Source organism: Streptosporangium sp. NPDC050855, assembly GCF_044456585.1.
Taxonomy (GTDB): domain Bacteria; phylum Actinomycetota; class Actinomycetes; order Streptosporangiales; family Streptosporangiaceae; genus Streptosporangium; species Streptosporangium longisporum.
In genome coordinates, this window is record NZ_JBITFY010000004.1 from 57,027 (window position 1) to 113,574 (window position 56,548).

At 71.2% G+C, this 56,548-nt stretch carries 55 protein-coding genes and 1 pseudogene (2 of these 56 only partly in view); 16 read left to right on the plus strand and 40 right to left on the minus strand.

Going from position 1 to position 56,548, the window contains the following annotated elements; translation table 11 throughout:
- The 4 genes from ACIBCT_RS11010 to ACIBCT_RS11025 all read left to right on the plus strand — a co-directional run.
- A protein-coding gene (locus ACIBCT_RS11010) for an ATP-binding cassette domain-containing protein (protein ID WP_399187225.1) crosses the window boundary here: on the plus strand, positions 1 to 452 show its 3' portion. The gene continues 349 nt to the left of window position 1, outside the view; 452 of the gene's 801 nt are visible here — the last part of the coding sequence; its start codon lies off the left edge, out of view; its stop codon occupies positions 450 to 452.
- The gene (locus ACIBCT_RS11015) at positions 449 to 1,120 is read left to right on the plus strand and encodes a hypothetical protein (RefSeq protein WP_399187226.1); all 672 of its coding nucleotides are present in this window, start codon (positions 449 to 451) and stop codon (positions 1,118 to 1,120) included. The genes ACIBCT_RS11010 and ACIBCT_RS11015 overlap by 4 nt, the downstream gene beginning before the upstream one ends.
- Before the next feature lie 486 nt (positions 1,121 to 1,606).
- Positions 1,607 to 1,945: a PadR family transcriptional regulator gene (locus tag ACIBCT_RS11020; RefSeq protein WP_399187227.1), complete on the plus strand. Its 339-nt coding sequence runs from the start codon at positions 1,607 to 1,609 to the stop codon at positions 1,943 to 1,945.
- Positions 1,942 to 2,994, plus strand: a complete 1,053-nt coding sequence (locus tag ACIBCT_RS11025; protein WP_399187228.1) for a hypothetical protein — start codon at positions 1,942 to 1,944, stop codon at positions 2,992 to 2,994. The genes ACIBCT_RS11020 and ACIBCT_RS11025 overlap by 4 nt, the downstream gene beginning before the upstream one ends.
- A gap of 20 nt (positions 2,995 to 3,014) precedes the next feature.
- On the opposite strand, the gene rlmN is transcribed toward ACIBCT_RS11025, so the two are convergent.
- Positions 3,015 to 4,139 (minus strand): 23S rRNA (adenine(2503)-C(2))-methyltransferase RlmN, encoded by a 1,125-nt coding sequence (gene rlmN / locus ACIBCT_RS11030; RefSeq protein ID WP_399187229.1) that lies wholly within the window; start codon positions 4,137 to 4,139, stop codon positions 3,015 to 3,017.
- Positions 4,140 to 4,211: 72 nt separating this feature from the next.
- Between rlmN and ACIBCT_RS11035 the strand changes: the two genes are divergently transcribed.
- Positions 4,212 to 5,294, plus strand: a complete 1,083-nt coding sequence (locus ACIBCT_RS11035) for a suppressor of fused domain protein (protein ID WP_399187230.1) — start codon at positions 4,212 to 4,214, stop codon at positions 5,292 to 5,294.
- Positions 5,295 to 5,446: 152 nt separating this feature from the next.
- On the opposite strand, the gene ACIBCT_RS11040 is transcribed toward ACIBCT_RS11035, so the two are convergent.
- From ACIBCT_RS11040 to ACIBCT_RS11065, 6 genes are all read right to left on the minus strand, one after another.
- Positions 5,447 to 6,298: a phosphatidate cytidylyltransferase gene (locus ACIBCT_RS11040; protein WP_399187231.1), complete on the minus strand. Its 852-nt coding sequence runs from the start codon at positions 6,296 to 6,298 to the stop codon at positions 5,447 to 5,449.
- 73 nt (positions 6,299 to 6,371) lie between these two features.
- The gene (frr, locus tag ACIBCT_RS11045) at positions 6,372 to 6,929 is read right to left on the minus strand and encodes a ribosome recycling factor (protein ID WP_344906956.1); all 558 of its coding nucleotides are present in this window, start codon (positions 6,927 to 6,929) and stop codon (positions 6,372 to 6,374) included.
- A 202-nt stretch (positions 6,930 to 7,131) separates the two neighbouring features.
- The gene (gene pyrH, locus ACIBCT_RS11050; protein WP_399187232.1) at positions 7,132 to 7,899 is read right to left on the minus strand and encodes a UMP kinase; all 768 of its coding nucleotides are present in this window, start codon (positions 7,897 to 7,899) and stop codon (positions 7,132 to 7,134) included.
- A gap of 61 nt (positions 7,900 to 7,960) precedes the next feature.
- Positions 7,961 to 8,794: a translation elongation factor Ts gene (gene tsf, locus ACIBCT_RS11055; protein ID WP_399187233.1), complete on the minus strand. Its 834-nt coding sequence runs from the start codon at positions 8,792 to 8,794 to the stop codon at positions 7,961 to 7,963.
- 114 nt (positions 8,795 to 8,908) lie between these two features.
- Positions 8,909 to 9,910, minus strand: a complete 1,002-nt coding sequence (gene rpsB, locus ACIBCT_RS11060; RefSeq protein ID WP_399187234.1) for a 30S ribosomal protein S2 — start codon at positions 9,908 to 9,910, stop codon at positions 8,909 to 8,911.
- A 392-nt stretch (positions 9,911 to 10,302) separates the two neighbouring features.
- On the minus strand, positions 10,303 to 10,911 hold the full coding sequence (locus ACIBCT_RS11065) for an ArsR/SmtB family transcription factor (protein ID WP_399187235.1): 609 nt from the start codon (positions 10,909 to 10,911) through the stop codon (positions 10,303 to 10,305).
- Between the two features lie 68 nt (positions 10,912 to 10,979).
- On the opposite strand from ACIBCT_RS11065, the gene ACIBCT_RS11070 reads away from it, so the two are divergent.
- Positions 10,980 to 12,281 carry an MFS transporter gene (locus ACIBCT_RS11070; RefSeq protein ID WP_399187236.1) on the plus strand — a complete coding sequence of 434 codons (1,302 nt, stop codon included), beginning with the start codon at positions 10,980 to 10,982 and terminating at the stop codon, positions 12,279 to 12,281.
- Between the two features lie 139 nt (positions 12,282 to 12,420).
- Here ACIBCT_RS11070 and ACIBCT_RS11075 read toward each other — a convergent pair whose 3' ends face one another.
- Positions 12,421 to 13,887, minus strand: coding sequence for a CoA transferase (locus tag ACIBCT_RS11075; RefSeq protein WP_399187237.1), 1,467 nt, complete (start codon positions 13,885 to 13,887; stop codon positions 12,421 to 12,423).
- A 476-nt stretch (positions 13,888 to 14,363) separates the two neighbouring features.
- On the opposite strand from ACIBCT_RS11075, the gene ACIBCT_RS11080 reads away from it, so the two are divergent.
- Complete coding sequence (locus ACIBCT_RS11080; RefSeq protein ID WP_399187238.1) at positions 14,364 to 14,780, plus strand: murein hydrolase activator EnvC family protein; 417 nt, start codon at positions 14,364 to 14,366, stop codon at positions 14,778 to 14,780.
- Between the two features lie 262 nt (positions 14,781 to 15,042).
- Here ACIBCT_RS11080 and ACIBCT_RS11085 read toward each other — a convergent pair whose 3' ends face one another.
- The 13 genes and pseudogenes from ACIBCT_RS11085 to rpsP form a co-directional block, all read right to left on the minus strand.
- Positions 15,043 to 15,381, minus strand: a complete 339-nt coding sequence (locus ACIBCT_RS11085) for a cupin domain-containing protein (RefSeq protein WP_399187239.1) — start codon at positions 15,379 to 15,381, stop codon at positions 15,043 to 15,045.
- A 524-nt stretch (positions 15,382 to 15,905) separates the two neighbouring features.
- Positions 15,906 to 17,234, minus strand: a complete 1,329-nt coding sequence (gene dprA / locus ACIBCT_RS11090; protein ID WP_399187241.1) for a DNA-processing protein DprA — start codon at positions 17,232 to 17,234, stop codon at positions 15,906 to 15,908.
- Positions 17,231 to 19,024, minus strand: coding sequence for a YifB family Mg chelatase-like AAA ATPase (locus ACIBCT_RS11095; protein WP_399187243.1), 1,794 nt, complete (start codon positions 19,022 to 19,024; stop codon positions 17,231 to 17,233). Before ACIBCT_RS11095 ends, dprA begins: the two co-directional genes overlap by 4 nt.
- A 50-nt stretch (positions 19,025 to 19,074) precedes the next feature.
- Positions 19,075 to 19,428 carry a YraN family protein gene (locus ACIBCT_RS11100; protein WP_344888311.1) on the minus strand — a complete coding sequence of 118 codons (354 nt, stop codon included), beginning with the start codon at positions 19,426 to 19,428 and terminating at the stop codon, positions 19,075 to 19,077.
- Positions 19,429 to 19,926: 498 nt separating this feature from the next.
- Complete coding sequence (locus tag ACIBCT_RS11105; protein ID WP_030511723.1) at positions 19,927 to 20,250, minus strand: DUF2469 domain-containing protein; 324 nt, start codon at positions 20,248 to 20,250, stop codon at positions 19,927 to 19,929.
- Positions 20,251 to 20,289: 39 nt separating this feature from the next.
- Complete coding sequence (locus tag ACIBCT_RS11110; RefSeq protein ID WP_399187246.1) at positions 20,290 to 20,976, minus strand: ribonuclease HII; 687 nt, start codon at positions 20,974 to 20,976, stop codon at positions 20,290 to 20,292.
- Positions 20,977 to 21,040: 64 nt separating this feature from the next.
- Complete coding sequence (gene lepB / locus ACIBCT_RS11115; RefSeq protein ID WP_399187248.1) at positions 21,041 to 21,646, minus strand: signal peptidase I; 606 nt, start codon at positions 21,644 to 21,646, stop codon at positions 21,041 to 21,043.
- Complete coding sequence (gene lepB, locus ACIBCT_RS11120; protein ID WP_399187250.1) at positions 21,643 to 22,512, minus strand: signal peptidase I; 870 nt, start codon at positions 22,510 to 22,512, stop codon at positions 21,643 to 21,645. The genes lepB (ACIBCT_RS11115) and lepB (ACIBCT_RS11120) overlap by 4 nt, the downstream gene beginning before the upstream one ends.
- A gap of 154 nt (positions 22,513 to 22,666) precedes the next feature.
- On the minus strand, positions 22,667 to 23,020 hold the full coding sequence (gene rplS / locus ACIBCT_RS11125) for a 50S ribosomal protein L19 (protein WP_344888299.1): 354 nt from the start codon (positions 23,018 to 23,020) through the stop codon (positions 22,667 to 22,669).
- Between the two features lie 389 nt (positions 23,021 to 23,409).
- Positions 23,410 to 24,204 (minus strand): annotated as a pseudogene (trmD, locus tag ACIBCT_RS11130) (tRNA (guanosine(37)-N1)-methyltransferase TrmD); the annotation flags it as partial.
- Between the two features lie 2 nt (positions 24,205 to 24,206).
- A complete protein-coding gene (gene rimM, locus ACIBCT_RS11135) occupies positions 24,207 to 24,752 on the minus strand; it encodes a ribosome maturation factor RimM (protein WP_399187252.1) in 546 nt (181 codons plus the stop codon).
- Positions 24,753 to 24,862: 110 nt separating this feature from the next.
- Entirely contained in the window at positions 24,863 to 25,105 is a 243-nt protein-coding gene (locus ACIBCT_RS11140; protein ID WP_344888290.1) for an RNA-binding protein, read from the minus strand.
- 1 nt (position 25,106) lies between these two features.
- Entirely contained in the window at positions 25,107 to 25,643 is a 537-nt protein-coding gene (rpsP, locus tag ACIBCT_RS11145) for a 30S ribosomal protein S16 (RefSeq protein ID WP_399187254.1), read from the minus strand.
- A 267-nt stretch (positions 25,644 to 25,910) separates the two neighbouring features.
- Here rpsP and ACIBCT_RS11150 point away from each other — a divergent pair, with 267 nt between their 5' ends.
- Positions 25,911 to 26,471 carry a hypothetical protein gene (locus tag ACIBCT_RS11150; protein ID WP_399187256.1) on the plus strand — a complete coding sequence of 187 codons (561 nt, stop codon included), beginning with the start codon at positions 25,911 to 25,913 and terminating at the stop codon, positions 26,469 to 26,471.
- 260 nt (positions 26,472 to 26,731) lie between these two features.
- On the opposite strand, the gene ffh is transcribed toward ACIBCT_RS11150, so the two are convergent.
- The 5 genes from ffh to ACIBCT_RS11175 form a co-directional block, all read right to left on the minus strand.
- A complete protein-coding gene (gene ffh, locus ACIBCT_RS11155) occupies positions 26,732 to 28,288 on the minus strand; it encodes a signal recognition particle protein (RefSeq protein WP_399187258.1) in 1,557 nt (518 codons plus the stop codon).
- An 85-nt stretch (positions 28,289 to 28,373) separates the two neighbouring features.
- Entirely contained in the window at positions 28,374 to 28,967 is a 594-nt protein-coding gene (locus tag ACIBCT_RS11160; RefSeq protein ID WP_399187259.1) for a GTP-binding protein, read from the minus strand.
- Complete coding sequence (locus ACIBCT_RS11165; protein WP_399187261.1) at positions 28,948 to 29,406, minus strand: DUF742 domain-containing protein; 459 nt, start codon at positions 29,404 to 29,406, stop codon at positions 28,948 to 28,950. Before ACIBCT_RS11165 ends, ACIBCT_RS11160 begins: the two co-directional genes overlap by 20 nt.
- A 24-nt stretch (positions 29,407 to 29,430) precedes the next feature.
- Entirely contained in the window at positions 29,431 to 29,844 is a 414-nt protein-coding gene (locus ACIBCT_RS11170) for a roadblock/LC7 domain-containing protein (RefSeq protein WP_211263895.1), read from the minus strand.
- Between the two features lie 43 nt (positions 29,845 to 29,887).
- Positions 29,888 to 32,950: a nitrate- and nitrite sensing domain-containing protein gene (locus ACIBCT_RS11175; protein ID WP_399187263.1), complete on the minus strand. Its 3,063-nt coding sequence runs from the start codon at positions 32,948 to 32,950 to the stop codon at positions 29,888 to 29,890.
- A gap of 665 nt (positions 32,951 to 33,615) precedes the next feature.
- Between ACIBCT_RS11175 and ACIBCT_RS11180 the strand changes: the two genes are divergently transcribed.
- The 5 genes from ACIBCT_RS11180 (at position 33,616) to ACIBCT_RS11200 (ending at position 38,152) form a co-directional block, all read left to right on the plus strand.
- Positions 33,616 to 34,602, plus strand: a complete 987-nt coding sequence (locus ACIBCT_RS11180) for an ABC transporter substrate-binding protein (protein ID WP_399187265.1) — start codon at positions 33,616 to 33,618, stop codon at positions 34,600 to 34,602.
- Positions 34,599 to 35,387 carry an ABC transporter permease gene (locus ACIBCT_RS11185; protein ID WP_399187267.1) on the plus strand — a complete coding sequence of 263 codons (789 nt, stop codon included), beginning with the start codon at positions 34,599 to 34,601 and terminating at the stop codon, positions 35,385 to 35,387. The genes ACIBCT_RS11180 and ACIBCT_RS11185 overlap by 4 nt, the downstream gene beginning before the upstream one ends.
- A complete protein-coding gene (locus ACIBCT_RS11190; RefSeq protein WP_399187269.1) occupies positions 35,387 to 36,178 on the plus strand; it encodes an ABC transporter permease in 792 nt (263 codons plus the stop codon). The genes ACIBCT_RS11185 and ACIBCT_RS11190 overlap by 1 nt, the downstream gene beginning before the upstream one ends.
- Before the next feature lie 9 nt (positions 36,179 to 36,187).
- Positions 36,188 to 36,970, plus strand: a complete 783-nt coding sequence (locus ACIBCT_RS11195) for an ABC transporter ATP-binding protein (protein ID WP_399187271.1) — start codon at positions 36,188 to 36,190, stop codon at positions 36,968 to 36,970.
- 177 nt (positions 36,971 to 37,147) lie between these two features.
- On the plus strand, positions 37,148 to 38,152 hold the full coding sequence (locus tag ACIBCT_RS11200) for a methyltransferase (protein ID WP_399187273.1): 1,005 nt from the start codon (positions 37,148 to 37,150) through the stop codon (positions 38,150 to 38,152).
- A gap of 79 nt (positions 38,153 to 38,231) precedes the next feature.
- Here the strand turns inward: ACIBCT_RS11200 and ACIBCT_RS11205 are convergent, their stop codons facing one another.
- The 10 genes from ACIBCT_RS11205 to ACIBCT_RS11250 form a co-directional block, all read right to left on the minus strand.
- Entirely contained in the window at positions 38,232 to 39,632 is a 1,401-nt protein-coding gene (locus ACIBCT_RS11205) for a flavin-dependent oxidoreductase (protein WP_399187275.1), read from the minus strand.
- Entirely contained in the window at positions 39,629 to 40,444 is an 816-nt protein-coding gene (locus tag ACIBCT_RS11210; protein WP_399187277.1) for an ABC transporter permease, read from the minus strand. Before ACIBCT_RS11210 ends, ACIBCT_RS11205 begins: the two co-directional genes overlap by 4 nt.
- Positions 40,441 to 41,220: an ABC transporter permease gene (locus tag ACIBCT_RS11215; protein WP_399187279.1), complete on the minus strand. Its 780-nt coding sequence runs from the start codon at positions 41,218 to 41,220 to the stop codon at positions 40,441 to 40,443. Before ACIBCT_RS11215 ends, ACIBCT_RS11210 begins: the two co-directional genes overlap by 4 nt.
- Positions 41,217 to 42,191 (minus strand): ABC transporter substrate-binding protein, encoded by a 975-nt coding sequence (locus ACIBCT_RS11220; RefSeq protein WP_399187281.1) that lies wholly within the window; start codon positions 42,189 to 42,191, stop codon positions 41,217 to 41,219. The genes ACIBCT_RS11215 and ACIBCT_RS11220 overlap by 4 nt, the downstream gene beginning before the upstream one ends.
- A 572-nt stretch (positions 42,192 to 42,763) precedes the next feature.
- Entirely contained in the window at positions 42,764 to 43,303 is a 540-nt protein-coding gene (locus ACIBCT_RS11225) for a GTP-binding protein (protein ID WP_399187283.1), read from the minus strand.
- Positions 43,304 to 43,310: 7 nt separating this feature from the next.
- The gene (locus ACIBCT_RS11230) at positions 43,311 to 43,721 is read right to left on the minus strand and encodes a DUF742 domain-containing protein (protein ID WP_344888251.1); all 411 of its coding nucleotides are present in this window, start codon (positions 43,719 to 43,721) and stop codon (positions 43,311 to 43,313) included.
- A 9-nt stretch (positions 43,722 to 43,730) separates the two neighbouring features.
- Positions 43,731 to 44,153, minus strand: coding sequence for a roadblock/LC7 domain-containing protein (locus ACIBCT_RS11235; RefSeq protein ID WP_307562194.1), 423 nt, complete (start codon positions 44,151 to 44,153; stop codon positions 43,731 to 43,733).
- On the minus strand, positions 44,150 to 47,341 hold the full coding sequence (locus ACIBCT_RS11240; protein ID WP_399187285.1) for a nitrate- and nitrite sensing domain-containing protein: 3,192 nt from the start codon (positions 47,339 to 47,341) through the stop codon (positions 44,150 to 44,152). The genes ACIBCT_RS11235 and ACIBCT_RS11240 overlap by 4 nt, the downstream gene beginning before the upstream one ends.
- Before the next feature lie 197 nt (positions 47,342 to 47,538).
- A complete protein-coding gene (locus tag ACIBCT_RS11245) occupies positions 47,539 to 48,948 on the minus strand; it encodes an aminobutyraldehyde dehydrogenase (RefSeq protein ID WP_399187287.1) in 1,410 nt (469 codons plus the stop codon).
- A gap of 34 nt (positions 48,949 to 48,982) precedes the next feature.
- Positions 48,983 to 50,254, minus strand: coding sequence for a glycosyltransferase (locus ACIBCT_RS11250; RefSeq protein WP_399187289.1), 1,272 nt, complete (start codon positions 50,252 to 50,254; stop codon positions 48,983 to 48,985).
- Between the two features lie 140 nt (positions 50,255 to 50,394).
- On the opposite strand from ACIBCT_RS11250, the gene ACIBCT_RS11255 reads away from it, so the two are divergent.
- Positions 50,395 to 51,003, plus strand: a complete 609-nt coding sequence (locus tag ACIBCT_RS11255) for a TetR/AcrR family transcriptional regulator (protein WP_399187292.1) — start codon at positions 50,395 to 50,397, stop codon at positions 51,001 to 51,003.
- On the opposite strand, the gene ACIBCT_RS11260 is transcribed toward ACIBCT_RS11255, so the two are convergent.
- Genes ACIBCT_RS11260 through ACIBCT_RS11275 form a run of 4 tightly spaced genes read right to left on the minus strand, consistent with a single transcriptional unit; the run spans position 50,997 to position 54,790 of the window.
- Entirely contained in the window at positions 50,997 to 52,022 is a 1,026-nt protein-coding gene (locus ACIBCT_RS11260) for an ABC transporter ATP-binding protein (RefSeq protein WP_399187294.1), read from the minus strand. The two genes, ACIBCT_RS11255 and ACIBCT_RS11260, sit on opposite strands and share 7 nt — an antisense overlap.
- Complete coding sequence (locus ACIBCT_RS11265; RefSeq protein WP_399187296.1) at positions 52,022 to 52,795, minus strand: ABC transporter permease; 774 nt, start codon at positions 52,793 to 52,795, stop codon at positions 52,022 to 52,024. The genes ACIBCT_RS11260 and ACIBCT_RS11265 overlap by 1 nt, the downstream gene beginning before the upstream one ends.
- Positions 52,788 to 53,639, minus strand: coding sequence for an ABC transporter permease (locus tag ACIBCT_RS11270; protein WP_399187298.1), 852 nt, complete (start codon positions 53,637 to 53,639; stop codon positions 52,788 to 52,790). The genes ACIBCT_RS11265 and ACIBCT_RS11270 overlap by 8 nt, the downstream gene beginning before the upstream one ends.
- Positions 53,640 to 53,665: 26 nt before the next feature.
- Complete coding sequence (locus ACIBCT_RS11275; RefSeq protein ID WP_399187300.1) at positions 53,666 to 54,790, minus strand: spermidine/putrescine ABC transporter substrate-binding protein; 1,125 nt, start codon at positions 54,788 to 54,790, stop codon at positions 53,666 to 53,668.
- A 130-nt stretch (positions 54,791 to 54,920) separates the two neighbouring features.
- On the opposite strand from ACIBCT_RS11275, the gene ACIBCT_RS11280 reads away from it, so the two are divergent.
- Together ACIBCT_RS11280 and ACIBCT_RS11285 are read left to right on the plus strand one after the other, a co-directional pair.
- Positions 54,921 to 56,126 (plus strand): hypothetical protein, encoded by a 1,206-nt coding sequence (locus ACIBCT_RS11280; protein WP_399187302.1) that lies wholly within the window; start codon positions 54,921 to 54,923, stop codon positions 56,124 to 56,126.
- A gap of 139 nt (positions 56,127 to 56,265) precedes the next feature.
- Positions 56,266 to 56,548: the start of an SIS domain-containing protein gene (locus tag ACIBCT_RS11285; RefSeq protein ID WP_399187304.1), read on the plus strand. 764 nt of this gene lie beyond the right edge of the window; only the first 283 of its 1,047 coding nucleotides appear in the window; its start codon is at positions 56,266 to 56,268; the stop codon falls past the right edge of the window.

A 56,548-nucleotide genomic window follows, 5' to 3' on the forward strand; every position in this document is an offset into this window, starting at 1 on the left:
GCGACCTGTCCAAGGGCAGCGCGCAGAAGATCGGGATCATCCAGTCGCTGCTGGCCCCTCCGGACCTGCTGATCCTGGACGAACCCTTCGCCGGGCTCGACGAGCAGACCCGGGCCGAACTTCCCGTGATCATCGGCGAGATCGCCGCCCGCGGCGGGGCGGTCGTGGTCAGCGACCACCAGAACCAGCTCCGGGACTTCCCCGGCGCCGAGCACTGGCTCGTCGCCGACGGCGGCGTCACCGTCGGCACCCCCTCGGCTCCCGCCCCGCCCGGCGGCCGGACGTCCCCGTCCCCGCCGGCCCCCTCGGCGGAACCGTCGTCCTCGTCCCGGGACGTCTCGCAGGGACCGCCCCCGCGGGTGGTCATCGAGGTGGTCGTGGACGCGCACGAGGCCGACGAGGTCGAGCAGAAGCTCCGCGCCGACGGCTACCTCACCAGGCGGTCATCGTGATCCACCTCGTACGCTTCAAGCTCGCCGCCTACGGCCGCTCGCACCGGCTGCTCCAGCCGACGATCGGGCTGTTCGTGATGCTGGTGATCTTCTACTCCACGCTCACCCCGCCCGGCAAGGAGCTCACCGCCTACGCCGACTCGGCCGGGCTGCTGATCCTCGTCTTCGCCTGGGCCGCCCGGGGACTGCTCGACACCGAGCCCTCCACCCAGCGGCTGATCTCCATGACGGCGGCCGGGCGTCCGGGCCGCGAGATCGGCGCGGGGCTGCTCGCCGCGCTGGCCGTCAACCTCGGTCTCGCCGCGATCGCGGTCGGGTTCCCGCTGCTCCACGGCTTCGCCGCCATGCCGGCCCCCGCCGACCTGGCGCGCGGCGTCGCGCTGCACCTGCTCGGCCTGGGCACCGGAACGGCCCTGGGCGCGCTGACCAGCCGCCCGATCCTGGCCTCCCCCGCCGTCTCGATGCTCGTCCTGTTCGGCGGCTACGTCGTGCTCCTGCTGGTCAGCCTCACCCCCGTGGGCCGCCTGGTGGTCCCGATCATGCCGTGGATGCGCGCCGCCAACGCCGGGGTGCTCGACACCGTCCTGCTGCCCATCTCCGCCGCCACCCTCTTCTGGATCGCCGCGAGCCTCCTGCTGTACGCGCGCCTGCGCCGCCTGAACCCCTGAACGACCCCGTGGCGTCCGACACGGATGCCGAGGGAGCCGGACCGGCCACGAGCGGATCGCCCGGACGTTCACCCGTGCGGGGCGGCGACCTCCCAGAGTGCGCTCACCGGCATGGCCCGCATGCGGTCACCGAACGGGAGCGTCCGCATGGCGCCCCCGTCACGAGGGTGACACGAGTATCGGACAGGCCTCCTCGACGGTTTTCCCCGCGCGTCGCGGAAGCACTTTCCCAAGAGGCGTCCGTGAGTCGCTGACCATGGGAAGAGCATGGCATATCTCGGATTCGCCGGCAGGATGGTCGCAAGGTGGCTGACAGAATGGTCGGAGAGTTGCCGACAGGATGGCCGCAGGGTCGCTGACACGATGGTCGCTCGATGACCGGTTCCCTGGCCGCCGTTTCGTGAGGAGCGCGGTCGGGAGCGGCGCACCGGAATCCCTGCCGATCACACAGGCCCGATATCCTGTCTGACAGGATATGCTGTTCGCATGAGCCAACGCACGATGACGGAACCCGCGTTCCTCGTCCTCACGGCACTGGTCGACGCTCCACGGCACGGCTACGGCATCGTGCAGGAGGTCGAGAGGCTCTCGGGCGGGCGGGTGGAGTTGAAGATCGGCACGCTGTACGGCGTGCTGGACCGGCTGGCCGCCGACGAGCTGGTGGCGCTGGACCGCGAGGAGGCGCAGCAGGGGCGGCTGCGCCGCTACTACCGGCTCACCGAGTCCGGGGCACGGGCACTGGAGGCCGAGGCCGCGCGGCTGGCGGAGAACGTCAGGAGCGCGCGCGAGCGGCTGCGCCTCCGGCACGCGGGGGGTGTGGCGTGAGCCTGCTGGAGGACCGCTACCGGCGCGTGCTGCGCCTGCTGCCCGCCTCCTACCGCGCCGAGCGGGAGGAGGAGATGGTCTGCGCCTTCCTGGAGGGGGCGGCCGGCCTCACCGACGCCAACGACCCCCGGCCCCGCTGGTCGGAGGTCGCCAGCGTGGCCGCCCTGTCGCTGAGGGTGCGGCTGGGCGGCGCCGGCGCGGCACCGCGCTTCCTCGCCTGGGGCCGGGCGGTCCGCCTGGCGGCCGTGCTCGGGCTGCTCTTCCACGCCACGATGAGCTGCGCCTGGTTCCTGGAGGCCGTGCGGGGTTCCCTGAGCACCGGCCGGCCGGCCGTCCCCGGCGAGGTCTGGTCCGAGCAGTGGCTGTCGGGCACCGCGCAGATACTCGGCTACCTGCTGTGGATCGCGGTCTTCGGCACGCTCGTGCGCGGCCACCCCCGCACCGCGAAGATCCTGGCACTGCTCGCCCTGGTGTCGTTCTACGGCCCCCTCGCCCAGGGCGGGCACGGGACCGGCAACGCCGTCGTGTACGGCCTGCTGTTCGCGGTGCCCGTCCTGGCCCTGGTGACCGGTTTCCACCGCGACGCGCCGCCACCGCGTCACCCCCGCTGGACGGCCGCCCTGCCCGTCCTCGCCGGCGTCCCGCTGCACGTGCTCCTGAGCGTGCTCGGCTCGCCGGGAATGTCACGGACCGTCGACTGGCACCTCTGGTCGTGGCTGTGGCCGTGGCTGAGCACCTCGGGGACGGCCTGCCTGGCGTTCCTGGTCGCGAGCGCGATCTGCCTGGGAAGGCGTCCGCGGGCTCCGGGCGGGCGTGACCCCGCGCTGCCGCTGGCACTGGCCGTCCTGTCCGTGTCGGTGGTGCTCGCCCGCGTCGCCTTCCTGACCGTCGACGCCGTCGACCCGGCCACCCGCGTCATGGCGGCCGTGAACATCGGACAGCTCGTCGCGGTGCTGCTGTGCGGCCTGACACTCACCCGCGTGGCGGTCAGGGCCCTGCCCGCACCGCCACGGGTGCCCGACGTCCCCCCGTCGTCGCCCTCCGGCTGACGGCCCGGCCGACGCGGGGGCTACTCGGCGGCGGCGAGCTGGCCGCAGGCACCGTCGATCTCACGGCCCCGGGTGTCGCGGACCGTCACCGGCACCCCGTGGAACTCCAGGCGCCGGACGAAGGCCCGCTCGTCCTCCGGGCGGGAGGCCGTCCACTTGGAGCCCGGGGTCGGGTTGAGCGGGATCAGGTTGACGTGCACCAGCTTGTTCTTGATCAGCTTGCCGAGCAGGTCGGCCCGCCACTCCTGGTCGTTGATGTCCTTGATCAGCGCGTACTCGATGGAGACGCGGCGCTTGGTCCTCGCCGCGTAGTCCCAGGCCGCGTCCAGGACCTCGGCGACCTTCCAGCGGGTGTTGATCGGCACCAGGGTGTCGCGCAGTTCGTCGTCGGGGGCGTGCAGCGAGAGCGCCAGCGTGACCGGCAGGCCCTCCGCGGCGAGCTTGCCGATCGCCGGGACCAGGCCGACCGTGGAGACGGTCACGCCGCGGGCGGAGATGCCCAGGCCGTCGGGGGCGGGCTCGACCAGCCGGCGGACGGCGCCGATCACCGCCTTGTAGTTGGCCAGCGGCTCGCCCATGCCCATGAAGACCACGTTGCTGACCCGCCCGGGACCTCCCGGGACCTCACCGGCCGCGAGGGCCCGCGCACCGGCGACGACCTGCTCGACGATCTCGGCGGTGGTCATGTTGCGGGTCAGGCCCGCCTGTCCGGTGGCACAGAACGGGCAGTTCATGCCGCAGCCCGCCTGCGACGAGACGCACATGGTCGTCCGGTCGGTGTAGCGCATCAGGACCGACTCGACCAGCGCGCCGTCGAAGAGCCGCCACAGCGTCTTGCGGGTGGTGCCGGCGTCGGTGGTCATCTCCCGGACCGGGGTCAGCAGCGTGGGGAAGAACGCCTCGGCGAGCTTCTCCCTGGCCGCGGCAGGCAGGTCCGTCATCAGCTCCGGGTCGCCGGTGAGCCTCTCGAAGTAGTGCCGGGAGAGCTGGTCGGCGCGGAACGGCTTCTCGCCCAGCTCGGCGACGGCCGCCCGGCGCTCGGCCATGGTCAGGTCGGCCAGGTGGCGGGCGGGCTTGGCCCGGCGCGGCGCCACGAAGGTGAGCTGGCCGGGTACGGGGGTCCCGGGCGGGCTGACACTCGACAAGTCCAACGCCTTCTCTCGACGGTTACGCGAATACTCGAAGCGGTGCCCGACCGTGATCTAAAGTCCGAAGATATGGCGACAAACCGCCCTACGGGAGAGCGGGGAGACGGCGTCGAGGTCATACTCACCGACGTCAATCCCTACGGGAGCCGCACCCTGGTGGTCGAACGCGACGAGACTTCCTCGGTAGCTTACCTGTGCGGGTCACAGGGAACGGTGCACGGAGCCGTCTGGCTGGCCAACCACGGCCCGGCACCGGACACGATCGACCCGGCCCGCCTGACCTCCGAACTGCCCCCGGTCGTGCCCCGGGCCGACACCCGGCACCCCGGCGGCAGAGGCCCCCTGGGCACCCTGCGGGCCCTGTGGTTCGAGGAGGGCGACGGCGTCGCCCTGTACGAGAACGACGATCTGCTCGCGGTCATTCCGGGCTGGGCGGACATGAGCAGGGGGATGCCCGGCTACTCCCGGGACGCGGTGGGCGAGTCCCCGTTCGCCTGGCCCCTGCGGGAGGCCCAGGACGGCCTGGCCCCCCGGATCGCCCAGGCCCGCTCCTACTGGGAGTGGCGCCGGGGCGACGGCGCCTGGGCCACCTTCCAGCAGTTCGTGATGGGTCACCTGGACCGCGCGGTCGGTCCCGCAGGCAGGTTCTGGGACGCCGCGGGCGAGCGGTTGCCGACCGTGGGCATCACCGAACGGCCACCCGAGGGGAGCAGGGACCACACGATCCTGTCCACGGTCGGGATGAGCTGCCAGCGGATGCCCACCGTGGAGCAGTACATCGACCGGCCCGACGCCTGCGCCCGGGTGGAGCTCGCCGTCGCCACCCCCGGGGACGCCCGCGACGCCGCCCGGCTCTTCCTGTGGCTGGGACAGTACCCCTGGCACTCGGTCACCTGGCTGGGCCACGGCCACACCGCCCGCTGGTACCACCGGCCCGAGACCTTCCCGCTCGGCCCCGCCTACGGTGGCGTCATCATGTTGACCGGCCTGCCCGGTCTGCCCGACCTGTCGGGCTTCTCGTTCGGCGGGGACTCCGTCCAGTGGCTCTGGCTCGTCCCCCTCACCCCCGGCGAACTGGACCTGGTCTCGGCACGGGGCCACCGGGCCGTGCTCCCCCGGCTCTCCGCGACCCGGCTGACCGGCGACGGCTGACCGTCCGTCCTCGGCTCCGGGCCGTCCTCCGCTCCGGGCCGTACCCTGTCCGGGCCGTACCGGCACGGCCTACGGAGCGGAGCGCGGGACGGCGGGGACGGACGGCGCGGTCCGTGACGGGTGGTGCGGCCCGGCCGGTGGCGCGGGCGGGCTCAGGCCAGCAGGGTGAGCAGCACCCAGACCGGGATCAGCGCCGCCACCATGGAGTCGAGGCGGTCCATCATGCCGCCGTGGCCGGGCAGCACGCTTCCCATGTCCTTGACGCCGAGATCGCGTTTGATCACCGACTCGACCAGGTCACCCAGGGTGGCGAAGACCACGATCACCGCGCCGATCAGGACGCCCTTCCAGATCTCCTCCTGCAGCAGCCACGCCACCAGCCAGCCGCCCACCGCCATGCAGGCCAGCGCCGACCCGGCGAAGCCCTCCCAGGTCTTCTTGGGACTGATCACCCGCGCCATCGGGTGGCGGCCCAGCGATATCCCGGCGAAGTAGCCGCCGATGTCGCTCGCGGCCGTGGTGGCGATGAAGACCACCACCCGTCCCGGGCCGTCGTCCGGGTCGGCGAGGAGCAGCGCGACGAACCCGGCGAGCAGCGAGGGATAGACGACGACCAGGATCGTCGCGGTGATGTCGCGGACGTAGTTCTCGGTGCCCTTGAACATCCGCCAGATCATCAGCACCAGCACGGTCATCGCGAAGACGCCGACCAGCCAGGTGGCCCCGCCCCAGGACGAACCGGTCAGCTCAGAGCCCCAGTACGCACCGGCCAGCATGGCGGCCATGCCGGCCAGCACCGGGATCAGCGGCACCTTGATGCCCCGGACCTCGAACGACCGCACCAGCTCGGTCACGCCGATGCCCACCGCCGCGATCACCACCGCGAGGAAGAGCACCTTTACGAAGTAGAGGGAGAGGATGATGACCGCAGCCAGAGCGAGCCCCACCGCCACGGCGACGGGAAGGTTCCGGCCGGTACGGCTACTGCCCGCCACGGGTTCCACAGGGGTCCTACTTTCCTACACGCACAAAATCCCTGTCCCGCACGGGCGGCCCGCGCGGGACAAGGATCAGGACTCAGACCTCGAGAAGTTCGGCTTCCTTGTGCTTGAGCAGCTCATCGATCTTGGCGACGTGCTTCTGGGTGAGGTCGTCGAGCTCCTTCTCCGCGCGGCGCACCTCGTCCTCACCGGCCTCGCCGTCCTTGATCATCTTGTCCAAGGTCTCCTTCGCGCTGCGACGGATGTTGCGGATCGAGACCTTGGACTGCTCCGCCTTGTTCCTGGCGACCTTGATGTACTCCCTGCGGCGCTCCTCCGACAGCTCGGGGAAGGCCACCCGGATCACGGCTCCGTCGTTGCCGGGGTTCACCCCCAGGTCGGAGTTGCGGATCGCCTTCTCGATCGCGGCCATCGAGCCCTTGTCGAAGGGCTGGATGATGACCATGCGCGCCTCGGGCACGTGGAACGAGGCAAGCTGCTGAATGGGGGTGGGCGTCCCGTAGTACTCAGCGCTGATCTTGTTGAACATCGACGGGGTGACACGGCCCGTGCGGATGGCCGCGAAGTCGTCCTTCGCCACCGAAACGGCCTTGTCCATCTTTTCCTCGGCTTCGAGGAGGGTTTCGTCGATCACAGCGGCTCCCTGTCTTCTCGGTCACTCCCCATCCTCACGCACTTCGCGGGACGCCATCACCGCGGTGGCCCGCCCGGGGCCGCCATGGCTCGCGTACCACTCCGCTCGCTGCGTCAGGTTCGCATCCTGTCTTCTCGCTCGATCACCACCGGGGCGCGTCGGGCTCACGTCCGCTCCGCCCGCCCCGGGGCTCGCTCCCGCGCTAGTGCGCCGGGCTCACCAGCGTCCCGATCTTCTCACCGCGCACCGCGCGCAGGATGTTGCCCTCACCCATGAGGTCGAAGACCACGATGGGAAGGTTGTTGTCCATGCACAGGCTGATGGCGGTGGCGTCCATGACCCCGAGACCGCGGGTCAGCACCTCACCGTATTCGAGGTGATCGAACCGGACGGCGTCGGGGTTCTTGCGGGGGTCGTCGTCGTAGACGCCGTCCACCTGGGTGCCCTTGAGCAGCGCCTCGGCACCGATCTCCAGCGCCCGCTGCGCGGCGCAGGTGTCGGTGGAGAAGAACGGCGAGCCGAGCCCCGCCCCGAAGATGACCACGCGGCCCTTCTCCAGGTGGCGGATGGCCCGGCGGGGCAGGAACGGCTCGGCGACCTGCTGCATGGTGATCGCGGTCTGGACGCGGGTGTCGACGCCCCGCTTCTCCAGGAAGTCCTGGAGGGCCAGGCAGTTGATGACCGTGCCGAGCATGCCCATGTAGTCGGCCCTGGCCCGGTCCATGCCGCGCTCGGCCATGGCCGCGCCGCGGAACATGTTCCCGCCGCCCACGACCACCGAGACCTGCACGCCGCCGCGTACGGCCTCGGCGATCGAGTCGGCGAGGTGCCCGACGACGCCGGGGTCGATGCCCAGCGGCTCGCCGCCGGCGAACGCCTCACCGGACAGCTTCAACATCACCCGCTTCCAGCGGAGCGGGTCCGGATACGAAGAAACCGCCGGCGTAGCGGGTCCTGGATTCTCCTGCACGACGGCGGCCTCCTCGTTCGGTGCTCTGCGTGAAGAGCGGATGTCAGGGACCGGTCAGGGACTAGGCCTGGCCGACCTTGAAACGGACGAAGGCCTGGACCTTGACACCGTTCTCGTCCGCGAACTTCGCCACGGACTTCTTGTTGTCCTTGACGAAGGACTGCTCAAGGAGCGTGAAGTCCTTGTACCAGCCGTTGATCCGGCCATCGACGATCTTGCCGATGGCGGCCTCGGGCTTGCCCTCGTCGCGGGTCATCTCCTCGAAGAGCGCCCGCTCCTTCTCGACGACGTCGGCCGGGACCTCGGCGGGGCTGAGGTACTTGGGGGCCATCGCCGCGGCGTGCTGCGCGATGTCCTTGGCGACGTCGGCGTTGGCGGTGTCGAGCTGCACGAGCACGCCGACCGCCGGGGGGAGCTGGGGGTCGGTCTTGTGCATGTACGAGCCGATGAAGCCGCCCTCGAGCACGGCGAACCTGCGGATCTCGATCTTCTCGCCGAGCGCGGCGTTGGCCTCGTCCAGGTGCGCCTTGACGCTCCTGCCGTCGAGGTCGGACTCGAGCAGCGAGGGCACGTCGGCCGGCCTGGAGGCCAGGACGTGCGTCACGACCTGGGCCGCGAGCTCCTGGAACCGCTCGCCCTTGGCGACGAAGTCGGTCTCGCAGTTGAGCTCCAGCAGCGCCGCGGCGGAGTCGCCGTCCTGCTTGAGGGCGACCAGGCCGTTGGAGGCGGTACGGGCCTCACGCTTGCCGACGTCCTTGGCCCCCTTGAGACGGAGGAGCTCGACCGCGCGGTCGAAGTCACCCTCGGACTCCTCGAGAGCCTTCTTGCAGTCCATCATGCCGGCGGCGGTCAGCTCACGAAGCCGCTTGACGTCGGCCATGTTCACGGAAGCCATTGTCTTTTCCTCGTGGGAATCGTCGTGGATCGGGTGGGTGCCCCCGACTGGGCGGGCACCCACCCGGAAGGGTCGTGCGGGTCGTACGGCCGCACAGGACCGTACGAGGAGGAACTAGGCCTGCTTCTCGGTGTTCTCGCCGTTCTCGGCGTTCACTGCGTTCTCGCTGTTCCCGGTGCCGTCGCCCTCGGCGGCCGGGGCCGTCTCGGCGGGGGCCTCGGCGGTCTCCGCGGGAGCGTCGGCCTCCTCGGCGTTCACTGCGTTCTCGCTGTTCCCGGTGCCGTCGCCCTCGGCGGCCGGGGCCGTCTCGGCGGGGGCGGCGGTCTCGTCGCTGCGGGTCAGCAGCTCCTGCTCCCACTCGGCCAGCGGCTCGGCGCCACCGGCGACGGCCGGCTTGTCGTCGCCGCCGCGGTTGGCGCCGGCGCGTGCCATGAGACCGGCGGCGACGGCGTCGGCGACGACGCGGGTCAGCAGGCCGACGGCGCGGATGGCGTCGTCGTTACCCGGGATCGGGTAGTCGACCTCGTCGGGGTCGCAGTTGGTGTCGAGAATGGCCACGACCGGGATGTGAAGCTTGCGAGCCTCACTGATCCCGATGTGCTCCTTCTTGGTGTCGACGATCCACACCGCGCTGGGGATCCGGGACATGTCGCGGATGCCGCCCAGGGTGCGCTCCAGCTTCTCCTTCTCGCGGCGGCGCATGAGGAGCTCCTTCTTCGTGAGCCCCGAGGCGGCCACGTTGTCGAAGTCGAGCTCCTCCAGCTCCTTCAGGCGCTGGAGCCTCTTGTGCACGGTGGAGAAGTTGGTCAGCATGCCACCCAGCCAGCGCTGGTTGACGTACGGCATCCCGACGCGGGCGGCCTGCTCGGCGATGGCCTCCTGCGCCTGCTTCTTCGTGCCGATGAACATGATCGTGCCGCCGTGCGCGACGGTCTCCTTGACGAAGTCGTAGGCCCGGTCGATGAAGGCCAGCGACTTCTGCAGGTCGATGATGTAGATGCCGTTGCGCTCGGTGAAGATGAAGCGCTTCATCTTCGGGTTCCAGCGGCGCGTCTGGTGGCCGAAGTGCACGCCGCTCTCGAGCAGCTGTCGCATGGTGACGACGGGGGTGGACATTGATTGTCCTCCAGGTCGGGGCGCCCATCGCTGGGCGCTGTTCTCGGTTGGACGCGACGACCAGCGGCCGTCGCCCTGATGCCCCGCACCGGACCCGGCCGGGCTCTCACCCGGACCGAAGGGACCGCGGTTCTCGACGGGGCATGCGAAGTCGGCCCGTGACTCACAGGCCACCAAAAAGTGTACCCGTAACCGGGCCTCCCCCCGACCCGTGACCTCCGGGCCGGTCCGGCCCCCCCGCGGGTGACACCCGGGCGGGCCCGGTCCCCGGAACAGGCCGTTCGGGCCCCGGACGACCCGGAAAGGCCGCGCGCGCGGGTGCGGGGCCCTCCGGGAGGCGCACGACGGACCCGGGCACCGCCGGACATACCGCGCGTGCCGCGTGGGCAGGGTCAGGCGTCCCTGGGGATGCCGTGCGGGCGCCGCCGGGCGCGCGGGAAGAGGCTGACCTGAGCCTCGGCGACCCTGGCCCCGGCGGGGGCGTCCGCCCGGTCCCTGACCGTGGTCTTGTAGGGGGCGAGCAGCTCGTCGATCCGCTCGTTCAGCCACCTCAGCTCCTCGGCGTCCACCAGCAGGATCGCCCGGTTGAACATCGCGGCCTCCCGCCACTGCCTGGACTCCCGCTCCAGGGCCTCCAGCCCCCGGGTGGCCTCGTCCGCCGCCTGGTCCCGGAACGCCTTGATCAGGAACTCCTTGGCGGCCCGGACGTCCGGGCCGTCCTCGGGGTCGGGGCTGACGCTCAGGCCCGACCCGCTGGAGCGCCACAGGCGCTCCCTGCCGTCACCGCGGTCGGGCGCGTCCTCGACGAAGCCGTACTTGGCGAGCATCCGCAGGTGGTAGCTGGCCGCGCTGGGCGTGACCCCGACCACCTCGGCCATCTCGGTCGCGGTGCAGGGTCCCTCGGCCTGGAGGCGGTTCAGGATCGCGAGCCGCGCGGGATGCGCCAGCGCGCGCATCGCCGTGGGATCGGTGAGGGACTTGCGCTTCGGCACCTCGGTCATGTGCAGACCGTACCCACTCCAGATGTGAAGGGTTGCCTTCATATGTGTGAAGGATTACCTTCACACATATGAAGCATTTCCTTCAGACTTCCCGGCGGGCCTCCCGGAGCCCGGAGGACCCCGCGCCCCCCGCCAGCCGCCCCGTACCGCTCAGGAGGCAGCGCGACTACCGGCTGCTGTTCACCGCCCGCGCCGTCACCGAGACGGGCACCGAGATCTCCCGGCTGGCGGTGCCGCTGACCGCCGCCGCCCTGCTGGGCGCCTCCCCCGCCCAGATGGGCGCGCTCACCGCCGCGACCTCGCTGCCCCACCTGCTGTTCGGCCTCCAGGCCGGAGCCCTCGCCGACCGGTTGAGACGGCACCGCCCGGTCATGGTCGGCTGCGACCTGGTCTCCGCGCTCGCCATGGCGACCGTTCCGGCGGCCTGGGCCGTGGGCGTGCTGACCGTCCCCTGGCTGGTCGCGGTGGCGTTCGTCGTCGGCACCTGCTCGGCGATCTTCAGGGCGGCCGCCTTCCCGCACCTGACCACGGTGGTGCCCGAGAGCCGGCGGACCGAGGCGCTCGCGGGCTTCCAGTCCGCCTTCGCGGTGGCCACCGTCGGCGGCCCCGGCCTCGCCGGCCTGCTCGTCCAGCTGATCACCGCGCCGTTCGCGCTCCTGGTCGACGCGCTCTCGTTCCTGGCCTCGGCGTTCCTGATCCGGTCGATCGCGGCACCGGAGAACCACGTCCCGGCTCCCCCGCGTGGCATGTGGACCGAGATCCGCGAGGGTCTGGGCGCGGTGGCCCGCAACCCGGTGCTGCGCGCGCTCTGCGGCGCCGGGGTCACGATCAACTTCTTCGGCGGCGCGTTCATGGCGCTGTTCGTGATCTACGCCCTCACCGTGGTGCACCTGCCGGCAGGGCTGATCGGAGCGGTCACCGTCTGCTTCGGCGTCGGCGGCCTGCTGGGCGCGGCCGTCGTACCGCGGCTGACCAGGCGGTTCGGCGAGAACGCCGTCGTGACCTGTGCCGCGCTGCTCTTCCCGATCGACTTCGCGACCACCGCCCTGGTCTCGGGACCGCCCTGGCGCAGCTTCCTGTTCCTGGCCGTCAGCGCGGTGATCTCCGGCCTCGGCGTCGTGGCCTTCTCCATCTGCATGGGCACCATCACCCTGCGCGAGACCCCCGCCGAGCTGCGCGGCCGGGTCAACGCCACGCAGTCGTTCATGATCCAGGGTGTCGTCACCCTGGGCGGTCTCGGTGGCGGCCTGGCCGGCGAGCTGCTGGGGCTGCGCCCGGTGTTCTGGATCTCCGCGGCCGGAGTGCTGACCGCGACCGGCTGGATCCTGCTCTCCCCGCTCCGCCACTTCTCCGCGGCGCGTACGCCGTGATCCCTGAGATCCTCCGTTTTCCTCTGGATTCCTCGGGTTCCCCCGGGTTTCTCCGGGTTCCTCCGCGGGTGGGCGCGACCTGCCGAACCCGAGCCGACCCGAAGGACCGGCGGATCGCGGCCGGCTCACCACGGCCGGCTCACCACCAGGCGGGCGGGTGCTCTCCCTGCCGGGGAGGCGGGCTCGACCAGTACGGCGACCTTCCGCCGACCGTACCCGGGGGCCGGAGGTGGGTGAGGCGCCCGAAGGCGCTCTCCGTCTCCTGGAGCAGATCGGTGACGTCCGGCTCCGGTGTCGCCGCGCCGTCGACGCGGCCGAGACCGTCCAGCCAGTGCGCGGTACGGGCCAGGGAGAGCTCCACCCTCCAGGAGCCGCCCTCGGCGGACCGGCGAAGCAGCCCGGCCACCGCGCCGAAGGCCGCCAGATGGCCGGTGGCGTGATCGAGGACCTGGGCGGGCAGCGGACACGGCCGCGAGCCGTCACCGCCCTCGTGGGCGATACCGCAGGCCATCTGCACCAGGCTGTCGAACCCCCGCCTGCCCGCCCACGGCCCGTGCCCGCCGTACGCCGAGATGTCCACGCACACGATCCCGGGCCTGATCGCCGCCAGTTCCCGGGGACCGAACCCGAGCGCTTCCAGCGCCCCCGGCCGGTACGACTGCACGAACACGTCCGCCCCGGCCACCAGGGCGCGTAACCCGGCCCTTCCCTGTCGCGTCCTGAGGTCCAGGTGACAGGAGCGCTTGCCGAACGCGGAGCCGATCACCGCCCCGGGCACCTCGGGAAGGTGTCCGGCCCCGACCCGGAGCACCCGGGCCCCGTGCGAGGACAGCACACGCGTGGCGTAGGGACCGGAGAGCACCCTCGTCAGGTCGAGCACCCGGACCCCTTCCAGCGTCCGCTCGTCCTCGGTCCCAGGCCACGCGTCCGTCCCGCCCCTCGCCCCGATTCCACCTCTCGCCTCGAAGCCGTCAGAGCCGTCAGAGCCGTCAGAGCCGTCAGAGCCGTCAGAGCCGACGGGGCCGTCAGGGCCGTCGGGGTCATCAGAGCCGTCGGGGCCATCGATGCGGGTCAACCGGACGAGCGGTGACGCGGCCACCGCCCGGGACTGCGGGTGCCGCCGCCACTCGGCGCGGTCGCGCATGGCCGCGGCACATCCTCCCGCTCTGGTCACCGCCTCCTCGATCTCGACGGCGCCGCGACCTGCGCAGGCGCGGATGACGGCGTCCACGTCCGCACCGGCCGGTAGGTCCAGCGCCATAAGGGCGGCATCGCGATGGTGATCGAAATTGCAGTGCAGCCGGACCCAGCCGTCCGCGGTCCGGTAGTCGCCCGACAGGGGAGCCCACAGATCCACGGGTGCCCCGTCGATCCTGAGATGACGCTCGTCCCGGAAGGCCACCGCCGCCTCCCGCACGTCCACCGCGGCCTCGCTCCCGTCACCCCGGAACGCCGCGACCGCCGCGGTGGCGGCTCCGACCGCGATGGCAGCGGCCGTCCCCACCCGGAAGACCGAGGGCAGCACCGGGTCGCTCCCGCTCACCCGGAGCGGCGGCAGCGTGATCCCCAGCTCCGCGGCCAGCTCACGAACATGGTCTTCGACCACGTGCCCCTCCTTCCGGCGGCCTGTCCACAGAATCGCGTTCGGCGCCGTCGTCCTGCTGTGGGATCCCCATGCTCACATCCATGAGATCCGTCCACGCTCTGGGGCTGCCGATCCTGCTGTGCCCACTGGTCCCGGCATCGGCATCGGCGCCGGCATCGGTGGTGGCATCGGCGCCGGTGGTGGCGCCGGCATCGGTGGTGGAGTCGGTGCCGGCCGGCGTCCACCTGCCGACCTCCCGGCCCGGCATGCGAACGACCGGCCATGTCGCCACTTCGGAGGCGGCCCCCTCCCGGCTGGCAACGAACGCGCCGGGAACGACGCCTAAGGCAGGAGCGGCCGCAGTGAGAACAATGCCTTCAGCGGGAACGGCCCCGGTAGGAACAATGCCCTTAGCGGGAACGGGCTCGGCGAGAACGACGCGTCCGGATCGGGGCTCCGCCTCACCCTGGAGGTGGCCGCTCGCCGGGCGGCCACGGATGCCTCGCGGGTTCGCGCCACCGCCGCGACCGTGGCTGGCGGGCCACCGGGGCGTCGATCTCGCCGCCTCCCCCGGGGCCGAGGTGTACGCCGCGGGAGAGGGGACGATCGGTTACGCGGGACGGCTCGCCGGGCGGGGGGTGGTGACCGTGCTCCACCGTTCCGGCCTGCGAACGACCTACCTGCCGGTCCGGCCCACGGTGAGACGCGGGCAGACGGTCGGCGTCGGGGACGTGATCGGTGTTCTCGAGGACGTCCCGGGTCACTGTGCCGCCACCTGCCTGCACTGGGGTCTGCTCAGAGGCCGCGCCTACCTCGACCCCCTGCTCCTCCTCGGCCACGGCCAGGTCCGCCTGCTCCCCCTCCGGCCCACCACCCCGCCCCCGTCCTCGCCCCCTCCCGGCGTACAGCCGTGACCGGAGAGCGACACCGGACGACCTCGTGTCCGAGCGATCACCCCTATCGGGGAAAGGGTCGACCGCGTCTCCCGATGCCCGGCCTGCCAGGCACCGGGCACAGCACGGGCACGGGCACGGGCACAGCACGGGCACGGGCACGGGCACAGCACGGGCACGGGCACAGCACGGGCACGGGCACGTCTCTGGGCAGTACCGCCGCACGCGGCCACCAGGGTTCACCGATCTGATGGAGCGCAAAGGTCGATCGAGGCGTGGTGCCTTACCGGCCCGGCGCGCGGGAGCCGTACGCCGGACCGAACACCACCAGCAGCGCCAGGTCCTCGGTCACCTCGTCGAACCGGTGCTCCTCACCCGCCGGCACAAAGATCACCGCCCCGGGGCCCACCTCGGCCGTACCGCCGGGTGTCACGATCTTGGCACGCCCCGCGGTGACCACGTAGATCTCGTCCTCGGTATGCGGACTCTGGTCGTCGATCCCGCCGACGGGAATGCAGTACGTTCCCACCGACAGATCCGGTGTCCTCAGCTGCTCCACCCAGTCGTTGACCGCTCCGGCGGCGGGTGGCGCCCATGTCCCCGCGCCTTCGATGATCTGCATGGCGGAAGCATAGTCACAGCCCACCTCCGGCCATCGCGGCGTGCCCGACCGGGCAGTCTGCCCGACCGGGCGAGGTGATCGACCAGGCGACCTGCCCGCCCCGGCAGCGTGTTCGACCCGGCAGCGTATTCGACCGGACAGCCTGCTCGACCAAACAACCTGCTCGACCCGTCAGCGTGTTCGACCCGGAAACCTGCTCGACCGGGCAGCCTGCCCGACCGGGCAGCGTGTTCGACCGGCTTGATCGTCCCCGAATCGGTGGCCCCGGATTCGACGCCGCCGCGACGGCATGCCAGGCCGCTTGAACGCATGTCGGCCTCTCGGCTTCAGGCCGGTCTGCCCAAGGACGTATCGGTGCTCCCGAATGTGTGCGGTCCCTGTGAACGCAGATGATCCACTCGGATACGCCGAAGTCTCTCGGCTCCGGGCCGGTCCATCCGGGTACGCGCGGGCCCCTCCCCTCCAGAGTCCACTCGGCCATGTACCGATGATGTCGACGGGTGCCGATCCGCTCGAAAGAGGAACTACCCGCCTGCGGGCCGGTCGGGGCGGAGGCGCCAGCCCCGGGAGACGCGTTCGACGTAGCCCGCCGCGGCCAGCCCGCCGAGACAGGAGAGCGCGGTGTCCAGGTCGACCCCGGCGGCGACCGCGATCGTCGCCGGCCCCACACCGATCCGGGTGGGCATGGCCTCGACGACCCTGCGGCTCTCCGGATCGAGGCTGTCGCGGGGAAGCACCGGACCACGTGGCTCCGGAGCGAGATCCGCACCCATCGTGCCCATGAGCTCGATCACCTCCTCGGGGCCGGTGACGCAGGTGGCCCTGCCCTGACGAATCAGCCGGTGACACCCGATCGACGCCTCCGAGGTCACCGGTCCGGGGACGGCGGCCAGATGGCGGTTGAGCGCGACCGCGTGCCCGGCGGTGTTGAGGGCCCCGCTGCGTACGGCCGCCTCGACGATCACCGTGCCCCGGGACAGGGCCGCGATGAGGCGGTTCCTGACCAGGAACCTCGGCCGGGTCGGGTGGGCGCCCAGGGGAGACTCGCTGACCAGCACTCCCCTCGCGCGGATGGCGGCGAAAAGCTGCTGGTGCGAGCTGGGATAGGCGACATCGGCGCCACAGGCGAGCACGGCGACGGTCGGCGCCTCACAGGCGAGGGCGCCACGGTGGGCCGCGCCGTCGATGCCATGGGCTCCGCCGGAGATGACATGCCACCCCTTCTCGCTCAGCCCTGCCCCGAACTCCGCCGCGACGTGCGTGCCGTAGGGGGTGGCCGCACGGGAACCCACCACCGCGACGGATCGCAGGCAGGAGAACCGCAGGTCGGCGTCCCCGTACACCCAGAGGGCGTAGGGCCGGGAGGCTCCCAGGTCGTCCAGCTGGCTGGGCCACTCGGGGTCACCGGGGATCACCAGCCTCGCCCCTATCCGCTCCCCCTCGGCCAGGTCCCGCTCGGGGTCGGCCGTCTTCAACCGGGCCGCCCAGGAGGCGATCGTCCGATCGAGTCGTGCCGCCCTGGTCGCGAGCCGCCCTTCTCGTCCCTGCCCGGAGCCGTCCTTTGCGGCCACCGGGACGGAGACGGGCTCCGCGCCCTTCCGGGAGGGTGCCGTGCCGTGCCGGGCGGGCTCGGCGCCCTCCCGGGGAGGCTCGGTGGTGCGGGAACCGGCTTCCACGTCATGGGGATCGGGCGCACCTCCGGCCAGCCGCTGGGCGAGGTCTGCGTCCATCACGCCCTCCCTGACCAGGTCGACGGCCCGCCGAGGGCCGCGCAACGCGACCAGTGCGCCCATGGCGGCGTCCCCGGGCTCGGCCAGGCGCATCAGGACGAGCCGCGCGAGCCTGTCGTTCATCGTTCCTCCCCCAGCCAGAGCCCGAGGGCGGTGTTGGTCTCGTGCAGTTCGGGCCGGTCCTTGCCACCGAGATCGGCAAGGGTCCAGGACAGTTTGAGGATCCGGTCGAGCCCCCGGGCGCTCAACAGGCCGCTGTCGAGATGCCGGAGCAGCGGTGACATGGCCGAGGACGACGGGCGGTACTCGGTGTGCAGGAGCCGGGCCGGGACCTCGGCGTTGCACCGCCACGGGGTGTTGGCGAACCGCTTGGCGGCGCGTTCGCGGGCCAGCCGTACCCGCTCGGCCACCACCCTGCTCGGTTCGATGAACCTGCGGTCGGCCAGGAGCTCGCGCCGGGTCGACCGGAACAGGCTGACCTTGACGTCGATGCGGTCCAGCAGCGGGCCGGAGAGCCTGGCGAGATAGCGGCGCCGGGCGGCGGGAGCGCAGGCGCACGGGTCGGCCGGGGTGGAGGGCCGCGCGCAGGGACACCTGTTGGCCGCCAGCACCAGCGCGAACCGGGCGGGGAAGGTCACCGACCCCAGCGCCCTCGCGACCGTCACCTGACCCGATTCGAGCGGTTGCCGCAGCGCGTCGAGAACGGTGGCCGGGAATTCCGGGGCCTCGTCCAGGAAGAGCACTCCACGATGGGCCAGCGAGACCGCGCCGGGACGGATCATCCCGCTGCCTCCTCCGATGAGGGAGGCGACGGTCGCGGTGTGGTGCGGCGCCACGAAGGGCGGACGCACCAGCAGGGGACGGTCGGCGGGCAGCACGCCCGCGACCGAATGAATGGCCGTCACCTCCAGCGCGTGCTCCCACTCCAGGGGCGGGAGCAGGGTCGGCAGCCGCTCGGCGAGCATGGTCTTCCCGGTGCCCGGAGGCCCGAGCATCCACAGGTTGTGACCACCGGCGGCGCAGACCTCCAGGGCCCGGCGGGCGAGAGGCTGACCGGCGACGTCCCCCAGGTCGGGACCCTCCACGTGGCCCGGTGCCTCACCCGGCTCGGTGACCCCCTCCAGGCCCGGGGACCGCCCTGACCTCGGGGCCGCCTCTCCAGGGCCCGGGACGGCCACCCGGGCCGGAGCTCCCGGAAGCGGGCCGAGGGCGGTCTCCCGCCTGGATGAGCCGGGGATCCCGACAAGGGACGATCCGGTGGCGGACACCGCGTGCCGCGCACTCCCGGCCCTTCCCCCACCCCTCCCCTCGCCCTCGCCCTCATCTCCGGCTCCGGCTCCGGCTCCGGCTCCGGCTCCGGCTCCGGCTCCGGCTCCGGCAGGAAGATCACTCAGGGGTCCGTCGCTCCGCAACCGGCTCATCAGGGCGGCCAGCGTGGTCGCCGGGACCACTGTCACGTCCGGCACGAGAGCGGCCTCGGCGGCGTTTGCGGCCGGGACGACCACGGTGCGGGCACCGGCCGCCACGGCCGCCAGCACGGCGGGCAGGACCCCGCGCACCGGCCGGACGGAGCCGTCAAGACCCAGCTCACCGAGGAAGAACGGCTCGGCGACCTTCTCCGGATGCACGGACCCGGCGGCCGCGAGCAGCGCCGTTGCGATGGCGAGATCGAACAGGCTGCCTCGCTTGGGCAGGCTGGCGGGGAACAGGCTGACGGTGATCCGGGCGTCGGGCCAGGCGTAACGGCTGTTGACCAGGGCGGAGCGGACCCGGTCGCGGGCCTCGCTCAGCGCGGTGTCGAGCATGCCGATGAGGTGCAGGCCCGCCACACCGCTGCTGACATCGGCCTCGACCTCGACCAGGCGGCCGGTCACCCCGACCAGGGCGACGCAGCGCGTGCGTGCGACGGCCACTCAGCTCACCTCCCGGGGTGAGCGGACGATCCATGACAGCCCGGGAGGCATCAGCACACCCCCCGCTCATGACGGATGGCGAAGTCTCCGGCGAACCGCTCCAGGGCGACGACGTCGACCCGGATCGCGTCGAACCGCTCGTGCCTGTCGGCCAGCCATCTGCCCGCGAGCCTGCGCAGACGAGCGATCTTGGCGTCGGTGACCGCCTCGAAGGCGGTGCCGTGGCTACGGCCGGAGCGGGTCTTCACCTCCACCGCGACGAGCGTGCGCCCCTCGCGGGCGACGACGTCGATCTCCCCTTCCCGGCACCGCCAGTTACGGTCCAGGATCTGCAGGTCGTGGGCGAGCAGATAATCCACGGCGATCTGTTCACCGTGCCTGCCGAGCGCGTCTTTCGCGGCCATGGAACCACCTCCGGTTCCAGACCTTCGCCCAGCACGCCCCACCCGCAAGGGACCGAACCGGATTCTGTGGACAGTCGCCCTGCCGCGAGAACCCCTGTGGACGAACGAGCCCCCGGGGACGGTGGCGTTTCATGGAAGCCCTCGGCCCCGCGACCACCTCGCACCGGTCCACGATCACCGGTCCATGATCACCGGTTCACGATCACCGGCCGTACCCCGAGTGGCCGCTCACGCATCGGCTCCGAGGCCCGCCACCGGCTCCGGCGGCCCGGATCCTCCGGCCGCGCTGAATCATCCCGGCCATCGCCGCGTTGAATCATCCCGGCCACCCCGGCCGTACCGAGCCATCCAAGAAGGCCCTGCCGGAGCCGAGCCCGTCCGATCAGAGCCGTCCGATCAAAGCCCTTCCGGTTCGCACCCGTCCGGGCTCGTTCCGCCCCGCTCCCATCCCCCGCCCACCGGGCGAGGACGTCCCTCACCGGCGGGCACCGGAAACGCTCAGGAGGAGAAGCCCTCCTTGGGCATCTCGAGATCGGGCTTGGCCAGTTCCTCCACGTTGACGTCCTTGAACGTCACCACCCGTACGTTCTTGACGAACCTCGCGGGCCGGTACATGTCCCAGACCCAGGCGTCCTGCATCTTCACGTCGAAGAACACGTCCCCGTTCTCGGCCGTGCGCACGTCCAGATCGACGGAGTTGGTGAGATAGAAGCGGCGCTCGGTCTCCACGACATAGGTGAACAGGCCGACGACATCGCGGTACTCACGGTAAAGCTGCAGCTCCATCTCGGTTTCGTACTTTTCGAGATCCTCTGCGCTCATACCGGTCCTCCTGTCAAACGCCCACCCCGAACCGCCAGGTCAGACGGTCCCGGCCCCCACTTCATTCTCACCCATCACCTCGCCCGCTCCTGACCGCGCCACCGTCGAGAACGAGAAGCGATGATCCGGACACGGGCCGTAGGTTCTGAGAGCCCTGCGATGATCTGCGGTGCCGTACCCCTTGTGCACGGCGAACCCGTACCGGGGATGGCGCTCGTGCAACGCGATCATCATCTCGTCCCGCGTCACCTTGGCCACGATCGAGGCCGCGGCGACGCAGGCCGCCACCCGGTCCCCTTTCCACATGCCCAGTGACGGGGCGGGCAGACCGGGGACGGGAAACCCGTCGGTGAGAACGTAGCCGGGGTCACAGGGTAACCGTGCCACGGCCCTGCGCATTCCCTCGATGTTGGACCGGTGAAGGCCACGGGAGTCGATCTCGGCCGGTGGGATCACCACCACCGCGACCGCCCGCGCGGTGGCCGTGATCCGCTCGTGGAGCGACTCGCGCCGGGAGGCCGTCAGCAGCTTGGAGTCGTCCAGGCCGTCGATCCGGACTCCCAGCACCACCGCGGCGACCACCAGGGGCCCGGCACAGGCGCCCCGGCCGGCCTCGTCGACCCCGGCCACCGGGCCGAGCCCGCGGCGCTCCAGGGCCCGTTCGTAGCCGTAGAACCCGGAATCCCGCCGGACCACGCTGGGTCTGGGGCGAAACACCGCCGTCATGGCACCACGGGCGACACACCGAACATGAGCAGAGAGTACGCCCCCTTCGGGGTATTCGGTACCGCTATCTCACCTTGAGGAAGCTCTCCGGCCGGGACAGGACGGTGGCCCTGGAGAACGGCCAGTAGATCGCGACGGCGCGGCCGATGACGTCCTCCTCGGAGACCGTGCCCTCCCCCAGCCTCTCCTCCTGGGCCCGCGAGTCGGCCGAGGCGGTGCGATGATCTCCCATCACCCACAGCCGTCCCTTGGGCACGACCTTCTCGAACTCGTCACCCGAGGGGAAGTCCTCGGAGTACAGGTAGGAGCTCTCGTCCAGCGGCACGCCGTTGACCGTGATGCGGCGCTTGGCGTCGCAGCACTTCACGGTGTCACCGCCGACCGCGATGACCCGCTTGATGGTGTCCTGGTCGTTCCAGCCGCTGAAGACCACGATGTCGCCGCGCTCGGAGGCTCCGTGCAGCTTGTTGACGACCACCCGGTCGCCCACGAGCAGGGTACTCTCCATCGACTCCGACGGGATGTGGAACGACTGGAAGACGAAGACCTGTAACAGCAGGGCCACCAGCACCCCGCACACCAGCAGGAACAGTGACTCGCGCAGGCCACCGCCCTTACCGCGCTTCTTTCTCTTCCCGACCTCGGGTTCGGCGGCCATGGGTGCGCTCACCGCCTCGAAAGGTGGCGACGACGCCACAGCACCAGCGGCACGGCACCGGCGAAGCCCGCCAGGAACGGGGTGGCGCCTCCGGCGACCGCGGCCACCTTGAGCGCCTGCTGGCCGAACGTGTCGGGAATGGGGAGGGTCGTCGCCCTGGAGAACGGCCACACGATCACGAAGGCCCGGCCGATCACCTTGTCCACCGGGATCGTCCCCCCGCCCGGGTCACCCAGGTGTGATCGGGAGTCGAGGGAGACCACCCGGTGGTCGCCCATCACCCACAGGCGTCCCGGGCCGACCTTGACCTCGAACTCCTTCTGGGACGGCACGTCTCCGGGGTAGAGGTACGACTTCTCGTCGATGGCGACCCCGTTGACCGTCACCCGGCCCTGGGCGTCACAGCACTTCACCGTGTCCCCGCTGACGCCGATGACCCGCTTGATGTAGTCCTTCTCGCCGGGCACCACGCCGAAGGCGGTGCCGACCCAGCGGAAGAACCCGACGACCGGGTTGGAGGGCTCCTCGAGGTCGACCTCGGGATCCCAGGAATCGACCCCGGAGAAGACCACCACGTCACCGCGCTCGATGTCGCGGGCGCGGTAGACGAGCTTGTTGACCAGAACGCGGTCGTTGGTGAGCAGGGTGTTCTCCATCGACTCCGACGGGATGTAGAACGCCTGGATCACGAACGTCTTGATTATGAGGGCGAGCACCAAGGCCACGACGATCAGGACGGGCAGTTCCTTCCAGAAGGAACCCTTCTTTTTGCCCTTGTCATCTGTGGCGGTCTTCTGGGTGTCTTCGGCGACCACGTCCACCTCGTCCTCGACAGGTCGACGCGAGACTGCGCCGTACTCCCGGTCTTCGCTAGTCATCGCAGACGAGCCTAGATGATGGCCGGTACCAAGTGGTCGAGCCACCGGGTACCACCTAGCCTGCTTATCGCCACAGGATTTCAAATCCCGTCACACGCCACTGGCCCGCCCCCGCGTTCCAAGGGGGCGGGCCAGGACGACGACGGGCGGACGCCTAGCGGGCGTCGCGCTTCTCGCGGATGCGGGCGGCCTTGCCCCGCAGGTCGCGCATGTAGTAGAGCTTGGCGCGGCGGACGTCGCCACGGGTCACGAGGTTGATCTTCTCGATGACCGGGCTGTGCACCGGGAAGGTGCGCTCGACGCCGACGCTGTAGCTGACCTTGCGGACGGTGAAGGTCTCGCGGGCGCCACCGCCCTGACGGCGCAGGACGAAGCCCTTGAAGACCTGGACACGGGACCGGCTGCCCTCGATGACCCGGACGTGGACCTCGAGCGTGTCACCGGGCCGGAAGTCCGGGACGTCGGTGCGGAGCGCGGACTTCTCGAGCTCGCTGATCAGCGTGTGCATGGCAGTTGGTACCTCGTCTGTCAAAGGCCCGCGGAGGTCCGTCCGGCCGCGGCGGGGCGGCGTCGTGACGGACACGCGTGCTGGAGTGGACTGTGTCTCGGAGCCGGAACCGTCTGGCCGGCGACGCGCGTCGGCCCGAACTCGACCGGCGGCAACGCTTCAGTCTGCCATATCCTTTCGACCGATCGGAAATCAACCGGTCAGAACGCCCGGTTCCGCGGGCCGTCGGCGGGACCGGCGACATGATCGGCGACGGCGTCGTCACCGTGATCGGCGGCGTCCGGCACGGAACCGGCGTCGTCCGAGACGGAACCGGCAACGGCGTCCGGAACGCGGACAGTCCCGGCCGCGGGCGCGGGGCCGCGATCCGGCGCGGGAGCGGCGCCACGGTCCGGTACGGGACCGCCCGCCGCGTCGGTGATCGCCAGCCCCGTCTCGGCCAGCACCTCCCGGTCCCTGCGGTCCAGGCTCTCCGGCCCGATCAGGGCCAGCAGCTCGGGCCTGTTCCTGGCGGTACGGCGCAACGCCTCGTCCCGCCGCCACCGGGCCACCTTCCCGTGGTGGCCGGAGAGCAGGACCTCCGGCACCTCGTGACCCCGCCACTCGGGCGGCTTGGTGTAGACCGGGCCCTCGAGGAGGTTCTCCATCGCGCCGGGCGCGAACGAGTCGTCCACGGCCGAGCGAGCGTTGCCCAGCACCCCCGGCAGCAGCCGTCCGACGGCCTCGATCATCACCAGCACCGCGACCTCACCCCCGGCCAGGACGTAGTCGCCGATGCTGACCTCGTCCACCCGCAGACGGGTGCCGTACTCGGCCGTCACCCTGGAGTCGATGCCCTCGTAGCGGGCCGGGGTGAACAGCAGCCAGGGCTCGGCGGCGTACTCCATCGCCAGCCTCTGGGTGAAGGGCACCCCGCTGGGGGTGGGGACGATCATCCGCGGCCGGGTGCCGGGATCCTCGGCCAGGACGGCGTCGATGGCCTCCCCCCACGGGCCGGGCTTCATGACCATGCCGGGGCCGCCGCCGTAGGGGGTGTCGTCCACGGTGCGGTGCACGTCGTGGGCGCGGTCGCGGAGCTGGTGCAGGCGGACGTCGAGGATGCCGCGCTCGCGGGCCTTGCCGATGAGGGAGACCTCGAGGGGGGCGAAGTACTCGGGGAAGATCGAGACGATGTCGACGCGCATGGTCAGACGATCTCGTCCGGATCGAGCAGCCCGGGCGGGCCGTCCACGACGAGGAGGCCCTTGTCCAGGTCGACCACGGGGACCAGGGCCTTGACGAACGGCACGTAGACCTCGGCGGGCTTCGCGCCCCCGGTGCCCTCGGTGCCCCCGGATCGCTGTACGACGAGCAGGTCCTGGCCGTGGTGGAGCACGTCGGAGACCTCGCCCACCGCCTCGCCCGCGGGCGTGACGACGGTCAGGCCGATGAGCTGGTGGTCGTGGAACTCGTCCGGGTCCTCGGGCGGCGGGATGTCCCCCGAGTCGATGACGAGCATGGTCCCGCGGAGCTCCTCGGCGCGGTCGCGGTCGGCCACCCCCTCGAACCTGACCAGCAGGACCCCCGAGTGCCAGCGGCGGGACTCGACGACCAGCGGTCCGGCCGAGGCGGGGTCCGTGGCCAGGGCGGTGCCCGGGGCGAAACGCCTGTCCGGCTCGTCGGTGCGCACCTCCACGGAAACGTCTCCGCGGAGTCCGTGCGGGCGGCCTATCCGCCCTACGACGAGCTGCACGCCCGCCTCCTCACTGCTGTGCCGGGAGAACCCGGAAGAACTGGGAAAAGCAGACGGGCCACCCACGCTGGGCGGGTGGCCCGTTCGCTCGATGGGACGCTTCTCGGCGCCTAGCGGGCCTCGTTCAGGTCGAGCAGGTCGACCCGGACGTACTTGCCGTCGCCGAGGGCGTTCACGACGGTGCGGAGCGCCTTGGCCGTACGGCCACCGCGGCCGATGACCTTACCCAGGTCCTCGGGATGGACCCGGACCTCGAGCACACGCCCGCTGCGGATGCGGCGAGCGTGAACCTGGACGTCGTCCGGAAACTCGACGATGCCCTTCACCAGGTGCTCGAGGGCCTCCTCAAGCACCTCAGGCCTCGCCTTCCGGCTTCTTCTCCTCGGCGGCCGCGGTCGGCTCGGCCGGGGTCTCGGCGGCGGCCTCGGCCTCGGGAGCGGCCTCAGGAGCGGCCTCCGTCTTGGGGGCCGCCTCGGCCTTCGGAGCCGCGTCGTCGGCCTTGGGAGCCGCCTTGCGGGTCGACTTCTTCGGCGTGGTGGCGGCCTCCAGGGAGAGCGCCTCCTTGGCGGCGGCCTCGTACACGGCGTGACGGTCGCTCTTGGGCTCGGCGACCAGCAGCGGGGCCGGGGCGGGCTCGCCCTTGAACTTCTGCCAGTCGCCGGTCAGCTTGAGGAGCTTGAGCACGGGCTCGGTCGGCTGGGCGCCGACACCCAGCCAGTAGGCCGCCCGGTCGGAGTCGACCTCGATGCGCGAGGGGTTCTCCTTCGGGTGGTACAGGCCGATCTCCTCGATCGCCCGGCCGTCACGCTTGGTGCGGCTGTCGGCGATGACGATGCGGTACTGCGGGTTGCGGATCATGCCGAGCCGCTTGAGCTTGATCTTGACTGCCACTGGTGTGGTCTCTCCTGCATTAGAGCGTGGGTGAGCGGCGTCTCATCGAGTGGGGCACGAGGAGAGGACCGTTCGAGGGACAGGCATGGCACGCGGGAGTGAGAGGGCAACCACGTGTCACGATGTTCCAACATGTCATTGTGCCAGACCCCCGGGGGTGCCCGGTCGATCCACGGCCATCCGATGGGCCGTGGAGAGGGCAAATCTCGGTAATCCGCGTGTGTCCGGGGTCGTGGGCGGGCCGGGCTGCTGCGCTAAATGGCCGCCGTGCCGACCACCCTCAGATCCCTGCTGCTGACCGCGACCGGATCCATCGCCGTGCTGGGCGCGGTGCTGGCCATCAGGACGGCCCCCGAGGGCCGGGCCGTCGTGGCCCCCCTGCCCGCACCGGCCTCCACCGCCCCGGTGCCCGCGGTCCCCGTCCCCGCGCCCGGCGTCCCGGCGAGCGCGCCGGGACCGGCGAACGTCCCGGGACCGGTGGGCGCGCCGGAAGGCGTCCCGGACGTTTCCCGGGAGCGGGCCCCGGCCGGTGCCGCGGAGATCCTCCTGCGGAGCGTCCTGGGAGACCTCCCGGCGCTCCGTCCCGCCGCCCCTGGCCTATCCGCCGCCTCGGTCCCCGCAGGCGGCACAGGCGACGATGTCCCGGAGAACGATCCGGTACGGCTCCCGGTACCCTCCCCGGCCCCTCCGGTGGTCCCGGGGACGCCGGTGCTGCCGGACGGGCCGGTGGTGCCGGAAGGCACGGGGGACGACGCCTCCGTGCGGACGCCCGGGGCCACGGCCCCCGTACGGGTGACGCGGGTCATGCGGGCCGTGCCCGCCGGATAGCCCGCGCGCCCGGCCCACCGGGCCACGGCTCCGCGCACCCGTGGGAAAGACCGGGTGCCGGAAAGACCGGACAGGAAAGACCGGACGGGCAGGACCGGGCGGGAAGGCTAGGCGGGGCGTACCCCGGCCAGCTCCAGCACGGTCACCACGATGAAGCCCAGCATGATGACCACCCAGATCCACCGGGTACGCGAGTTGAAGCGGTCATCGCTCACCTGGGCTCCTCACTCCTGCGGGCCCCGCCCGTCCGGGGCCGCCGCTCACTTCTGGCCGGGGAACTTGAAGGTCGAGGGGTCGAAGCCCGGGGGCAGCTCCAGGCCCGGCGGGAGCTGCTGCCGCGAGCCCAGCTTGCCGAGCAGGCCGTTCCCGGCCGGGGGCGCCTCGGCGCCCTTGTCGGAGGCCGCCTTGCCGAGCGCCGCCTTGCGCGGGTCGCCGCTGACCCTGCGTCCCTTGGCCGCCTTCTTCTGGGCGGCCTTGCCGGCCTTGCGGCCGCCCGGCATGCCGGGGATGCCCATCCCGCCGGCCATCCGCTTCATCATCTTCTGCGCGTCGAAGAAGCGGGTCACCAGGCCGCTGACCTCGGTCACCGTCACGCCCGAGCCCTTGGCGATACGGGCCCGGCGGGAACCGTCGATCATCTTCGGGTTCTGCCGCTCGGCCGGGGTCATCGAGCGGATGATGGCGGCGATGCGGTCGAGGTCGCGGTCGTCGACCTGGTTGAGCTGCTCGCGCATCTGCCCCATGCCGGGCATCATGCCGAGCAGGTTCTTGATGGGGCCCATCTTCTGGACCATCATCATCTGCTCGAGGAAGTCCTCCAGCGTGAAGCCCTCGCCCGAGGTGAGCTTGCTCGCCATCTTGGCGGTCTCGGCCTCGTCGAAGGTCTTCTGAGCCTGCTCGATCAGGGTGAGGATGTCACCCATGTCGAGGATCCGGGAGGCCATCCGGTCCGGGTGGAAGGCGTCGAAGTCCTCGAGCTTCTCACCGGTGGACGCGAACATGATCGGCTTGCCGGTGATGTGGCGGACCGAGAGCGCGGCGCCGCCCCGGGCGTCGCCGTCGAGCTTGGTCAGCACCACGCCGTCGAAGCCGACGCCCTCCATGAACGCCTGGGCCGTGGTGACGGCGTCCTGGCCGATCATGGCGTCCACCACGAAGAGGACCTCGTCGGGCGAGACCGCGTCGCGGATGTCGGCGGCCTGCCTCATCAGCTCCTGGTCGATGCCCAGGCGGCCGGCGGTGTCGATGATGACGATGTCGTGCTGCTGCCGCCTGGCGTGGTCGAGGGACCGGCGGGCCACCTCGACCGGGTCGCCGACGCCGTTGCCGGGCTCGGGCGCGTAGACCGCGACACCGGCCCGCTCGGCCACGACCGAGAGCTGCTGGACCGCGTTGGGCCGCTGGAGGTCCGCGGCGACCAGCAGCGGCGTGTGGTTCTGCTCGCGCAGCCAGCGGGCGAGCTTGCCGGCCAGGGTCGTCTTGCCCGCGCCCTGCAGGCCCGCGAGCATGACGACGGTCGGGGGGTTCTTGGCGTACCGGAGCCGCCGGGTCTCCCCGCCGAGGATCTCGATGAGCTCGTCGTTGACGATCTTGACGACCTGCTGCGCCGGGTTCAGCGCCTGGGAGACCTCGACACCGCGGGCCCGCTCCTTGACCTGGGCGACGAACGCCTTGACCACGGGCAGGGCGACGTCGGCCTCGAGCAGCGCGATACGGATCTCGCGGCAGGTCGCGTCGATGTCGGCCTCGGACAGCCGACCCTTGGATCGAAGGGAGGAGAAGACCGATGTCAGCCGGTCGGAAAGCGTCTCGAACACGTGATTGGCCAGCCTCTGCGCTACAGGTCTGCGACTCGACCTCCCAGCCTATCCGCTGGGAGGTACGACTGACGCCCTCCTGGGGTCAGCGGCCCCAGCCGGGGACGGCCATCCGCACGGTGAGCGCGTGCTCGACCAGCGTGATGAGCGTGGCCTTGACCGCGTCGCGGGAGCGCGCGTCGGTGCGGGAGATGGGGATGTGCGGGGCCAGGGTCAGCGCCTCGCGTACCTCGTCCTCACCGTGCAGGTAGGTGCCGTCCCACCCGTTGACCGCCACGACGAAGGGGAGCTTGGCCTCCTCGAAGTAGTCGATCGCCGGGAAGCTGTCGGCCAGCCGCCGGGTGTCGACCAGCACGATCGCGCCGATCGCGCCGCGGACCAGGTCGTCCCACATGAACCAGAACCGGTGCTGGCCGGGCGTGCCGAACAGGTACAGGATCAGGTCGCGGTCCAGCGAGACGCGGCCGAAGTCCATCGCCACCGTGGTGGTGGTCTTGTTCGGCGTCAGCCCCAGGTCGTCGATCCCGGCGCTGGCGTCGGTCATGACCGCCTCGGTGGTCAGCGGCAGGATCTCCGAGACCGCTCCCACGAACGTGGTCTTGCCGACGCCGAACCCCCCCGCGACGACGATTTTCGTCGATGTCAGGCCGCCGCCGCGGCTAGAGCCTGCGAAGTCCACTGAGCACCCTTTCCAGCAGGTTGAGATCCGGCTTGCCCGCGTCCAGCTGCGGCTGGTGCAGCTGGACCAGACCCTCGGCGGCCATGTCGGCCACCAGGATCCGGGTCACGCCGAGCGGGATGCGGAGCATCGCGGAGATCTCAGCGACCGAACGCACTTGCCGGCACAGGGCGCTGATCGCCTGATACTCCGGGGTGCGGGTGGATAGATCGTGATGTACGGACGTCGCCGAGGAGACCAGGGCCTCCAGGGCGAGCTGGGTCCGGGGGGCGGTACGCCCCCCGGTCACCGCGTACGGACGGACCAGGGAGCTCTGCTCCGCCGGTGCCGGCTGCATGAGGTGTGACGGACCGCCCTGATGCCGGTGGGGGTCGTCCATTGATTGATAGGGGAACCCGCCGTGCGGGTCGCCCTCACCGGTCCAGCCGCGGCCTGCCACGGCAGCCTCCTAGCGTCGTCACCGTCACCGCGAATGGGAAGACTGCAGTTCCGCGCGCACGGCCGGGGTCAAGACCTGGCCGGCCCGCTCGACGAGCAGGGTCATCTGGTAGGCCACCAGGCCCATGTCGCAGTCGGCCGCGGCCAGCACGGCCAGACACGAGCCGTCGCTGATGGACATGATGAGGAGCAGCCCGCGCTGCATCTCCACCACGGTCTGGGTGACCGCACCGCCCTCGAACACCCGGGAGGCGCCCTGGGTCAGGCTGATCAGACCGGCCGCGACCGCGGCGAGCTGGTCGGCCCTGTCCCTGGGGAACCCGTCGGAATACGCCAACGGCAGACCGTCCGCCGACACCACGACCGTGTGCGCCACACCCGGGACGTTGTTCACAAAGTCGGTGATCAGCCAATTGACCCCCCGGGCGGCCTGGCTCATTTCGCGCACGTGTCATCCTCCTTGGCGACCATGATGAGCTCGCTCACCGGTCCTCCTTGTTTCCTTCGACGTCCCGGGTGAAGTCGGGATACGGCCGCCCGTCCCCTGTGGCCCCGCCCCTGGCGGCCGCCCGGCCCTGCCGTACTCCCTGCTGGAAGCTGGCCAGCCTGTTGCGCACCGCCTCTGGGGAGACGGTCGGCCTCAGGACGGGAGCTTGGGGGGCCGCACCCAGGTCGGGTGTGACCGTACCGGGCACCAGGTTCGCCTTGGGCACCCGCTTGGGCAGCCCGGAGCCGGTGATCCCGCCGAGGGAGGGGTCGCTGGCGGCCTTGGCCGCCTGCCAGCCGGCGTCGGCGGGCGAGGACCATCCGCTCGGCTGCGCCGGGGCTGCGGGCTGCGGGAGCTGGACGGTCTCCTGGGCCGAGGGGGCCGGCGCGGCCTCGGGGGCCTGGGCCGGCGGGGCCTCGGGGTGGTGTTCCTGGACCGCGGCGACCGGCTCGACCTTCTTGAACCAGTCGGACTCGACGGCCGCGAAGATCGGCAGGAACTCCTCCTTGGCCTCCTCCATGGGCGAGGAGTCGGGCACCACCGGCAGCGGGCCGGTGTTGTCGGCCGCATCGAAGGCGCGGCGCCCGAACGGCCCGGGGTCGCCGGTGGAGGGCCACCCTCCGGAGTCGCCGCCGCGCAGGGAGGAGTTCGACCAGACGTCGGAGCCGCCGTCCCTGTTCTGCCCGCCGGGCCAGACCGGGGCGTCGCCGCGTACCGGCGCGCCGGGACCGGCCGACCATCCGCCGGAGTCGGCGCGGGGGGCGCCCTGTCCCTGTCCCTGTCCCTGTCCCTGGCGCCAGGCCGAAGGGTCGGGCTGGGAGGTCTCGGGCCAGCCGGGGGCCGCAGGTCCGGTCCCGGGGGCCGGGGTCTGTCCCGGCCACGGGGTGTCGACGGGCGCCTGGCCGAACTGTCCCCCGCCGAACGGGGTCTGCGGGGCCTCGAAGGAGTTGAACTGCTGTCCCAGGTCGAGGGAGGCGAACGAGTTCTGGTGCGCGGCCTCGAACGAGGCGAAGGACGGCATCGGGGGGGCGGTGGGGCTGGCCATCACCGGTGCGCGGTCCATCGAGCCCATGGAGCCCATGGAAGCGCCCCAGTCGCCGCTCTGCGTCATGCCCGCGGGGGCGCCCGGGCGGGCGGTGACGGCGAGCAGGTTCTCCGGGAGCAGGACCATGGCGGTCAGGCCGCCGCTGTCCTGCTGCCTGAGCTGGACGCGGATGCCGTGGCGCAGGGCCAGTCGACCGACCACGAACAGTCCCATCCGGCGCGACACCGACACGTCCACCACCGGCGGGTTGGCCAGTCGCCAGTTCGCCTGGGCGAGTTCCTCGGCGGTCATGCCGATGCCGATGTCGGTCACCGAGACCATCACGCCGCCGCCGTCGATGCGGTTGCTGGAGACGATGACCTTGGTCTCCCGGGGGGAGAAGGAGATCGCGTTCTCCACGAGCTCCGCGATCAGGTGCACGACGTCGTTGACGGAGGTACCGGCCACGGACACGCCGGCGGACAGCTGCAGGTCGACCCGCTCGTAGTTCTCGACCTCCGACAGCGAGGCGCGGACCACGTCGATGAGCGGGACCGGCTGGCTCCACCGGCGCGCGGGTTCCTGGCCGGCGAGGACCAGGAGGTTCTCGGAGTTGCGGCGCATACGGGTGGCCAGGTGGTCCAGGCGGAAGAGGCTGCCGAGCCGGCCCTCGTCCTGCTCGCCCTGCTCCAGGCTCTCGATGAGGGAGAGCTGGCGCTCGACCAGGGTCTGGCTGCGCCGGGAGAGGTTGACGAACATCGCGTTGACGTTGCTCCGCAGCGTGGCCTCCTGGCCCGCCAGCCGTACGGCCTCGCGGTGGACCTCGTCGAAGGCCCGCGCCACCTCACCGATCTCGTCCTCGGAGGAGACGCCGATCGGCGTGATGTCGGTGGCCGAGACCTCGCCGGTCTCGCGCATCGTCTGGACGGTCTCGGGCAGGCGCTGCCCGGCGATGGACAGCGCCTCGGTGCGCAGCGTGCGCAGCGGCCTGACCAGCGACCGCGCCATGATCGCGGTGACGATCAGGACGAGGACGATCAGCAGGCCGATCAGCCCGGCGGCGATCAGCGCGCCGCGCTGCTCGGCGCTCTGCAGCACCTGGCTCTGGCCGATGAGGGTGGTGGCGACCTGCTTCTCGACCGTGCGCATCCGGCTGACGATGTCGCTGGAGACGTCGAACCACTGCGCCTGGTCGCTGGCCCTGCCGGCGGAGACGTCGACGTTCTGCAGAGGGACGATGTTGTTCAGGCCCATGAAGATGGCGCGGGCGCGCATGGCGGCCGCGCGGTCCTTCTTCTGGCTGCTGACCGTGTCGTCGTAGAGCTGGCGCTGGGCGACGGAGGCCTCGGTGCGGAAGGCGGCGAGCTCTCCCTCGAGCCGGGCGCGGGCGGCCAGCATGGCGTTCAGGCCCTCGGAGCCGAACTGCCCCGCGGCCAGCGCGATGGCGAGCTCGGCCCGTTCCCTGGACGCCTGTTCCTTGGCGCGGGCCAGCGAGCCGAAGGCGGCCGCGTTACCGGCGAGGTCCTGGTCGGAGATGCCCTGGATGATCTCGTCGTGCAGGGCCAGCAGGTCCGCGATCGTGCGGGAGTACATGTCGATCACGGGCTTGGCGGGCATCGCGCTGTTCGGCCCGGTCGCGGTCTCGCGCATGCTCTTGAACTCGGCGATGCGCCGGCGGATCTGGGTGAGCTCGGTCCTGCCCCGGCTGCCGAGGGACTCCAGCACGCCGCTGTCGAGGTTGACGGCGTCGACGCGGGTGGAGACCTCTCCGACGACCTCGTCCACGACCTCGTACTGCTTGCGGACGTTCGCCCTGCCGGTGCTCTGGCGGCCCTGGGCCGCGTGCCGCGCCGACAGGTCGCGTTCGAGCTGCAGCTCGTCGACCAGGCGGCTGAGGTCGTCGGCGAGCTGGGCGACGGTGTGCACCCGCTCGTACTCGCCGGCGGTGGTGAGCGAGGTGGTGACCCTCAGGCCGCCCAGCACGATCGCGGCGGCGGTGGGGATGACGATGAGCGCGATCAGCCTGGATCGCACCCGCCAGTTCCTGAGCGCGAACCTGCCGCGTCTCCGTGCGGGCCTGTCGGAATCGCTTCCCTCGGGGTCCGGGTCGGGGCCGCCCCGGGGCCCTGTCCCCCGGTTGGCGGATCCCAGGGCAGGTGCCAGCCCGGATTCGCGTTCGCTGGGGGTTGACGCTGTCCTCACTGGCCTCCGCTGCCTCTCCTCGGATCGTCTGCTTGGAGGGGATCGCGTCACGCAGTGATGTGCAAGTGACGCCGACGCATCCATGGGGTAGGGGTTATTGGAGCACAGCCGGATGAGATCGGCCAACAGCACATATCGCGCATCTCTCCATGAACGGGTACATAGCGCCCGCAACCGGGCAGCGCCACACCCCCCTATGACCACAAAATCCCACAAAGATGCGAAACAGCTTTCTTGACAACTTTCAACGCGCCCGCTAAGCCCTCCGCTGTTGTTGGTACGAGTGTGATGCGTGAGATGCATATGACCGCTTTGTGACTTAGGGACGATAGGGGCGAAAGGGGCGTTATTTATGATTTGACTGATCTACTCCGCTACTCTGATCCGCGGTCGGCATCCCCCCTCGACCGACATGCCTCCCGGGGCCTCCTTCATGTCGCCCGATGCGTTCCACGGCGAGTCCCGGACGGGGCGGTCAAACGCAGCTAAGGAGACCCATGAGGTTCAGACTTGCGAGCCGGGCCGTCATCGCGGGAGTCGCCGCGGCCCTGGCACTGAGCGCCTGCGGCGGTTCCGGCGAACCGGCCAAGACCGCCGCCGCGAACGCGAAGGGCCTGGAGAAGACCAGCATCAAGATCGGTGCGCTGCCCATCCCCGACTCGGCCTCGCTCTACATCGCCCAGAAGAGGGGCTTCTTCAAGGACGCTGGTCTGGACGTCACGATCGAGACCGTGGTCGGCGGGGCCCAGGCCCAGCAGGCCCTGCTCGGCGGCACCCTGGACGCCACCCAGACGAACTACGTGTCGACCTTCCTGGCCGTCTCCGCGGGCAACAAGCTGAAGATCATCGCCGACATGTACCAGGCGACCCCGAACTCCTTCAACATCATGGTGCCCAAGGGGTCCTCGATCACCTCGCCCGCCGGCCTCAAGGGCAAGAAGATCGCGGTCAACAGCAGGAAGAACATCGGCACCCTGGCGGTGACCTCGGTCCTCAAGACGCACGGGCTGAAGGAGAGCGACGTCTCCTTCGTGGAGTTCCCCTTCCCGGAGATGAGGACCCAGCTGGAGAACGGCACCGTCGACGCCGCCTGGATGACCGAGCCGCACCTGACCGCCGTGCAGAAGACCATCGGCGCCCAGAAGCTCGCCGACACGATGGTCGACTCCACCGCCGACTTCCCCATCGCCGGCGTGGTCGTCACCGAGAAGTTCGCCAACGACAACCCCAAGACCGTCGCCGCCTTCCAGGCCGCGATGGGCAAGGCCCAGCAGATCGCCGCCTCCGACCGCAAGGCGGTCGAGGAGGTCCTGCCGGACTACACCAAGATCGACGCCGCGACCGCGGCCGTGATCACCCTCGGGTCCTTCCCCACCAGCCTCGACGAGACCCGGCTGCAGCGGGTCGCCGACCTGATGGTCGAGCAGGGTTACCTGAAGGAGCCGATCCAGGCCAAGGTCATCCTCCCCGGAAACCCCGGGTGAGAACGTACCACCCGCTCGACAGCAAACTGCTCTGCGGCGCTCTCGGCGCCGCGGGGCTGTTCTGCGTCCTGGAGGCCGCCGGCCGGACCGGGCTCATCGACCCGGCCGCCTTCCCGCTGGCCTCCACCGTGCTGGGCCGGGCGGCGTCGCTCCTCACGGACGAGGCGTTCCTGTCCGACGTGGCCTCCACCCTCGGGGTGTGGGCCTCCGGCCTGCTGATCACCTTCGCGGTGGCCGTGCCCGCCGGGTTCCTGCTGGGCACCTCGTCCCAGGTGGAGAGGGCGTTGCGGCCCATCCTGGAGTTCCTCCGGCCGATCCCGTCGATCGCGCTGATCCCGCTGGCGCTCGCGGTGTTCTCCGAGAGATTCGACATGAAGGTCACCCTGGTCGTCTACGCGGCCACCTGGCCCGTCCTCATCAACACGATGTACGGCCTCAAGGACGTCGACCCGCTCGCCAAGGAGACGCTGCGCAGCTTCGGCTTCGGCAGGTCGGCCGTGCTGTGGCGGGTCTCGCTGCCGAGCACGGCACCGTTCATCGCCACCGGCGTCCGGCTGGCCTCGGCGATCGCGCTCATCGTGGCGATCAGCACGGAGCTGATCGGCGGCGGCAACGACGGCATCGGCAGCTACGTGCTGGAGAGCGCCGGCAGCGTGGACGCGGTGCAGTACGTCACCGCCGCGGCCATCTGGGCCGGGGTCATCGGGGTGCTCACCAACGGCCTGTTCGTGCTGGTGGAACGCCGGGTCTTCCGCTGGCACACCGCCCGTACGGAGGTGGTCTGATGAGCGGCGCGCTGCGCGCCGCCGCCCGGCTGTGGCCGGTGCCGGTGGCCCTGGTGCTGTGGGAGCTGGCCGCCCGCTCGGCCGAGGCGCTGACCTTCCCGCCTCCGTCGCAGATCGCCGCCAGCATGCACACCATGTGGCTGACCGGCCCTCCCGAGCGGCTGTGGCTCACCGACGCGGCGCTGACGAACATCCCGGTGAGCATCGGCCGGCTGCTGCTCGGATGGGTGCTGGCCGGGATCGCCGGGATCACCCTCGGGGTCGCGCTGGGCCGCTCCCCGCTGCTCTTCCGCTTCGTCGACCCCCTGATCCAGTTCGCCCGGGCCATCCCCCCGCCCATGCTGCTGGCGTTCTTCCTGGCGTTGTTCGCGATCGGCACCCGGATGCAGGTCAGCTTCATCGCGTTCGGCATCGTCTGGCCCGTCCTGATCAACGCCTCCGAGGGGGCCCGCCATGTCGACCGCCAGCACCTGGACACCGCCCGGGTCTTCGGGCTGTCCGGCCGCGAGCGCCTGTTCCGGGTCATCCTGCCCTCGGCCATGCCCAAGATCTTCGCCGGGCTGCGGGTCAGCCTGTCGCTGGCGCTGATCCTCATGGTGCTCTCCGAGCTGGTGGGCAGCGTCGACGGGATCGGCTTCCAGCTCCTGGACTCCCAGCGGTCGTACGACCTTCCGGGCGTGTGGGCGTCCATCGTGGTGCTCGGCGTCCTGGGATACGTCCTGAACTCGGCCTTCCTGGTGGCCGAGCGGCGTGTCCTGTCCTGGCACCGCTCCGCCAAGCAGACGACCTGAGGATCTGCCGTGCTTGAAATCACCAACCTGACCCACACCTACGGCAGCGGGCCGTCCGCCCACCACGCGCTGGGCGGCATCGACCTCAAGGTCGCCGAGGGCGAGCTGGTCTGCGTCGTCGGCCCGTCCGGGTGCGGCAAGTCCACCCTGCTGCGCTCCATCGCGGGGCTGCTCAAGCCCGGCGGCGGCCAGGTCGTCATCAACGGCACCCGCGTCGAGCGCACACCCGACAACCTGGCGGTGGTCTTCCAGGACTACAGCCGCTCGCTGTTCCCCTGGATGTCGGTGGCCGACAACGTCTCGCTCCCGCTGCGGCGCAGGGGGATGGACCGGCGGCAGCGCACCGGGACGGCGATGGAGGCACTGGCGCAGGTCGGCCTGGAGGGCGCCGCGGCCAAGTACCCCTGGCAGCTGTCGGGAGGCATGCAGCAACGGGTCTCCATCGCCCGTGCCCTGGCCTACCGTCCCGCCCTGCTGCTCATGGACGAGCCCTTCGGCTCGGTCGACGCCCAGACCCGCGAGGACCTCGAGGACCTCACCCTGCGGGTACGCGGCCTGCACAACATAACGATCCTGCTCATCACCCACGACATCGACGAGAGCGTCTACGTCGGCGACCGCGTCGTGGTCCTGTCCAAGGCCCCCGCCAGGATCGTCGGCGACCTGCGCGTGGACCTGCCCGGCCCCCGCGACCACATCACCACCCGCCAGCACCCCGCCTTCGTCCACCTCCGCGCCGAGGTCGGCCGCCTGGTACGCGGCATCCCGGCCCCGCCCGCCCCGGCCCCCTGACCCCCGGCCCCGGACCCCGGATCGCGACATCCCGATCCCGGGACCGGCGCCGTGAAGAGCACCCGCCGGAACCGGCGTGCCCCCCGCCCCGGGCACGCCGGCGTCCCGGCGTGGACGCCCGCCCCCTGGCGTGCCGGCCCCCTCACCCACCGGTACGCCGGAAAGAGAGGATCCTTCATGAGCAACCCACAGGCACCGGTCTGGGACGTGATCGGCGGCGTCTCCCGCTTCGCCGCCCTGGCGACGATGGCCGAGCTCGGCTGCGCCGACCACCTGCGCGACGGGCCCCTGGACGTCGACGAGCTCGCGCGGCGCTGCGGCGCCGACGCGCCCGCCCTCGGCAGGGTGCTGCGCGAGCTGGCCTCCATGGGCATCGTCGCGACGGTACGGCCCGGCGTGTACGAGCTGACCGAGGCCGGAGCCACCCTGCGCGACGACGTGCCGGGCTCGCTGCGCCCCGCGGTGCGGATGATCTCCGAGGAGGGCTTCTGGTACGGCATGGGCAAGGTCCCGCAGACCGCCCGTACCGGCAGGTCGGGGTTCGCCGAGCGGCACGGCCCGCTGTACGGCTACCTCAAGGCCAACCCCCGGGCCGGGGCCCTGTTCAACGACTACATGGTGGTCAGGGCCAGGCCCTTCGCGGACGCGGTGGCCGACCGCTACGACTTCTCCGGCGTGCGCACGCTGGTGGACGTGGCCGGCGGCAAGGGACACATCCTGGCCTCCGTCCTGAACAGGTATTCAAATGTGTCGGGCATTCTTTTCGACCAGGAACAGGTGGTCGACGACGCCAGGCGATTCTTCGCCGACACCTCTGTTGAAGACCGGTGCAGATTCGTCTCCGGCGATTTCTTCGTCTCTGTGCCCGAGGGCGCTGACGCCTATCTGTTGAGCAGCGTCATCCACAACTGGTCCGACGAGGACTCGGTGCGGATCCTTCGCAACGTCCGCAGGGCCGTCTCCGACGACGGCCGGGTGCTGCTGGTGGAGGCCGTGGTGCCCGAGGACGACCGGCCGCACATCAGCAAGGACATCGACATGCGCATGCTCGCCCTGTTCGGGGAGGGCATGGAGCGCAGCGCCTCGGAGTACGCCGCGCTGCTGGAGGCCTCCGGCTTCCGGCTCAGCCGGCAGGTGGAGCTGACCCAGGGGGCGTCCATCGTGGAGGCCCTGCCGGTGTGACGACCGGTGTGACGACCGGTGTGACGGCCGATGTGACGGCCGGGCCGGTGACGCGCTCCTCGCGCTCACCGGCCGCCCCCTACCCGGCACTGCGCCGGACGCTCCACGAGGGACGCGCGTTGAGGGCGCTCACGTCCACGTCGGTGATCCTCTGCTGGGCGGCCGCCATGTCCGCCAGCTCCCGGGGGGTGAGCACGTCGGCGATGTCGTCGAACCCGCCGGGCGCCCGCTCGGCGACCAGCGCGATGGTCCGCTCCATGGGCAGCTCCCGGTGGGCGAGCACCAGCCCGGTGGTGGCGGTCCTGCGCTCCTTCTCGTACGCGGCCAGTCCCGCGGCCGGATCGGCCGCCCCGGCCAGCTCCCTGGCCAGGACCCGGGCGTCCAGCACGGCCTGCGAGCCGCCGTTGGCGCCCACCGGGTACATCGGGTGCGCGGCGTCCCCCAGCAGGGTGACCCGGCCGGTCCCCCACTCCGGGAGCGGGTCCTTGTCCACCATGGGGTACTCCAGGATCCGTTCCGAGGCGGAGACGAGCGCGGGCACGTCCAGGTAGGGCAGCCTCCAGCCGTCGAAGTGCGGGAGCACGTCCCGCAGGCGGCCGGGCCTGGACCAGTCGGCGGCCGGGACGGGGCCGGGCCCGGCGGTGACCACCTCGGCCACCCAGTTGATCAGCGCTCGTCCCCGAGGCCGCGCCGAGACGGGATAGGCCACGAACTTGGCCGACAGGTTGGAGCCCGCGACGACCATCGTGGTGCCGTCGAGAAAGGGCTCCGCCTCGGCCGTTCCCCGCCACATCCGGATCCCGTTCCACAGCAGCGGCCCGTCGCCGGGGTGCAGCCGGGCACGCACGGTCGAGTGGATGCCGTCGGCGCCCACGAGGACGTCGGCCCTCTCCGTCAGGCGCTCGCCGGTCCGCACGTCGCGCAGCCACGCCGTGACACCGCCGACCCCGGCCTCACTTCGCCCGGAGTCCCGCCCGGAGCCCTGCTCGAAGCCCTGCTCGAAGCCCCGGCCGGAGCCCTGGCCGGGGTTCCGCTCCGCGGCCCGCCCGGGGTCCTGCTCGAAGTCCTCCAGCCGCAGCCCGGTCCTGACGGCGCCGGCGCCGAGCCGCTCACGCACCGCGGACAGGAGCAGCATCTGCAGCTCACCGCGGTGAACGGAGTACTGGGGCCAGTCGTACCCGGCTGCCCTTCCGCGCGGCATCGACAGGATCGTCCCGCCGAACCTGTCCGTGAACCTCATGGAGCTCGTCGGGACGCCGAGCCGCGCGAGCTCGTCCCCCAGGCCGAGCTCGGTCAGCTCCCGGACGGCGTGGGGTTGCAGGTTGATGCCCACCCCGAGCGGGCGCAGCTCCGCGGCCGACTCGGCGACTGCGCAGCCGATACCGGCGGCGTGAAGGCTCAGGGCGGCGGTGAGCCCCCCGACGCCCCCTCCGATGATCAGTACTCGCATGGCGTCCTCGATGTCCGTCGGGGGGTTCACGTCGCGCTCCGCGCGTTCAGATGCCACCTGAGCAGCCGCCTCTCCACCGCCACGAAGACGGCGTTGAGCAGGTATCCCAGGACGCCCAGGATCACGATCCCCGCCCACATCTCGGGCAGTTCGAAGCTGCGCTGGGCGCCGATGAGAAGCGAGCCGATGCCCACGGTGCTCCCGATGAGCTCGGACAGGACCATCAGGATCAGGGCGAGGCCCAGGCTGATCCGGAGCCCGGCCACGATCTTGGGGGCCGCGCCGGGGACGACGATCCACAGCAGCCTCCGGACCCCCCGCACCCCGAAGACCTCGGCGCTGTCCAGATGGAGCGGCTCCACCGTACGGACGCCGTCGATGGTGTTGAGCAGCACCGGCCAGACGACCCCGGAGACGATGGTCGCCACCTGCATCGGCGTCCCGAGCTGGAACGCCACGATGTAGAAGGAGATCAGGGTGGGCGGCGGAACCGCCCGGCCGAAGTGGATCATGGGCTCCACGTAGTCGGCCAGCGTGCGCGACAGGCCCAGCGCGATGCCGGCGGCGACCCCCGCGAGACCGGCGAGCGCCCAGCCTCCGAAAAGGTTGAACAGGCTGTGCCCGAAGTCGTCCAGCGCGTCCTGGGTGAGGAACAGCCGGCTCGCCGGACCGGAGAACCACAGCTCGTACATCGTGGCGACGATCCGCGACGGCGGCGGGAAGTAGCTCTCCCGGGCGAGCCGGGTGGCCGCCTCCCAGAGCGCGGCCAGCACGGCCGCGAGCCAGAGCCGGGACACCGCCCCGGTGACGACGTCGCGCACCGCCGCACCGGCCCGGCTCATCGTGCCGCCCCTTCGAGGCGCGCGAAGTGCCAGCGGAAGACGCCGCGCTCCAGGCGGACCAGCAGCGCGTTGACGACGAGACCGAGCGCTCCCGCCCAGACCGCACCGGCCAGTATCACGTCGGTGTTGCCCCCGGAGCTGCCCGCGGCGATCAGGAAGACGCCCAGGCCGCTCGCGCCACCGCTCAGCAGTTCGGCGCTCACGACCACGACCAGCCCGATGCCCGCGGAGACGCGCACCCCGGTCGCCACGAACGGCGCCGCGCTGGGCAGCGAGACCCGCCAGAGCACGGCCAGGGGACCGAAACCGAAACTGCGCAGCGCGTCCTTCGCCACGGGATCCACGTCCCGGAGCGCGTAGAGCGTGTTGAGCAGGACGGGCCAGGAGGCCGCGTAGAGGATCAGGGAGACCTTCATCTCGGTCTCCGCCCCGAACAGCAGGATCGCCAGCGGGATCAGCGCCACCGAGGGGATCGGGCGGAGGAACTCCACCACGACCCGGCTCGGCGCGCTGAGCCAGGGAACCGATCCGAGCACCACGCCGGCGACGACCGCCACGACGACGGCCAGGGCCAGCCCGGTCAGCCAGGCCAGGACCGTGTCCGCCACACCGGCGAGGAACACCGGGTCCCCCGCCAGCGTGACGGACCGCAGCAGCACGGCGGAGACCGGCGGGACGACCTCCGGGTCGGCGACCCCCAGCCGGACGACCGCCTCGGCCAGGCCCGTCGCCGCCAAGGCCCCGATCACCCCCCGGACGACGCGGGTCCTGTTCATGTGCCGGTGGCGATGAGGTCCCGCACGTCGAGCGTCTCGCCGAGGAGGCCGGACTCGCGCATGGTGTCGGCGACCCGCTGGAGGTCGGTGGCCTTCAGCGTGGCGGGGAAGCCTCCGATGGCGAGGCCTGCCGCCGCGTCCGCGGTGATGGTGGTGTACTTCGGGATGATCGCGACCACGTTCGCCCGGTCGGCCGCGAGCGCCTTGGCCTCCGCCATCGCCTGCTGGAACGCCGCCACGGTTCTCGGGTTCGCCGCGGCGAACTCCGAGGTCACCGCGTAGCCGGCGATCGGGAAGTCCGCGGTCGGGCCCTGGGAGAGGTCCCACAGGAGCCGGGCGCCGGTGGACCGGCCGATGAAGGTGCCGAACGGCTCCACGACCACGATCGCGTCGGCCGTGCCGGCCTTCAGCACGCCCTCCATCTCCGGGAAGGGGAACTCCACGAAGCTCTCGTCCTCGTCCAGCTCGACGCCGTGCGCCTTGGCGGCCACGCGGGCCAGCATCGTGCCGATGTTGCGCTTGGTGTTGATCGCGAGGGTCCTGCCCTTGAGGTCGGCCATGGTCCGGATCGGGCTGTCCTTGGCGACCATGATCGTGTGCGTCCCGGGAGCGCTCCGGAAGCCGTCGGAGACGATCTTGAGGTCGACGACGCCCTTGGCGTGGGCGCTGAAGAAGGAGACGTAGTTGCCGAAGCTGATGTCCAGGCTGCCGCCCTTGAGCTTCGGGACGGCCTCCGCGCCACCCGCCAGGGTGCTCAGCGTGACGTCGAGACCCTGCTTCCTGAACAGCCCCCTGTCCAGCGCGATCTGCAGCGGGGCCGTGTCGACGACCGGCATCGTGCCGACGTTGATCCTGGTCTTCTCGGGGCCGGAGGCGCCCGCGGCCCCGGCGGGCTCCCTGGCGCCGCCGCATCCGGTGACCGCGACGAGTACCAGCGCCGAAATACCGGCAATGAACGCACGTGATCTCATGGATCCCCCCGGGACGCACGGCGTGAGGGAGCCGTGCTCCACCCGAGAATGGCAGAATTCCATGCACGTGCATAGCTATTTTACTGCCATCGTCAACGCCGAATGTCCGATCAAGAACACCGTCCGCGACAGGTTACGGGAGAGACAACCGGGCATGGGCACCACAGGATGCCATGGGTCCCACAGGACTTCCCGCGTCCCCTCGGGAGAAAGCACGGCCCTTGGGCGAAAGCGCGGCCCCTCGGGCGAAAGCGCGATCCCTTCGGCGAAGCGCGGCCCGGAAAGGGCGCCTTTCAGGCGCGATTCGTCCGGGCGCGGTGACACCGATGGCGCGAACGGCGCCGGGACAGAACATTCGCCGCCACGTACGGATATGAACCGGGCACGGGGACGGCGTTTATTATCAGGTGCCCTATCCCGATATAAGTGACGCGTTTATCGGCCGTCCTCCGCCGCGCCGGACACGGCTCGCGTCCGGCGCGCGGCCGGCCTGCTCGCCGCCTCACGACCGTCTCGCCCGTGGGAACGACCGGGACCCCGTCCCGGGAAGGACGGGGCCCCGCGCCGGGGTGTCAGACCCGGAGTGTGAGGACGTGCTCGACCAGGGCGATCAGGGTCGACTTCACCGCGTCACGGGATCGGGCGTCGGTCCGCACGATGGGGATGTGCGGGGAGATCGTCAGGGCCTCCCGCACCTCCTCCTCGCCGTGGATGTGCGATCCGCCGAACCCGTTGAGGGCCACGACGAACGGCAGGCCTGCCTCCTCGAAGTAGTCGATCGCCGGGAAGCTGTCGGCCAGCCGCCGGGTGTCGACCAGCACGATCGCGCCGATCGCGCCCTTGACGAGGTCGTCCCACATGAACCAGAACCGGTGCTGACCCGGCGTACCGAACAGGTACAGGATCAGGTCGCGGTCCAGCGAGACCCGGCCGAAGTCCATGGCCACCGTGGTGGTCCGCTTCGACGGTATGTGCGAGAGGTCGTCGACGTCCGCACTGGCCTCTGTCATCACCGCTTCCGTGGTCAACGGCATGATCTCGGAGACCGCACCGACAAAGGTCGTCTTGCCGACACCGAAACCGCCGGCGACGACGATCTTCGTCGACGTCATTCCGGCGTCAGAGCCTGCGAAGCCCACTGAGCACCCTTTCAAGCAGATTGAGATCCGGCTTACCCGCATCCAGTGACGGCTGGTGAATCTGCACCAGGCCCTCGGCCGCCATGTCCGCGATCAGCACCCGGGTCACGCCGAGCGGCATGCGCAACAGGGCGGAGAGCTCGGCGACCGAGCGCACCTGCCGGGACAGCGAGATGATCGCCTGATATTCCGTGGAGAGCGTGGAGAGTGTGGCGGGATCCACGCTCGCGAACGTCGCCGAGGAGACCAGAGCCTCGAGAGCGAGCTGCATCCGGGGGGCGGTCCTGCCCCCGGTCACAGCGTACGGGCGAATCAGTCGATCTCGCCCGCTCTTGGCCTGAGGCGTGCTCAGGGGGTCGTCCCCCGGCCCACGCCAACCTGGTGCGTCCATATCACCCCCCTATCGCTGTACCGACTGCAGCTCGGCACGGAGAGCAGGCGTGAGCGCCTGACCGGCACGTTCTGCGAGCAGGGTCATCTGGTAGGCCACGAGGCCCATGTCGCAGTCCGGCGAGGCCAGGACGGCCAGCGCGGAACCGTCGCTGATCGACATCGTCAGCAGGAGACCCCGCTGCATCTCGATCACCGTCTGTGCCACGGGCCCGCCCTCGAACACGCGGGAGGCACCCTGGGTGAGGCTGATCAGTCCGGCCGTGATCGCGGCGAGCTGGTCGGCGCGGTCCCGGGGGAAGCCCTGGGAGTAGGCCAGCGGAAGCCCGTCCGCGGAGACGATCACCGCGTGCGCCACCCCCGGCATCTCCTTGACGAACTCGGTGATCAGCCAGTTGAAGCCGCGGGCGGCCTGGCTGAGTTGGTTGTTCACTGCTGGTTCTCTCCCTCGACGGCGTTGGCGCGCTCACTCATCTCGGCGCGTCCCTGCCGTACGCCTTGCTGGAAACTGGACAGACGGCTGCGCACGCGCTCGGCCGATATCGGCGGCATCGGCGCGGCGGGCGCCGGCGCGGCCGTCGAGGCGGACCCCGGGACGAGGTTGGCCTTGGGCACCCGCTTGGGCAGGCCCGCCCCGGTCACCCCGCCCTCCACGGGCTTCTTGGCGACCTCGGCGGCCGCCCACCCCTGGTCGGAGGGGCTGCTCCACGGCTGCCTGCCGGTGGGTGCGGCACCGAGCGGATCGGCCTGCCGCGGGGCCTGCTGGGAGGCGACCTGCTGCGGGGCCTGCGACGGCTGCTGGACCTGCCGGGGCTGGCGCTGCGGAAGCGGCCGGCCCTGCTCGGGCTGCGGGGAGGAGTGCGAGATCTGCGGGATGTTCTGGGTCTCCAGTCCCTGCGGGCCCCGCCTGACCCGCTGCTCCAGCGGCCGCGGCCTGCTCTCGGCGGCGGACCTGGCCGCGGGCTGTGCGGCGTGTTCGGTGTCGGACCGGTCCGGCTCGCCCTCGCCGTCGTGGTTCTGCTCCGCCTCGGAGGCGGCCTGCTGGGCGGTACGGAACCAGTCGGACCCCACCGCCGCGAAGATCGGCAGGAACTCCTCGGGTTCGGGCTCGGTCGGGGAGTAGTCCACCGCGGGCAGGGCCTGGGTGCTGTCCATCGGTTCGGGCCGCCGGCCCGCCCACGGGTCGGCCGAGGACGGCTCCGGCCAGGCCGAGGGGAACGACGGCGCCGGGGTCGGCGCCAGCGGCGACGACCACAGGTCCTCCACCGCGGAGGCCGACACCACCGGCTCCGACCACAGGTCCGCCGACGTCTGGCCCGGGGCGGGCGCCGGTGCGGGCTGCCCGGGCCCGCCCTGCGCCCGGCCCGCGCCCGCGAACGGGCCCGCGCCGGGCGCGGAGGCGAACGGGTCGTTGGCGGAGGCGAACGGGTCGGGATTCGCCGAGGCGAACGACCCGGCGTTCTGCGCCGAGGCGAACGGGTCGGGGTTCACGGAGGCGAACGACCCGGCGTTCTGCGGTGCGGCGAACGGGTCGGGGTTCTGCGCCGCGGCGAACGGGTCGGGACGCTGGGCCGAGCCGAACGAGTCCTGCCGCTGCGACGTGCCGAACGGGTCGGGGTTCATCGAGGCGAACGGTCCCGCGGTGGGGGCGGACCCGAACGGGACGCCGGACCCGCCGAAGGAGCCGGACGGCATGCCCTGCCCCGCCATGGCCAGCTCCGGCGTCGCGGTGGCCTGGGCCACCACCTGTGCCGGCAGCAGCACGACCGCGCTCAGACCGCCGGTGTCCGGCCTTCTGAGCTGGACCCGGATGCCGTGGCGCATGGCCAGGCGGCCGACCACGAACAGGCCCATCCGCCGGGAGACCGACAGGTCCACCGCGGGGGGCTCGGCCAGCCGCCGGTTGGCCTCGGCCAGTTCCTCGTCGCTCATGCCGATGCCGGAGTCGGTGACCGCCAGGATGACGGCGCCCATCTCGTTGCCGTTGCTGGTCACCGTGATCTTGGTGTCCTGCGGCGAGAAGAAGATCGCGTTCTCCACCAGCTCCGCGACCAGGTGGACGATGTCGTTGACGGCCTGACCGATGATCAGGGTGCCCGACTCGACCCGGAGGTTGACCCGCTCGTAGTTCTCGACCTCCGACAGCGAGGCGCGGACCACGTCGCTGAGCGGGACCGGCTCGCTCCACCGGCGGTTCTGCTCCTGGCCGGCGAGGACCAGGAGGTTCTCGGAGTTGCGGCGCATGCGGGTGGCCAGGTGGTCCAGCTTGAACAGGCTGCCCAGCCGGCCCTCGTCCTGCTCGCCCTGCTCCAGGTCGTCGATGAGGTCGATCTGGCGTTCCACCAGCGACTGGGTGCGCCGGGAGAGGTTGACGAACATCGCGTTGATGTTGCTGCGCAGGCGGGCCTCGTCGCCCGCCAGCCGGATGGCCTCGCGGTGGACCTCGTCGAAGGCCCGGGCCACCTCCCCGATCTCGTCGCGGGAGGCCACCCCGATGGAGGGCACCTCGATGTCGGGGGCGTGGTCGCCCGACTCGCGCAGCACCCGGACGGTCTCGGGGAGCCGGCTGCCGGCCACCTCGAGCGCCTCGCTGCGCAGCTTGCGCAGCGGCCGGACGAGCGTGCCGGCCACCCAGGCGGTGATGAGCAGGATCAGCACCAGCAGGACCAGGATCGCGGCGCCGGAGATGATGGCGCTGCGCTGCTCGGCGCTCTCCATCTCCTGGCTGCGGGCCACCACCGCGGCGCTCAGGCCGCGCTCGACGGTCCGCATGCCGTTCACCTCGGCCGAGACGGCGTTGTACCAGGTCTCCGCGCTTCTGTTCCAGTTGATCCCGACCCGCTCCAGCGGCTTGTTCTCCCGCATGAGCGACATGACCAGGGTGCGGATGGCATTGGCCTGGATGATCTGCGAGCCGCCGACCACCTCGCCGAACTGCTCGATCTGGCCGGCGGAGGCGGTCGCCCGGAAGGCGTTCTCCTCGCTCTGCTGGCTGCGGTACGCGCCCAGCAGGTCGGCCGGGTCGTCGAAGTCGAACTTGCGGTCCAGGAAGCTGACCAGCAGGGTGCCCCGCTGCCGGGCGACCTGCTCCTTGGCCCGGCTCAGCGCGCCCAGCGCGAGCGCGTCACCGATGAGGCGCTCGTCGCCGCCGCTGCGGCCGAGGTCGTCGTGCAGGGTGATGAAGTCGGCGATCATCCGGCTGTACATGCCGAGGACCGCACGCGGCAGCACCCTGTCGTTGGTCATCAGCCTGCGCAGGCCGGGAAGACCGTCGAGCCAGCGGCGGACCTGGGCGGTCTCGGTACGGATGCGGGCCGCCTGGGACTGGTCGAGGGCCTCGACCGCCTCGACGACCTCGTCGGCGCTGCGGTCGACCACCTCGCGCTGCTCCCTGACCTGAGCGAGCCGGGCACGGGTGCCGCTGGCGATGTACCAGGCGGTGCGGTCGCGTTCCTCGGCCATCTCGTGCGAGAGCGTGCCGAGCGACTGGACCAGCGAGGCGACCTCGCTCATCCGTCGGTACTCCCCTGCCGTGGACAGGGCGGTGGTCAGCTGGAGGCCGGTGAGCAGTACGGCGGCGGCGGTCGGGAGCAGGATCAGCGCGACCAGACGGGGACGCACGCGCCAGTTCGCCGGCAGAAGGCGGCTGCCCACTCCTGACGTCCGGTGGTTCCGGCGGTCTTGTGTCATCACTGGCCTACGTAACCCCTCGCCGGATTTGGAAGCGGCGGAAGCAATTTGAGCACATCCTTTATGTCACTTCGAATGGAGTAAATGCCGACAGACTCCCACAAAAAGGATCTATCGGTGCAAAAATCTCAGGCGGGCCGGAAGGAATCCCTCACCTCCGGAGCCTGGTGCTTGATCATCAGATGGCGGGTCACGGAGTACTCCCCGACCGCCTCCTGGCTCATGTCCTTGCCGAAGCCGCTGCCCTTGACCCCTCCGTGCGGCGCCTCCGAGGCGATGGGCAGGTGGTCGTTCACCCAGGTCACGCCCACGTCCAGGCGGTGCGAGACGCGCAGCGCCCTGGCCACGTCCCCCGACCAGACCGAGGAGGCCAGCCCGTAGGGGACGTCGTTGGCCAGCCGCACCGCCTCGTCCTCGCCGTCGAAGGGCAGGGCGACCAGGACCGGGCCGAAAAGCTCGCCCTGGACCACCTCGCTCCTCTGGTCGGCACCGGCGATCAGCGTGGGCGGGTAGTAGAAACCGGGCCCCTCACCGGGCACGCCCCCGCACAGCACCGAGGCGCCGTACGCGAGGGAGCGCTCGACGAACCCGTGCACGCGCTCGCGGTGACCGGCCGAGATCAGCGGCCCGATGTCGGAGGCCGGGTCCCAGGGGTCGCCCGGCCGGACGCGCTCCAGCGTCGCGCGCAGCGCGTCGACCGCCTCGTCGTACACCCCGCGGGAGATGTAGACGCGGGTCGCGGCCGTGCAGTCCTGCCCGGTGTTGTAGGTGGCGCCCATCGCCACGCCCGTGGCCATCGCGTCCAGGTCGGCGTCGTCGAAGACCAGCGCCGGCGCCTTCCCGCCGAGCTCCAGGTGGACCCGCTTCAGCGAGCCCGCGGCGCCGCGCATCACGGCGCGTCCGGTCTCGGTGGAGCCGGTGACGCTCACCATGTCCACGCCCGGGTCGGTGACCAGCGCCTGGCCCACCTCGCCGTCGCCCAGCACGACCTGGAACAGTCCGTCCGGCGCCCCGGCGCGGGCGAACAGCTCCGCCAGCCTCAGCGTGGTGCCGGGCGTCTGCGGGGCGGGCTTGACGATCACGGCGTTCCCGGCGGCGAGCGCCGGGCCGGCCTTCCACACCGCCATCACCAGGGGGAAGTTCCACGGGGCGATCGAACCCACGACGCCGACCGGGCGGCGCACCATGACCGAGGTGTACCCGGCGCTGAACACGCCCGCGCCGGTGCCGTCCAGCGAGCGGGCCGCACCGGCGAAGAAGCGGAGGTTGTCCGCGGCGAACGGCAGCTCGCCGTCGCGGAAGACCGCGGCGGGCTTGCCGGTCTCGGCGACCTCCAGCCGGGTGAGCTCCTCGGCGTCGGCCTCGACCAGGTCGGCGAAGCGCAGCAGCACCCTGGCCCGCTCGGCCGGGATCGCGGCACCCCACTCCTCGAACGCGGCCCGCGCCCGCCGCACCGCGGCCGGCACCTCGGCGACCGGGGTGTCGGCCGGCCGCGCCAGGGACTCGCCGGTCGCCGGGTTGATCAGTGTGCTGCCCATGGGACTTCTCCCGTCGTGGTGGTGCGGGAAGCCGTCAGGCTCCGGCCCGCTCGATCAGGTCGGCGGCCCTGCGCAGGCCGTCCCGCCCGCGGATCTCGGCGCCCGCGGCGGCGAGCCGCTCGCGCAGCGCGGTGTCGCCCAGGAGGCGGTCCAGCGCTCCGGTGAGCTCCTCGTCGGTGAAGGCGTAGGTGGACAGCCGCACGCCGTAGCCGAGCTCGTGCATGCGCTGCGCGTTGTCGTACTGGTCCCAGAAGAGCGGCAGCAGGATCATCGGCTTGCCGAAGTGCAGCGCCTCGGTGACGGTGTTGTTGCCGCCGTGCGTGATGACCAGGTCCACCTGCGGGAGGATCGCGGTCTGCGGGACGAACTCGGCCCCCCACATGTTCTCGGCCAGCTTGATCTCCTCGTGCAGCGGGCCCTTGGAGACGATGAAGCGGTACGGGGTGGTCGCCAGCACGTCGATCACCCGCTGCATGAGCGAGACGTCCGCCGAGCCGAGCGAGCCCAGCGAGAAGTAGACGAGCGCGCCCTCGCGCGAGGCGAGCGGCTCCGGGATCTCGAACGTCCCCTCGGTCTCGCGCACCGAGGAGTCCAGCCGGTGCCAGGTGGGGCCCAGCGGGCGGGCGTCGGTGTAGTCGGCGATCTCCGGGAAGACGTACAGGTTCAGGTCGCCCTCGTGGATGAAGTCCAGGTCGGGCAGGGGCGGGGCGCCCTGGGCGACGACCCACTCGTTGAAGGCGGTCCAGATCTCGCGGTGGGTGCGGTCGTACTCGGCCTCGAAGGCCGCCCACTGCGAGCGGTCCCCGGCGGGCAGCCCGGAGAAGACCGGGGCCACGCCCTCGCCGCGCACCTCCAGCGGGTTGCACGAGACGATGCGGACGAACGGCTTCCCGGCCGTCAGCAGCGCCGGGAAGGTGATGACGTTGTCCTCGACGATGACGTCCGGCCGGACGCGGTCGATGATCTCCTTCAACTGAGGCTCGCTGTACCTGGCGCCGTCGATAAGGGCGTCCCAGATCGGCTTGGTGACCGTCTCCAACTGCTCCAGCGTGGACTTGCGGTATTCCGGGGCGGTGTCCCTGATGAAGTCCTTCCAGAACTGCCCGGCGTCCTGCTCCTCATCCGACGGAGGCGCGAGATCGACCAGATCCTCCTCGAATCCGAGGGCCTCCAATTTCCCCTTCCACGAGGCCTCAGCTGCGAAGACGACACGGTGACCGCGCTTACGAAGAATGTCACCGATGCCGATGCAGTTGTTCGTCGGCCCGTAGGCACTCTCCGGCATGAACAGGATCGTGAGAGACATCACGCCTCCTTGCGTCTAGGGGGTTGTGGCTTTTGAAAAACGGTTGAATTCCCGGCTGGTAAAAACCCCGGAAAAGGGTCACTATGGACCCCGGTACAGAACGCCGTCCTCAACGGGTGGCCTTCGACGAGCGGGGGAGCATGACGCGCAAGGGAAGGGCGGACCGGCGCCTGGATCTCATCGCGGCCGCGCACCGCGCGATCATCAGGTACGGCACCGAGGGCGTGCACCTCAACCATGTCGCCGAGGAGGCCGGGCTCACCTCCGGCGCCGTCCTCTACCACTACCCCCGCCTCGGCGAGCTGCTGGTCGACGCCCACCACGCCGGGATGGAGCGCTTCTACGAGCAGAGGCTCAAGCGGATCGCGGGCATGCGCGACCCCGCGGAGAAGCTGGTGGTCACCGTCCGCTCCGGGCTGCCGCACGGCCCGGACGACCCGGACGTGCGGCTGCTCAACGAGCTCGGCGGGGCCGCGTCCCGCAACAGGATGTACGCGCTCCTGCTGACCACCCTCTACGACCGCCAGGTCTCGCTCTACCAGAGCATCCTGGACACCGGCACCGCCCTGGGCACCTTCACCCTGTCCGGTGACTGCCTGACCGTCGCCCGCAACCTGGTCGCGCTCGAGGATGCGTACGGCTACCGCATAACGGCCCGCCACCCGGTGATCGGCCCGCAGGAGGCGGCGGACCTCATCCTCGACTACGCCAGGACCGCGACGGGTCACCCGCTCAAGTCGTCTCATTGAGGGATCAGCACCCCGTCCTCGTCCGTCCAGCCCAGCGCCACCGGCGAGCCGGCCTGGACCCGCGTGGCCCCCTGCACGGCCGCAAGCACCGGCGCCGGGCGCCCGGCCACCAGGACCGACACGTGCGAGACGCCGCCGTAGAAGCTCACGTCGACGACCTCGCCGCGCAGCACCCCGTCGGCGCCCAGCCGCAGCCGCTCGGGCCGCACCGCGAGCAGCGCGGGCGTGCCGTCGGGCAGCATGGACCTGCCGGGAAGGATGCCGAGCCCGTCCGCGGCCAGGCCGACCGAGCAGGCCCGGCCGGCGAAGAGGTTGTTGGCGCCGACGAAACCCGCGACGAACGGGGTGCGCGGGCGCTCGTACAGCTCGACCGGGGCGTCCACCTGCTCGACGCGGCCGGTGTCGAAGACCGCGATCCGGTCGGCCAGCGACATGGCCTCCTCCTGGTCGTGGGTGACCACGACGAAGGTGATGCCGACCTCGTGCTGCAGCCGCTTGAGCTCCAGCTGCATCTCCGCGCGCACCTTCTTGTCCAGCGCGGACAGCGGCTCGTCCAGCAGCAGCAGGCGCGGGCGTTTGACGATCGCGCGGGCCAGCGCGACCCGCTGCCGCTGACCGCCGGACAGCTGCTGCGGCCTGCGGGAGGCCATCGCGTCCAGGCCGACCTTCTCCAGCACCTCGCCGACCCTGCGGCGCACCTCGGAGCGGTCCAGCCGTTCCCGCTCCAGGCCGTAGGCCACGTTCTTGGCCACGGTCATGTGCGGGAAGAGCGCGTACGACTGGAACATCAGGTTGACCGGGCGGCGGTGGGCCGGCCTGGCGAGCAGGTCCTCGCCGTCGAGCGTGACGGTGCCCTCGTCGGGCGACTCGAAGCCCGCCAGGATCCGCAGGAGCGTCGTCTTGCCGCACCCGCTGGGGCCGAGCAGCGCGAAGAACTCGCCCTGCCGGATCTCCAGGGAGACGTCCGACAGCGCCGTGACGTCGCCGAAGCGGCGGCTGACACCCGTGATCTTCAGCATCAGGACAGGGACTCCGTCAGTCGGGTCATCCGCTGGGCCACGATCACCACGGTGAAGCTCACGAGCAGCAGCAGCGTGGCCAGCGCGTTGATCTCAGGGGTGACCCCGAAGCGGACCATTGAGTAGATGACGATGGGCAGGGTCGGCGTGGTGGGGGCCGCCGTGAAGAACGCGATGACGAACTCGTCGATGGACAGCGTGAACGCCAGCAGCGCCCCGGCCAGGATGCCCGGCGCGAGCTGCGGCAGCGTGACGCGGGTGAACGTGGTCAGCGGGGTCGCGCCCAGGTCCCTGGACGCCTCCTCCAGGGAGGTGTCGGCGTGGGTGAGCCGGGTGCGGACCACCGCGGTGACGAACGCCATGCCGAACACGGTGTGCGCCAGCAGCACCGAGTGCAGGCCCAGGGTCGAGCGGATCGTGGCGTAGAAGACCAGCAGGCCGATGCCGAGCACCAGGTCCGGCAGGACCGCGGGCAGCACGCTGAGCGCGTCCAGCGTCCGGGAGCGGGTGTGGCGGGCCAGGCCCACGGCGAGCAGGGTGCCCAGCACCGTGGCCAGCGCGGTGGAACCCGCGGCCACGATCAGCGTGTTGACCAGGCCCTCGCGGATCCTCTCGTCCTGGGCGAGTACGCCGTACCAGTCGAGGCTGAACCCCTCGTAGACGTAGGGGGACTCCCCGGCGTTGAACGACATCGCCACCAGCACGACGATCGGGGTGTAGAGGAAGAGGTACGAGAGCCAGAAGGGCACGTACAGCAGTCGGGATCTACGCACGTCGGGCACTCCAGGCCTGCAGCAGCAGCAGGACGACCAGCACGGCCAGCAGCGCCAGCACGAGGGTGGACCCGAACGGCCAGTCGCGCGCCTTGAGGAACTGGTCCCTGATCAGGTTGCCGACCATGATGGAACGGCCGCCGCCGAGCAGCTCGGGGATGATGAAGTTGCCGAAGCTCGGCACGAACACGAACAGGCAGCCGGTGAACACTCCCGGCAGGGTCAGCGGCAGCGTCACCGACGCGAACGTGCGCGCCGGCGAGGCGCCGAGGTTGGCCGAGGCCTCCCGCAGCTGCGGGTCCAGCCGCTCGATCGCCGCGTACAGCGGCAGCACCATCAGCGGCAGGTAGGAGTAGACCAGTCCGGCGACGATGGTGCCCCGGTTGTAGAGCAGCTCCAGCGGCCGGTCGATCAGCCCCAGGTCCAGCAGCGCGCTGTTGACCAGCCCGGGGCCGCTCAGCAGGACGATCCAGGCATAGATGCGGATCAGGAAGTTCGTCCAGAACGGCAGCACGATCGCGACCAGCGCGACCGTCTTCCACCTGCCCGGCAACCGGGCGATCAGGTAGGCCGTCGGGTAGCCGACCAGCAGGGTGATCAGCGTGGCGGCACCGGCCAGCTTCAGCGAGCCGACCAGCACCTCCAGGTAGAGCGGGTCCACCAGCCGGGTGAAGTTCTCCCCGGTCACCTCGTAGACGATCCCGCCGAAACGGCCCCTGCGGAACAGCGTGAAGGTGATCAGCAGCGCCAGCGGGACCAGCAGCAGGACGATCAGGTACGTCAGGCCCGGCCCCAGGAAGACGAGCCTGCCCAGGGCGCGCGACCGGCGCGTCCGTGACCTCACGGACGCGCCGGAAACGGTGGAACGTGTCACTGCTTGGTCGCGACCTCGGTCGCGAGCCTGGTGAACTTCACCGAGTCCTCGCCCAGGTCGATGATCGACTCACCCTTGAGCAGGTCGGACGGGGTCATCTGGAGCGGGGCGTTGTCGGCCTTGAGCTTGGCGTCCATGGCGTCCATGGCGGCCTTGTTCGGGACCTTGTAGAGGATGTTCTCCGCGGCCCAGCCGTGCACCTTCGGGTCCAGGATGTAGTTGATGAAGGCGTGCGCCGCCTCCTTGTTCTTGGAGGACTTCAGCACGACCATGGTGTCCACCCACAGGTCGCTGCCCTCCTGGGGCACCACGAACTTGATGTTCTTCTCGGTGGTCGGGCACCAGCCGTCCCACGCCTCGACCATCACGGCCTCGCCGCTCTTGAGCTTGTCGCCGAAGGTCGTGTCGTCGTAGCCCAGCAGCTTCGGCTTGGCCTTGAGCAGCTCGGCCTTGACCTTGGCGATCTCCTCGTCGCTGCGGGTGTTGACCGAGTAGCCCAGGGCCTTGATGGCGGGCAGGGCCAGCCAGCGCTCGGTGGTCATCATGGTGACCTTCTTGAGCGCCTCGGCCGGCGGGTCGAGGAGCTGCTTCCAGCTCGTCGGGGCGGTCTTCATCAGGTCGGACCGGTAGCAGATGCCGGTGGTGCCCCAGGTGTAGGGGACCGAGAAGACGTTGCCCTTGTCGTAGGAGAGTTCCTTGGCCTCGGGGTAGAGGTTCGCGAGGTTCGGGATCAGCTCGGGGTGCAGCGGCTCCAGCAGGCCGGCCTCGTTGAGGGCCTGGGCGTACTGGCCGGAGACGAAGGCCACGTCGAGGCCGGTGTCGGCCCCGCTGGTCAGCTTCGCCATGGCCGCTTCGTTGGTGTCGTGGAGCGTCACCTTGAGGTCGGTCTTGAGCTTGCTCTTGACCTCGCTCGCCAGTTCCTTGGGGGTGTACCCGTCCCAGACGGTGATGGTGACGCTCTGCTTGGACAGGTCGGCGTTGGGGTCGAGCTGCGCCGACGAGGCACCGGCGGCCGGGGCCGCCGCGGTGTCGGCGGGTTCCCCGCCACAGGCCGAGATCGCGAGCGCGAGGCCGGCGGCCAGGGCGGCGGCCGGAAGACGACGGATGTGAGTGCGGGGCACGGCCGCTACTCCTTAAGAATTCAGTGTAATTGGGGTAGACCGGCCGTAGGGGACACGGCAGACCAAAGCAGGAGTGTTGCAGTCAACATTAACTTGAGCAAGACTGCCCCCGACATCACCCCTGGAAAGTTTGATCCGTTTGTTAAATCCATGTTCAATCTGGGACAGGCTGGACACGGTTCCCGAGGCCGGCGACGGGCGGACCGCCGCCCTCCTCACCGCTCTGACCTGCGAGGACACCACTCCCTTCGCGGTACGGCACTTCCGGCCCCTCCCCGGCGAGATCGCCGGACGTCTTTCAATCGACACTCAATCGTCATCGGCCGCCGGGCCCTCCGGAACGGCCGAGCGGGGCTTCGACGTCGATCAGACCAACCGCTCCGTGGTCGTCGGCGAGCGGGTGGTGGTCAAGTGGCTCACCCCGCCCGCGCCGTTCCCCCAGCCCGCCCCGGACGTGTTCGCGCACCTGACGTCGGCCGGTTTCACCGCGACCGCCACGCCGTACGCGTCCGTGTCGCGCCGCGGCGCCGACGGCACCGAGTCGCTGGTCGCCCTGGTCACCGCCTACCTGCCCGAGGCCAGGGACGGCTGGGAGTGGTGCGTGGACGAGGCCGCCGCCGGGCGTACCGGCTTCGCCGCCGGCCTGGGCGCCCTCGCGGCCGACCTGCACGCGGCCCTGGCGACCCCCTCGCCGACCTTCCCCGACCCGGTACGGCACGCCGCGCCCGTGCCCGCCCCGGGGAAGGGGCCCTGGTGGCTCCGGGCGGACGAGGCGCTGCGGGAGGCCCTGGCCCTGACCGGCGGCGAGGACGGCGACTGGCTGGCGGCTCGCGCCGATGCGCTCCGCGCCGGCCTGGCCCCGCTGGCCGCCCCCGCCGCCGCCGCCGGTGGGACCGCCGGGGGCACGCCCGCCGGCACCCCGCTGATCCGCATCCACGGCGACCTGCACGTCGGCCAGGTGCTCCGCTGGCGGGACGGGTACGCAGTGATCGACTTCGACGGGAACCCGACCGTCACCGGCGCCGACCCCTTCCAGCCCGCCGCCCGCGACCTGGCCCAGCTCACCACCAGCCTGGAGCACGTCGGCCAGGTCGCGGTCCGGCGCCGCGACGCCCCCGCGCCGATGATCGCCGAATGGGCCGCCACGGCCCGCGCCGCCCTCCAGGCGGCCTACCTGGAGCGCCTGACCGCCCTGGGCCACGCCGCCCTGCTGGACCGTTCCCTGCTCGGCGCGTTCGAGATCGAGCAGGAGTGCCGCGAGCTGGTCTACGCCGCCCGGCACCTGCCCCGCTGGCGCTACGCCCCGATGGGCGTGCTGCGCTCCCGATACCCGTGACCGGCGCCGTTCCCCCGCGACCCGCGCCCTCGGCGTCTCCGGGGTCCCCGGGGGCCCCGCCCGCGTCCTCGTCCCCGAGACCCGCGTCCCCGTCCCCGTCCCCGACACCGGGGGACCCGTCCCCGCCGAAGGAGAGCACGTGATCCCCGACCTCTACCTCGCCGACCTGGAGGCCAAGCCCGCCGCGCTGGCCGGGCTGGCGGACGCCCTCGCGGCCGCGGACCCGTTCTCGGCGATCCCCGCGCGGATCCGGCGGGTGCTCCTGCTGGGCATGGGCAGTTCCCGCTACGCCGCCCGGGTGGCCGCGCTGCGCCTGCGATCGGCCGGGGTGGACGCGGTGGCCGAGTACGCCTCCGCCGCCGCCTCCTACCCGCCCGACCCCGGGACGCTGGTGGTCGCGATCTCCGCCACCGGCGGCAGCA

Excerpts from the sequence above, each read along its gene's own strand:
- ACIBCT_RS11070 (WP_399187236.1), top strand. The coding sequence starts at position 10,980 with ATGAAGCATTTCCTTCAGACTTCCCGGCGGGCCTCCCGGAGCCCGGAG.
- ACIBCT_RS11220 (WP_399187281.1), bottom strand. The coding sequence starts at position 42,191 with ATGAGATCACGTGCGTTCATTGCCGGTATTTCGGCGCTGGTACTCGTC.
- ACIBCT_RS11230 (WP_344888251.1), bottom strand. The coding sequence starts at position 43,721 with ATGGACGCACCAGGTTGGCGTGGGCCGGGGGACGACCCCCTGAGCACG.
- ACIBCT_RS11225 (WP_399187283.1), bottom strand. The coding sequence starts at position 43,303 with ATGACGTCGACGAAGATCGTCGTCGCCGGCGGTTTCGGTGTCGGCAAG.
- dprA (WP_399187241.1), bottom strand. The coding sequence starts at position 17,234 with ATGAACGACAGGCTCGCGCGGCTCGTCCTGATGCGCCTGGCCGAGCCC.
- ACIBCT_RS11245 (WP_399187287.1), bottom strand. The coding sequence starts at position 48,948 with ATGGGCAGCACACTGATCAACCCGGCGACCGGCGAGTCCCTGGCGCGG.
- tsf (WP_399187233.1), bottom strand. The coding sequence starts at position 8,794 with ATGGCTTCCGTGAACATGGCCGACGTCAAGCGGCTTCGTGAGCTGACC.
- ACIBCT_RS11200 (WP_399187273.1), top strand. The coding sequence starts at position 37,148 with ATGAGCAACCCACAGGCACCGGTCTGGGACGTGATCGGCGGCGTCTCC.
- ACIBCT_RS11105 (WP_030511723.1), bottom strand. The coding sequence starts at position 20,250 with ATGAGCGCAGAGGATCTCGAAAAGTACGAAACCGAGATGGAGCTGCAG.
- ACIBCT_RS11215 (WP_399187279.1), bottom strand. The coding sequence starts at position 41,220 with ATGAACAGGACCCGCGTCGTCCGGGGGGTGATCGGGGCCTTGGCGGCG.
- ACIBCT_RS11210 (WP_399187277.1), bottom strand. The coding sequence starts at position 40,444 with ATGAGCCGGGCCGGTGCGGCGGTGCGCGACGTCGTCACCGGGGCGGTG.
- ACIBCT_RS11260 (WP_399187294.1), bottom strand. The coding sequence starts at position 52,022 with ATGCTGAAGATCACGGGTGTCAGCCGCCGCTTCGGCGACGTCACGGCG.
- ACIBCT_RS11065 (WP_399187235.1), bottom strand. The coding sequence starts at position 10,911 with ATGACCGAGGTGCCGAAGCGCAAGTCCCTCACCGATCCCACGGCGATG.
- ACIBCT_RS11020 (WP_399187227.1), top strand. The coding sequence starts at position 1,607 with ATGAGCCAACGCACGATGACGGAACCCGCGTTCCTCGTCCTCACGGCA.
- ACIBCT_RS11100 (WP_344888311.1), bottom strand. The coding sequence starts at position 19,428 with ATGGCCGCGAAAGACGCGCTCGGCAGGCACGGTGAACAGATCGCCGTG.
- ACIBCT_RS11085 (WP_399187239.1), bottom strand. The coding sequence starts at position 15,381 with ATGCAGATCATCGAAGGCGCGGGGACATGGGCGCCACCCGCCGCCGGA.
- ACIBCT_RS11170 (WP_211263895.1), bottom strand. The coding sequence starts at position 29,844 with ATGAGCCAGGCCGCCCGGGGGGTCAATTGGCTGATCACCGACTTTGTG.
- ACIBCT_RS11080 (WP_399187238.1), top strand. The coding sequence starts at position 14,364 with ATGCCTCGCGGGTTCGCGCCACCGCCGCGACCGTGGCTGGCGGGCCAC.
- ACIBCT_RS11180 (WP_399187265.1), top strand. The coding sequence starts at position 33,616 with ATGAGGTTCAGACTTGCGAGCCGGGCCGTCATCGCGGGAGTCGCCGCG.
- ACIBCT_RS11190 (WP_399187269.1), top strand. The coding sequence starts at position 35,387 with ATGAGCGGCGCGCTGCGCGCCGCCGCCCGGCTGTGGCCGGTGCCGGTG.
- ACIBCT_RS11110 (WP_399187246.1), bottom strand. The coding sequence starts at position 20,976 with ATGACGGCGGTGTTTCGCCCCAGACCCAGCGTGGTCCGGCGGGATTCC.
- ACIBCT_RS11250 (WP_399187289.1), bottom strand. The coding sequence starts at position 50,254 with ATGTCTCTCACGATCCTGTTCATGCCGGAGAGTGCCTACGGGCCGACG.
- ACIBCT_RS11035 (WP_399187230.1), top strand. The coding sequence starts at position 4,212 with ATGGCGACAAACCGCCCTACGGGAGAGCGGGGAGACGGCGTCGAGGTC.
- rplS (WP_344888299.1), bottom strand. The coding sequence starts at position 23,020 with ATGCACACGCTGATCAGCGAGCTCGAGAAGTCCGCGCTCCGCACCGAC.
- lepB (WP_399187250.1), bottom strand. The coding sequence starts at position 22,512 with ATGACTAGCGAAGACCGGGAGTACGGCGCAGTCTCGCGTCGACCTGTC.
- ACIBCT_RS11255 (WP_399187292.1), top strand. The coding sequence starts at position 50,395 with ATGACGCGCAAGGGAAGGGCGGACCGGCGCCTGGATCTCATCGCGGCC.
- rpsB (WP_399187234.1), bottom strand. The coding sequence starts at position 9,910 with ATGTCCACCCCCGTCGTCACCATGCGACAGCTGCTCGAGAGCGGCGTG.